This window comes from Zobellia sp. B3R18 (assembly GCF_018860715.1).
GTDB classification, from domain to species: Bacteria; Bacteroidota; Bacteroidia; order Flavobacteriales; family Flavobacteriaceae; genus Zobellia; species Zobellia russellii.
On sequence record NZ_JAHKQG010000010.1, the window covers coordinates 115,344 to 173,014 of the forward strand.

The following is a 57,671-nucleotide window of genomic DNA, read 5'->3' on the forward strand; positions in this document are numbered from 1 at the left end:
AGAATTAATGAGTAGGTAGAAAGGATTGAAAAACCCAAAGAGAGCCGATATCTGGTAATATCAAGGCAATTGATGATTGAACCGACTCTCGGGGGTATTTCATAGCAATTATGCGAGGACTTTTTGTAAAGCGGCACCAAAAATTTCCATTTCTTCCATAGTACCCATACTTACACGACACCAGTTTTTGTCCATAATGTCAAAAGCACGCACGCCAACACGTTGCGCGGTCATTTTTTCCAAGAATTCTTTGCCTTCCATTTCAATTGGAAAAAGAATAAAACTTGTAGAGGATGGTACGTAGCTGTATCCCATTTTATCCAGAACAGAGTAGACATATTCTCTACATTCAGCATTTAGTTTTCTTGACTTGTTTTGGAACGCTACATCGTCCATACTAACGGATGCCGCAAAAATGGTAGGGTAGGAGATGCCCATTCCTCCACGGGTTATTTTTTGGATTTTATCCAATGTAGCCTCTTGCGCCACAATGTAACCTATTCTAAGGCCTGCCATTCCATGAATTTTAGAGAAAGTACGGGCTATAATAACGTCTTTGCCCTCGTTAATAAGGGAAACCATACTCTTTTTGGCTGCATCGTCCAAGAACCCTAAATAGGCCTCATCTATGAAAACCGTAACCTTGTCCGATACGCGGGAGCAGAAATCTACCAATTCCGCATGATCGGTCATACTACCTGTTGGGTTGTTGGGGTTACAGATGTATACCAATTTGGTATCCGCATCAATAGCTGCTTCCATAGCGGCAAGGTCATGAGACCAGTCTTCCTTTAATGGAACAGGCTTCCAAGTGGCACCCGTGGCTTCGGCAACTTTAATAAGAGACATGTAGGATGGATCAGCAGAAACAATATTTCCGCCATCGGCAAATAATACCATAGCAGTTTTTTCCAATAGATCAGAAGAACCCGGGCCCATCATAATGTTCTTGGCAGTAACTTTTTCTTCAACGGCAATTTTTTCCATTAGGTCAAAAAGTTCTTTCCACGCATATCTATTTCCCATTGGTGCCGCGTTCTTAAAGGCTTCGATAGCTTTAGGAGACGGCCCGTATGGGTTCTCATTTGCGTTTAACTTGGCCAAAAGCTCCATTGTGTCTGGAAATACATTGGCGTTATATTCTTTGAAAAACGGACTATAAAGTGTCTGCCCTTTTGCGTTAATATGTAGTCCTTTGGTATTTGATTTTCCAAAAGTTACGTGCGGAATTACCATTGCTCCTGCTGCGGTCAACATTCCTCGTTTTAACCAAGCTCTTCTGTCTAAAGTGTTCATAATGCTGTTTGTATTTAAGTTAAAAAGTCTAATTCGTTTCTACTGGTAAGGCGTTGGCGCCTAAATCTCCGGAAGCAACAATGGTATCATCAGTGTCACTTAAGTAGATGTTAATGTGTGAATCCATATCAGGGATAGAATCATAAAAACTGGTGTCAGTAATAACGAAGAATTTGTTCGTCATAAATTCACCGCTATCTCCGGAAACATCATCTAGTGCAATCATTGTAGTGGTTCCGGTACCTACCATGCCATCCATAATTAAGGCAGGGTGCGATAGTCCTTCTACAGTATTGTATAGTGCAACCTGTACTAAAGTGCGATCAAGGTTGTCTTTCCAGAAAACAATTCTTCCATTTACATTTGATCCTGCTGGGTCTGTAGATGCTATGGTGTATGCCATGTACTGGTTAAGTGTACCGCCACCGTCAGCTGCGGTAAGTACGGGGTCAAGTCTTTCTTGTTCGCAAGAGATAAGACCTGTAGCGACCACCATTACTACTAAAATGTTTTTTATATACTTTATCATAATTATCTTTTTTAAGTTTTACCGGATATTCTTTTCTATAGTGTAAATGTCAATCTACCGAAGTAGTAAGATCCCGATGATCCTTGCTGATAGTTAGAATACAAGTTGAAGGTTCTTAATTCATACCTTACTATTTCTGGGTATTCATTAAAGATGTTGTTACCTCCTATGGTGAAACTGATTTTATCTGAAAAGTTGTAGGTAACACCCATGTCCGTAGTGAACTCAGGTGTGAAATATTGATCGGCGTAACCTACACTACCATCAAGAAGCGTACGTTCTCTGCTATCCCTAGTTTGAACAGAACCAAATCTTGTACCTCTTAACATGGCTGAGAACTTACCAATAGAGTAGTTTAATGTTCCGATAATCTTGCTACTTGGTGTACCCGTTTCAAACTGACCGATAAGTCCTCTGTTTACATAGTTGTCAGCCAATTCGGTATCGGTAAGATTTGTGTTTAGGTCAGGAATATTTACATTTTCAAATTTGTTCTCTCTGAAAGTTCCTGAAAGTGTAACTCCCAACTTACCTGCACCAATATTCTTGTTGTAGTTCAGTACGGCTTCAACACCTTTAGTACTGATGTCACCACCGTTAATTCTAAAACTAGCTAAACCACTACCGATGATTGGAGAAAGTACAGGAGCTTGGCCTGCATCAAATTCACCTGTTTCAAAGATTCTATCGAATATGTCAATTTTATAGGCATCAACAGTTAAATTCAATTTTCCAATTTTGGTAGTGAATCCTAAGCTGTAGTTTCTAGAACGCTCTTCTTGTAGTTGACCTATGCCCAATGCTCTTGCAGCAGAACTACTATTAGGATATAACGTACCGTCAAATGGCTCTAGGCCTACGAAAAAAGTATAACTGTGAGAGTAGTTCAATTCTTGTAATGAAGGAGCTCTAAAGCCACTGCTGAAAGAGCCTCTCAATGCAAAATTATCGCCAATAGAATATCGTGCGGCTACCTTACCGGTCAATACGTTACCAAAATCTGAGTAGTTTTCTAATCGCAGTGCTCCGGAAACTAAGAAAGCTTCAGTAACGTCCAATTCCATATCTACATAAGCCGCCATTACCGAACGGTAAGAGTTGCTTTCGTTTTCAGGTGCAAAACCCCTGAAACACTGGCAGTTTAACGCATAATTTTTAACCAATTCTTGGCTTACCCCTGCGTATGGTAGCACAACCGGATTCCCGGAATCGTCTACAATAGGAGTGCCGTTAAGGTCTTCTAAAGGAAAGCCATCAGGACCAACCAAGGCTTGGTTGTCTTCCGTAGCGGTAACTACTCCTGCAGTTCCTGCTGTCCAGCTTTCTTCTTGGCCGGCAACGATTGCATAGTTTTCAACTCTTAATTCGCCACCAAAGGCTACGTTAAGTCCAGATAGAATATCATCATAAAAGTTAGTGAAATCAAGATTTAATGTGTTTTGGGCAAAGCTGTGCGTACCTAAGTACATTTCTGTTGGTGAACTGGTTCCGATACTTGCGTTCCAAGTATTGAACATACCATATTTAGCGGAGTTGTAACCAAAGGTATTACTCAGGTCAAAATCAAAATCACCAAGCTCTCCGGTAATTCCCGTGGACAAAGAAAGATTGTATTGGTCTGTATAAATCTGAGGTCTAAATCCGTTCGGGTATAGGTCAAAACTAGTTCTGTCCGCTTGTGCAGCTCTTCTATAGAAACAGCTATAAGCATCTGAGTACTGGTAACCGAAATCCCCAAAAGCATAAAAATCCGTGGTTTCACTCAACGGATTTTCAAGATTAAAGCCAAAGCCCATAAGTGTCTTGGCCGGGAGTCCTGAATACGTTGCTACATCTACTTGTTCGATATCTCTTGCTGCCATGAGCCCTTCTACTGTTGTTAACGTGCTCATTGCTGCGGTGTTTCCACTTGCTTGTGCGGCAACCAGTTCTGGGTTGGTTATAACCGGTCTTCCGTTTACATCTGTGGTTTGGTTGTTCAGGTAACCATCGCTGTATAGTGGCGCTCTGTCTATTTCTAGTACGGTTGGTCTAATAGTTCGTTCAGATTGGCTGATCAATGCAGAAACATTAAAGTAACCGCCGTTTTCGAATCCAATTCCGTAATTACCATCAAATTGAAAATTGAAACCATCCCAATCCCCGGATGATCTGTTTAAGGCTTTCTCGCCATCTGTCAAGTCAGAATCACTAAAGTCAGGCGACTTGTTTGGGTAACCACCAACGGTAAGGGTTCCGGTAAATTCACCGGTTCCCTTTTTTGTTACTACGTTAATTACCCCTGCAATAGCGTCAGAACCATATTGTGCAGAAGCACCATCACGAAGTATTTCAATATGATCGATACCTATAGAAGGTATAAATTTCATATCTACGGCATTAGATGGTGTGCCTGTTTGTGATGCCGCTAAAATTGCCGAGGTGTGCCTTCTTTTACCATTTACTAAAACCAACATTTGGTTAGGTGCCAAACCCCTAAGGCTTGGTGGGCTAACGAATGAGGATAGATCTCCACCACCACTGGTATAAGCGGTGAATGACGGCGCCGAAGCAGCCAACATTTGTGAAAGATCTTGTTGCGGCATATTAATAGCTTCTTCTTTAATATTAATAACATCTACCGGAACCGGAGTGTTCAATTTAGTTCTGGGTTGACCCCTAGAACCAATTACTATAGTTTCTAGCAGTTGTTCCGCTGCCATGGCCAAGGTTACGTTTACGGTTGCTTGACCGCCTACGGGTACTTCTTTAGTTCCGTATCCTAAGGATGAGAATATAAGGATAGCATCTGCCGGAGCGTCTATCGTATAATTTCCATCAAAATCAGTAAGTGTTCCTTTTGTTGTGCCTTTAATAATAATGTCGGTGCCTGGTAGCACGACTCCTTCTTCATCTACTACCGTACCGGTAATAGTCGTCTCTTGTCCGTATGAGATCATACAGTTTAAAAATAAGAGTGATAGTATTAGAGCTTTCTTCATAAGTACAAGGTTTTGGTTGATACTAAACATTGTTCATTTGCCCAACCACACCTTATCCAATCGGGGGACGGTGGTCAAATGCGATAAAAGAAAAGTTCCGGATACTTAACGTGTCGGTTGTCATTGTTTGTGACCTAACGACACCACAATATTAGTGTGACTTTTTGATTAAAAAAAATACGACACCCTTTGAAAACACTGTGTTTTAGGTAGTTAAGAGTGTTTAATCTACCGATATGGTAATTTTTAATGAAAAATTGATCAATATGACAGAATTGGAATTTTTAGATTTTAAAAATCTAACGATATGTAAATATTGCGTTATAAAACCATTTTTATGGCATTAAAAATTTGAAGCGGTCAATTTTTAATTATATCCATAAAAAAACAGGTTTAATTAGTGAATTATAACTGATTTTTTGAAATCATTAAACTATTTTTACTAAAATCCTCTAAATGGTAAATTAAATTGAACATTTTGTGATGATTGTAAGCTGATTATCAAGAGGTGACCCAAAAATTCGGGTAGTAAATAACCAAGAAAAATACTACAAATGAGAGACAAACTTGATTCAGTAGACCATAAAATATTAACGTTATTATCTAATGATGCACAGATGCCCTATACGGAAGTTGCAAAGCGTGCAGGAATCTCTCCTGGAACGGTACATATGCGTACACGTAAAATGAAGAATATGGGAGTTATTAAAGGAGCTACCCTAAGTCTAGACTACAGTAAAATGGGGTATAAGATGACTGTTTTTCTGGGGATATATCTGCGTGAAAGCTTCTTATATAAGATAGTAATAGAAGAATTGGCTAAAATTCAAGAGGTGGTTAAAATCCATCATAGTACCGGTAAGTATGACATCTTTATAAAGGTACATGCCAAGGATAGTCTACATTACAGGAGGCTATATCAAGAGGCAATACTTACTATTGAAGGTATTAGGGGTATAGAATCCTTTATTTCTGTAGAAGAGAACATGAGTAGGCATATTAATTTTGAGAGCTGACCATGAAGTAACATGCTATTGCAACAGCGTGTATGGCTGTTTAGAATGATAAGAATGTGTTAAAAACGCTGTTCCTTCGTAACAATCTCATGACAGTATCGTCTTTTAAGTAATTCATCAAATCATTTAAAACGATAAATCATGAGAAAAACTAGTTTAGTCTTGGTAGCTGCAATGCTACTTTCAATCGGTAATGTTTTTGCTAACGAAGGTGAAAACAAGAAATCAATAAAAAACTTAACGGTTCAAATTTACGAGCTGCTAACGGACAACTCTTTAACTATTAAAGAAGTTGATGAAACGGCCTTTGTTCGTTTTACCTTAAACCAAAATCAAGAAATTGTGGTGTTAAGTGTAAATGCGGATAATGAAGTGGTTGAAGCTTTTGTAAAAGAGAAGCTCAATTATAAAAAGGTCAGTATTCAGGCGTATAAGGAAGGGAGAACCTATACTTTGCCTGTTCGTATTGCAGGTTAAATAGGTTTAGGTAAATATTAAATCCTGAGGGCGGCTCATCACCGAACTCAGGATTTTTTTTTGTTCTTGTATTTTACATTAGTAATATCTTTGTTGATTTTCTTTTGTTGTTGCGTCTTAAAATCCGGTCTTTTAGCGTGATTGACCTTTGCCGGTTTTACAACTTTTTTGGAAAGTACTTCACCCGGTGTTTTTGGGTTTTCTTTCGTTCCCCTTAAATGAATGACTAATCCGTTTAAAAAATTACGCAATACTTGATCGCCGCACTCCATATAGTTGGGGTGGTCGTCCTTTCTAAAAAAGGCGCCCAATTCACTTTTGCTAATGTTGAAGTCAACAAGTTTTAGAATGTCAATTATCTCATCATCTCTCAGCATTAATGCTACTCTGAGCTTCTTAAAAACATCGTTATTGGTCATAGCGTAAAATTTTCGGCAAGGTATTACAAAAATATGGAGAACCATACTGATGAACCCTTATACTGACAATCTTGCCATAGAACATGCTGTAACTTTTATTGCATATTACATATAAAAATGACGTTTTGTCACTTTTATACATGCAAATAATGACATATAGTCATGATTTAGTAGTTGGTATGTAATTTGTCTTTAATCAATCGAATTAAAAATTTAAAGTCTAATATAAAATATAGATATCATGAGTATAGTAAAAAGAAACAACTTGGCTTTTCCTTCATTAATGAACGAGATTTTTAAGCCTGATTGGTTTGGAGGTATGGAGAATGTAGCAACAAGCACTCCTGCTGTAAATATTAAGGATAACGAAAAGAGTTTTGAACTCGATTTGATTGTGCCTGGAAGAAAGAAAGAGGATTTTAATATTGAAGTAGACAATGAACTTTTGACCATTTCTGCTGAATTAAAGGATGAAAAAGAAGTAAAAGAAGAGAATTATACCCGTCGCGAGTTTAGATTTTCATCTTTTAAAAGAGCTTTTACGCTTCCAGAATCTATCAATGTAGATGACATTAAAGCAGATTATGTTGATGGTGTTTTGAAAATTGAATTGCCGAAAAAAGAAGAAGCTTTGCCAAAACCAAAGCGTCTTATTGAGTTGAAGTAAAAGTTAGATTGGTTGTTTTGTCTTAGTACAAAACGTTTCATAATCCCGATTATTAATCGGGTAGATTTAAGTTTGGTTGGTTAGTTGAAGAAGCGCCCTAGGTATATTTCTAGGGTGCTTTTTTTGTGGAAAAACAAGCAATTTTCAGCTCCGTTTTTGAATAGTAAAAGACAAATTATTTTGCAGTTGACGGTTGTTTTTTTAAAGTGAATCGAGTAAATTATTGACTTAAAACAGTGTTATTTTTTTTCTGTTTAAAGAACAGTAACTACAAGTATATTTTTATTGAAAAATGATAAAAACCACAATTTAGACTTGTCTAAAAATTAACGTCTTTAATATGCTAATCAGTTATTTAAAATTGTTTATGTGTATTATTAAATTATATATTTATAATCACTGGATTTCTTCCTCTAACAACGTGAATTTAGGCTTTTTCTTGTAGTGATTTTATCTCGTCTCTCAGTTTTGCAGCCTGCATAAAGTCCAGTTCTTTGGCGGCCTTTTCCATGGCCTTTCTTTTCTCTCGGACCATCTTTTCAATCTGGTCTTTCGTCATATATTCAAGGTCCGGTTCGGCGGCTCTCATCTCCTCTTTTTCGAAGTGATATGTAGAAACTGAATTTTTAGAAAGTACACTATCCAAACTTTTATTTAATGCTTTTGGTACGAGTCCATGTTTCGTATTATAGGCAATTTGTTTTTCTCTACGGTAGTTGGTTTCATCAATTGTAGTCTGCATGCTTTCCGTAATTTTATCGGCATACATAATTGCCCTTCCGTTTAAATTTCTTGCTGCCCTACCAACAGTTTGGGTTAACGATCTATTGCTTCTTAAAAAACCTTCCTTATCAGCATCCAAAATTGCCACTAAAGAAACTTCTGGTAAATCCAATCCTTCACGGAGTAGATTTACTCCAATCAGCACATCAAAAATACCTTTTCTAAGATCTTGCATAATCTCTACTCTTTCCAACGTATCAACATCACTATGAATATAACGGCACCGTACATTAATTCGTGTTAAGTACTTGGCAAGTTCTTCTGCCATTCTTTTGGTGAGGGTAGTTACTAGAGTTCGCTCATCTTTTTCTACCCGAACCTGAATTTCTTCCACGAGGTCATCAATTTGATTTTGACTAGGTCGTACCTCAATAATGGGGTCTAAAAGTCCGGTAGGCCTAATTACCTGCTCAACATATACACCTTGGCTAAGCTGTAACTCATAATCTGCCGGTGTAGCACTCACATAAATTGCTTGGTTTTGAAGTGCTTCAAACTCTTCAAATTTTAGCGGACGGTTGTCCATTGCCGCTGGGAGACGGAAACCATAGTCCACCAAGTTTACTTTTCTAGAGCGGTCGCCACCGTACATGGCATGAACCTGTGGAATGGTTACATGACTTTCATCAATAACCATCAAATAATCGTCTGGAAAATAATCAAGTAGGCAGAACGGTCTGGTACCTGGCTGGCGGCCATCCAAATAACGTGAGTAATTTTCAATGCCCGAACAATAGCCTAGTTCTCTAATCATTTCCAAATCAAAACTTGTGCGTTCTTCAAGCCGTTTTGCTTCAAGCGGTTTTCCTATTTCTTTAAAGTAATCTACCTGTTTTACCATATCTTCCTGAATCTGGTGAATTGCACCTTGCAGCACATCAGGAGAAGTAACGAACATGTTGGCCGGGTAGATGTTCAAGGTTTCGTAAATCTCGATTACGTTGTTGTTGAACGGGTCAAATGCCTCTATTTCTTCAACTTCATCACCAAAAAAATGAATACGGAAAGCATGGTCTGCATAACTGGGGAAGACATCAACAACATCTCCCTTAACCCTGAAGTTACCGTTCCTAAAATCGGCCGTGGTTCTGGAATATAGACTTTGCACCAATTGATGAAGGAATTTGGTACGTGCAATTACTTGGTCTTTTTTAATAGTGATGACATTTTTCTGGAATTCCACTGGGTTTCCGATACCGTACAAACATGAAACCGATGCAACTACCAACACATCTCGCCTTCCGGAGAGTAACGATGACGTAGCACTTAAACGTAGTTTTTCAATATCTTCATTAATAGAAAGGTCCTTTTCTATGTAGAGTCCGGATGAGGGTATAAAAGCCTCAGGTTGGTAGTAATCGTAATAAGATACAAAATACTCCACCGCATTATCCGGAAAAAACTGTTTGAATTCCGAGTACAGCTGCGCCGCCAGTGTTTTATTATGGGCGAGCACTAGGGTAGGGCGCTGTACATTCTCTATAACATTGGCAACGGTAAAGGTTTTACCGGAACCGGTAACCCCTAATAGGGTTTGGTACCGCTCACCGGCCTCCATTCCCTCTACAAGTTGCTTTATGGCTTGTGGCTGATCGCCCGTTGGTTCAAACTCTGAGACTACTTTAAATTTCATCCCTTAAAATTACAAAAGAAGTGTGACTTTGAGAGCCGTAAAGATTTTATTGTTTGTTTCAAAAGTAAACCAGGCAGCGTTCATATATTGCATAGAATAGTGTTATCGGGAATTACAAATCCCTCTTCTTCAACAACGCATAGGACCCATAAATAAAGATAGCTGTCCAAGCTAGTACAATTAGTATTTCATACCAATGTACATTGTAGTTTAGGACAATTTCTTCTCCCATTTGGTTTACGGCCGTTTGTACGGCACTTAACCTGGTGAACGGTTCCTTAATAAGGTTCCACATAGCATTAAGAGGAAAGAATCCCATAATCATATCTGTGGTTTCTCCATCAAAAAAACGCCATCTGATAATGCCTCGAATAAAAGATTCAAATATTTGCCATAGAATTAGAAAACCTAGAGCAAAAGCAGAGCGTTTTACCAAAATGCCTAAAAAGAGACAGAACGAGAAAAACCCTACTAGTTTTACAAAAAAGGCTAAAAGGAATTCCAGTCCCGAGAAAATAATACCAATTTCGTTAAAATTAGAGTAGAAAAGACCTAAAACGAGTGATACCACGAATACAAAAACAGTGGAAATCAGAGCGAACGAAATGACCGTCAGAAATTTTGAAAGGATAAATTCCTTCTTGGATAGTCCGTCTATTAAATTTTGTTTTATGGTTTTATTACTGTATTCATTGGCCATCATAGAGACGATAACAATGGCCAAAAACAGTTTAAAGAATGCGGTAATAAATGAATTGAAATGCCAGATGTATGGAAAATTGAAGATTCCCTGTTCGGCTAAATGGAACTTTATGGGGCCAATATCAAATTTAATGGCGGCCACTAAAGCAATTGAACAAAGAAGAACAAAGTACGATACGATCAGAACTTTACTGGCCCTATTGTTCCATAATTTGATGAATTCAATTTGTAAGAGTCGTATCATGGTTTTCTAGTTGGATTGATTTTTGGTCAAAGTCAGGAATTGTTCTTCTAGGCTTTCTTTTCTTTTTACCAGATATGATAGCGTTATACCTTGGTCAAATAAGGTTTTGTTGAGTTCTCCGGCATTCATTTCTTCTTTTAAAAAAGCGGTAATGCAATCGTTCTCCAATTTTACCTGTCCAAAGCTGGCGTGTTTTTCCAGATATGTTTTTAAGCGTTCCTGATCATTGGTCTTTAATTCAAAAAAGCCATGACTTGCTAGTAGGCCATCTACACGGCCGGAATATAGTTTTTCGCCTTTTCTAAGTATGATAACATGACTACATACTTTTTCCACTTCATCCAAAAGATGGGAAGCCAAGAGAATGGTGGTGCCTTGGGAAGCAATTTTCTTTATGATTTCCCGTATTTGGTGAATACCTTGTGGGTCTAAGCCGTTGGTAGGTTCATCTAAAATTAAGATTTCGGGGTCATTGAGTAGGGCAGAGGCAATGGCCAGACGTTGTTTCATACCCAGTGAATAGGTCCTGAACTTACTGTTTTTTCGGTCTAACAAACCGACTAGCTCCAATTTTTTCTCTATTTTGGTTTCACTTACCTCTTTGATTTTACAGACCAATTTCAGGTTTTGTATGGCCGTCATGTAAGGATAGAAATTGGGTCTTTCAATAATTGCCCCAACTTTTTTTAAAGCTTGGTGGGTGGTCATAGAACCATCAAACCAAGAAAAATCGCCTTGCGTTCTATTTACAACGTTCAGAACAATTCCTAGCGTGGTGGATTTTCCACTGCCGTTCGGGCCCAAAATGCCGTAAACATTGCCTTTTTCAATGGTAAAAGAAAGGTCTTTGACCGCGGTCAGGTAGTCGAATTTTTTGGTGAGATGGTCAACCGTTAGAATTGTATTCACGTCAAGTGTTTTTTGATTGATATATCATACTTGACGAGATAGAGGGTATAATGTTACAAAAGCCTTAGTTTTTCTTTACCCGATAGGTTATTTTTCTATTGGTTATTACTGTAGTAGGCTGTTCCAAGGTTACTATAATGGTTTCCGAAGGGTCATCGGCAGAAATATTGGCGTCCGTTTGGTCCTGGCTATTAGTTACGGTATTGGTATAACTAGCGGAAGTAATATAAATATTGTTCAATCTGGCTCTTGTAACCAACGTTAACGACTCTAGTTCTCCTTGGCTCATAGTTCCCACTGTCCAATCCGGACTGTTAAAACTCCCTTTTGATACAGAGGATGAAACTAATTCCAAACCAACAGGAAGAATATCTGTCAACACTAGGTTGGTAACATTGTTCACGCCCAAGCTCTCTACGGTTATAGTAAATTCAACAAGCTCTCCGTCCAGTACATTATTTCTGTCCGCCGTCTTTTTTACAACAATATCGGGAAAACAATAATAAGCGGCAATAGGTTGTGAATCATAAGTACACCCACCTTTGGTAACTCTCACAAAATAATCGCCTGCTTCACTTGGGGTATAGCTCGAAAAAATTGCCCCAGTAACAATAGTTCCATTCTGATACCATTGGTAAGCGTCAAAATTAGCATCTACTACTTCTATGATAGAACCGGGAAGACATCCACCACCTTGTACCTGTAAGTCAACTGCAGGTACCGTATCAAAGCCAGAGAAATAACCGGCAATACCGCGGGCACCATTAAAACCTATGAAACCTACAGCAATTGGCCCGGTGGACTCAACGGATACATTTCCCGTTAAATTGGCTACATAAAAAGTTTTCCAATCCGCAGATCCTGTAACGGGTGTTGGGGCAGGAAGGGTTACGGCACCATTGCCATCCGTAACGGTAATATTTGCATTTGGGGTAGTGGTAGAGGCTATTATGGTTACACCTCCGTTCATTGTAATTCCGGCTGCATCCTGAATATTGGGAATGTTATTAAGGTTGTCAGGTAGTAAACAGTTAACCGGTGCTACAAAGTTAAGCCCTACAGTTACAATAGAGCTTCCTCCCGCTAATAATTGATAAGCATATGCATCTTTGGAAGTAGTAACGAACATATTACCACCTGCAACGGAACTTGAATAGTTGGTTTCTGGAATTTCAAAATAATCACCATTGTTTATAGTAGCAATTGGCGTTGCGGAGCCGTTCACATAAATTGCCGTATTGTTCTGTGTACCGATAATAATTGGTTTTTCGGTCTCACTAGAACCATTTCCTCTAATGAATACATATTCTTTACCTATTTTGTTTTGAGGTACAGGCTGGTCAATTGCGGCATCTCTACTACCGTTTCCTACTCTTACGCCGATATTAAGTCCCCCATTACTGATTACAATGTTTTTGGTAGCCGAAATGGTGGCGCCTAGCCAACCATCAATATTTGCCGTAGTTTGTTTTACGTATGCCTCCATCACAAATGTTTCATTTGCGTTCAGGGTAACCTGAAAAGTATCCGAAGTAATACCTCCGGCATTATTCCCTAATCGGAATTCACAATTTGGGTCGTATCCAAAGATGTCTATTATGGTATTATCCTCAGTTGCCATAATACCAACAGAATTGGTTAGACTGTTTTGTGTGGCTCTGTTTGGAATACCTCCCCATTTGAATAAAGTACCCATAGCCTGTCTACCCTTACTGGTAAGTGAGGTTGACTGGGAGGTCGAGCTACCTCTATAATTCACATAAAATTTCTCGCCGCCGGGTGATTCAAACCGAAGACCGCTATTGGTAAGAACAATACCCGTATTACTATTTGTAACCATGGTAATATTATTGTCACCCTGCGCTAATCCATAAGTAACTGGTGCTGCGTTGGATAATGTTAAATTAGCAATTGGGGTAACGTTTGTGCCTTGATAAACATTTACACTAAAAGCAGTGTTTTCAGGTGTGGATAGGTACACAGCTTGGTCTTTAACCGCCTGGTTATTGCCCCCTTGCTTTAGAGGTGGCAAATAATGAAGGTCACTGAGTTGTGAAAAACCACTCAGTGACACTATGAAAAATAAAATAAATACTCTTAATTTCATTTTACTTATCTATATAGCGTAAAATGCCCTACGAATTCCCTAGTATCTGCCTCTCCGTTGAGTTTTATGATGTACCAATAATCTCCGGAAGGTAAGTTGGTATCTTGGTAAATACCGTTCCACCCATCTTGGTTGTCTTTAAAACGGTACACCGTACGGCCGTATCTATCATAAATACTGATAAAGATATCCGGGTAAATCTCAATGTTTTTCGGACTCCAAATATCATTGTTACCATCTCCATTAGGTGTAAAGAAATTAGGGATTTCAATATCTATGAATTCCATATAAATACTTTGGGTACTTTCACAACCATTTTCATCTACTACGGTAACTATATAGGTATCTGTTCTAGTAATGTAAAAAACGTTGTCAGAACCATTGTTGGTATCCCCAAAATAGTAGGTGTAGTTTTCTCTACCACCCGAAGCGGTTGCCGTTATCTGATTGATATTGGTCTCGGCTACGGTCAAAGTTAAGGGGTCAAATGATTCAATTTCAAAATCATAGGTGGCTACACAACCATTAGCGTGCGAAATGGCAACGTAATGGCTACCCGGAGCAATATCACGGAAGAACGGATTTAGTTGCATTTGGGAAGGGTCCATAGTATCAAGTCCAAAAAGAACGTCGTTTTCTATAGTTGGGTCCGCAAGCACAATATTCACATAATTGCTTGGTATGTTTCCGTTACAACCGTAGACCGGTTCAACAAGAGCTTCGAGGTTTACTCCGGATTCTATGGTAACCGTAATGGTTTCTTCACATCCTTGGGCATCTTCAACATAGATAATGTAGAGGCCGGAAGCTAGATTGCTAAAGTTGGTTCTTCCTTCTACAAAATTGGTTTCTGTAAACAAACGGGTACTGTATGGAGCGGTACCACCTGTTATGGTCAAATCTATTTCGCCATTTTCCTCGCCAAAACATATTTCAGGAGTGGCTAGTGCTTCAACTTCCAATACCTCTGGTTGGGTAATGGTGGCTTCAATAACCTCAAAACAACCGTTAGAGTCCTGAACAATGATGGTATAGTCTCCAGGAGCTAATTCATCAAAAGTATTTTCATCTGTAAACTGATTCAAGTTTGGAGAGATGGCAAACTGATAGATTCCTGTACCGCCATTTACATTCACGGTAATGCTTCCGTCTTCGGCACCATTACAACTTACATCTACAATTTCTGGAGTAACTTCTAACGGAGCTGGTTCTACAATTGGAATTTCCGTTGACACCACTTCACAATCATCACTCTGAACCCTAACGTAGTAGTAGCCCATTGGTAAATCTGTAAATAGACCTGTGTTCTGGTTAGGACGTATTTCATTGGTAAGCGCAGCGTCCGAGAATAGGGCGTACTGATAATTGCCCAATCCGCCATTGGCTTCAGCATCAATAACTGCTGTACTTTGACCGTTACAGTTTACTACAGCTGCAGAATCGTCTATTACCACTTGTAATGGCTCTATAGCATTGATGGTAATACTGTTGCTCTGAACGGAAATACAGTTAAAGCTATCCCTAACATAGTATTGGTAAGTGCCTGCGGTAATACCGGTAAACAAATGTGTGTCAGGACCACTTGTTTGGTTCATGGCATTAAAGTTGGTGCCGTCCGTACTCCACATATAAGGAGCGGTTCCACCAGAAGCGGTCAATAGCAACTCGGCATCGGACAGACAACTTAAGCGTTGAGCTGTGACCAATTGGCCTTCTACCTTTGTAGGTTCAACAATTTCCTCAATTGGTGTTTCAAAGCTACAGTTCATATCGTCTAATATGCTGATGCTGTAAAAACCGGATCTTAAATTGCTAAAGGTATCGGTAGTCTGTGAGCTTGACGTCTGCAATAGGTTGGTACCGGAAGCATCATCGTACGTATTAAGAATGTATCTGTAGTTTGTGGTTACGTTCCTTGGGGAAACGGTGGCTGTAACAGAAGCATCCGCATCATCTTCACAAACTAAGGCTACGCTTGAAATTGTTGCAAAAATAGGGTCTGGAACTATCAAGTCAAATTCATTGGCGAACGTAGGGTTACAACCCAAGTTGTCCGTTACTTCAACCGTATACTGCCCGGCTCCAAGACCTTGAAAAAGGAAACTAGTTACTTGGTTGGCTGTGTATGTTGTACCTGAACCGTTGTGGGTCAAGATAATGTCATACGGAGCTTTTCCTCCAGCAGGGGCAATGTTGGCGCTACCAAGGTCATTGGTACAACCTACATCTTCCGTATCTATTGGTGCTAGAGTTATTGGAGCGCTTGGTGTTGTAATGTTAAAGGACCTTACTTGTGTACAATTAGGGAAATCATCTTGTACTACTTCTACCAAATAGTTTCCTGCAGGTACGCTAATGGCGGGAGTAGGGCCAACATTGACAGAACTGCCCGTTAACACGGCAGCACCATCATCCGAACGGTCTGCCGGGGTACCATTGGTGTCATAAATAGAATAAGAGAACCCAGTAGTGTACGTGGCATCAACCAGTGTTAATCGAATACTGCCGTTGTCTCCATGGCAAACAACATCGGATAGTTTTTCTACGGCAACATCAAATGTATTCGGGTTTTCTACAGAATGACTACGGGTAATTTCACAACCTGTAGTGATATTTCGAATCCCAAAAGTATAGCTACCAGCTCCAAGATTCAAGAACTGATTAGAAGCTTGGTATGTAGTGGACGGCAATTGTCTAAACTCATAGTTTGTTGGGTTGGTTGCAAAGTCCGTAATAGTGCTGGTTACATCAATACTGATGTCCTCTCCACTGTTGATACAGCTGATATCTCTAGTAACGGAAATAGTAGCGTCAACTAGTGCGTCATAAGCATTTACAGTAACTGTCCGTTCAACGGGACAACCTTTGCTATCAAAAACACGAACGATTACATCTCCACCGGCAAAATCTGTATATTCATAAACTAGACTGCTGCCATCTTGAAGAACGTTTGAAGTAGCATCGTCAATGAAAACAAATCTATTGTAAGTACTATTTCCTCCTGAAATACTACTGTAATCAATAGTAATTTTTGCATTATTGGCGTCATTGTCACTTGTACAGCCAAACTGTTCTACAGCAGGTAGGGCAAATGAAATGAGGGCATCCTCATTCACTACAACCGAATTCATAATTGTTGAACATCCGTTAGGGCCTTCTCCTGTTACGGTATACGTATCTCCAGGTAAGTTTATAAAAGATTGAGTAGTGGCATCCCAAGATGCACCTACCGGCATTGGGGTCAAGGTAAAAGTCAAAGGATTATTACCATTGTTAACTTGGACCACTTCTATACTACCGTCATTAGTACCCGAGCAACTTACATCTGTAGGATTGGCAGTGAACTGTGGTTGAATAGCAGCAGGAACCTCTACTGTGAAACTTCTGCTACATTGTGGGGCCGAAGTTCCCATGTCGTAAACGTTAACAGTATATGTATCCGCAGCATCTATTATTGCATTGAAAGGACTGCTCGTTAATGTTTGGCGTGCAATTTTAACCGCAGCAGAACTATCTAAAATTTCGAATTCATAATTACCGGAACCTGAAATTGCCTCAATAGCTATTTCCGCTTCATTACCGGCACCGCAGCCCAGTTGCTTATCCAAACCTGCTGTAGCCTGTAGGGTAGGCTGTACATCAATATTTTGTGAAGCCGTACAACCGGTTCCGTCTTTAATGAAAATATCATAATTTCCTGCCAGTACAGAGGTGAAATTACCCCCGTTATTCTCGTATGTGCTTCCACCATCCAAAGAATAAAGTACGGTTCCTGTTCCGGTAGAACTTACCATAATAGTAGCATTGGTGCTGCAGTTATCTATATCAATAGCATCTATGGTAGGTAGTGCCATAAAATTCATGGTTACATTACCTAATGCATACGAACAGCCATATTGGTCCTCTACGGAAACAGTATAAGTTCCTGCAGGCGAATTTGCCGCAATTTCAATAGGATTATCACCTGTAGCGGTTATGGTTGCAAACGGAGCAGGTCCGGTTACGGTATATAGATACGTACCGCCACCACCTTGTGCATTGTCAATTTCTATAAGTCCGGGACTCTCACAAGAAATATCCTGAATAGATTGTGGAACTCCAGTGATAGTATCCAGTTCATCTAGAATTTCATTTTCACTGGCGCTGATACATTGTGGGGTTCCAGAGCCATCTATTTGCTGAACTTCTATGAAATATTCGTCTGCTGGTAACCCTGTAATATTAATGGTACCGGAATAGGCTACTACACCTCCGCTATTGCGGATAGCGTTACCATCAACGTCATATAAAACCCATTCCATGCTTGGCTCAGTGCTTCCGTGATTATCGGTAATCGTATATTCAATTTCACCATTACTTGTGGCATTACAGGCAGGGGTAATGCTGGCCGTAATTTCCATTGGATTGGTAACGATATCATTAACGTTTACACTACTTTGTCTAACACAACCTACGGCATCCCTTACGTAGAAGGCATAGGTTCTTCCTGGAATTAAATTCGGGAAGGTATGAGTGGTCCCTGAAGGATATGCCACTGTCCATGGGTTGGATGGAGTAACGGCGTTAAAGTTTGCCGGATCGTCCGAATAGGTGTACTCATAGGGAGCTGTACCGTTTTGACCACGTACACTAACCTGTAACTCATCACAATTAACGATTATTGGAAGAATTGTAATATCTAAATCATCCAATGGGTAAGGAATGATAAATCTAGGTAAATCGGTTTGACATATAGTAGCACCGCTACCATCTACCGTTCTTAATGAAGGCTCAACTTCTTCACCTGATAAATATCCTCTAAATTGATCGGAGGTTTGCCATGTAGTACCACCATCTGCACTAAATTCAACAGTTCCTATAGTGGTCGGGTAATTTAAAAAGTCAAACCCAAAATCATTAACATCACCCGTACAATTGGCGGGAGTTCTACCTTCTATATCACTGGTTAGCTCAATAGGTTCGTCAACAACAATACCTGTAACTGCTTGTACGCACCCAGCGGCGTCAGTAATCTGTACGTCATATGTGCCTGGGGTTAAGTTAAAATAGGTTCTGGTATTGCTAACCACGTCCGTATCTGATTGGTCCGGGTTACCATTTGTAATATCGATTAATCTGTAATCGAACGGTGCAAGTCCGCTTGTGATATTCACTTCAATACTTCCGTTGCCGCCAAAACATTCGGCATCCGTTGGGACCGCGGTGAAGGACAAAGTAGGATTGGCTTGAACCTCTTCCGTAACGGTTGCTTGACAATAATTGGTTCCGTTAGATTTATCCCTTACATAAATATCATAATTTCCAATATCGGCTACAGGTACGTTCCTAGTATTGGTTGCAGCAAAATCTGCATCCGTAACCGTATTTCCGCTAGGTATAAATGCATACATATAATTGGTGTCGCCTCCATTTGCGGTTGCGGTTAAAGTACCATCTGCACAACTGCTGGCATTGGTTACAGAAACACTTAAGGTAACGGCAGGAGCTATGGTAATAGACTGAATTCCTGAGGAACATCCATATTGGTCTTTTACTTCTACATCATACGTTCCTTCCGATAAGTTGTTAAAAGTAAATGTAGTTCCGTTGATAGGTGTTGGGGTCTGTTCTGCACCTGTACCCAATTTAAATGTATAGTTGCCATTTCCGTTCGTGACGGTTGCGGTTACGCTTCCATTATTAAGACCGTCATAACACTGGGTAGCCGTTAAGTCTACAGAGATTGGAGTAGGGGCAATTACGGTAACTGGCACTGTAGATAATGCTTCGCAGTTGTTCGTATCGGATATTCTAACCAGGTAATCACCGGCAGGAACATTCAAGAACTGATTAGATGTGCTAAATGCCCGAACCATGGTGCCATTCGTAAGTTCCAACTGATATTCGTATCCCGGTGTTCCTTCTGTTGCCGTTGCTTCCAAGGTAGCACCTGAGTTTAAGCAGGTAAACTCAGCTGTTTGCTGTAAAGTTGCAGTCAACGCATTTGGTGAAGTCAAAGTAACTGATGTTGCTGAGGTTGCCGTACATGAATTGTCATCTACTTTACGAGCCATTACGCTGTATGTACCATCGACCAAGGTAGCAGCTGAGGTAATTGGAGAAGTTGTTTCCGCTCTCCAAGTGGTACCTCCATCCAAAGAGTATTCATATCCAAAAGCAGGATTGAAATTATCGACTTCAAAGCGAATACTACCATTGTTACTTCCATCACAAGTCGGGTTTGTACTTCCAAGGATATTTACCTCAAAAGCTCTACCAGTCTCTACAACTACTGTAATATCTTCGGTTTTTTCACAGATTTCTGGCACTTGAGTGGCTTGAATATCGTCAAGGACCAAAAAGTTTCCATCATCACTATCCAGATTGGTACGAAGCACGATACCAACGGCACTGTTTGTACCAGGATTAAACGTAACCTCTCTTAAGTGCCAATCATTTGCATTGGTATTCTGTGGAATAGAGCCGGTAGCTTGACTATTAATAACTGTGCCAGAGGCATCTACTAGTTCCACAAGCACTTCAGGGTTGTTGCCTGGTGTACCATCTACTTGTAAGTTATAGGCATAAAACGAAATAGTTATGTCTTGATCGGCAAGAACTTCAAGACCAGACCTAGACCATAATACGTTATTGTTACCGGCAGAAGTGCTTACACCTATAGCCATGAACCTACCGTCTGTAAGACCTGAATGGTCATTAGGACTTCTCCACGTAGTATTTGGGTTCGTAACTCTATCGGTTACTGCATATTCTGCATTTACTAAAATACCTGCAGGACCAAGGTTACAGTTAGTTTCGCTCCCGTCTTGTGGTTCGTAACAATATCCAGGACCTATTTCCGCAATTTGGGTAGTAGAACCTGTACCAAAATTCTCTAGTAGTACAGTACTTTGCCCAGCTGAAATTGTACTGGTATAACCTACGGTTACCGTTTGTGTTCCAGATGCTACATTATTAAAAATGTTACTGTCAATTGGTGTGTTATCGGTTCCGTTTAGTTGATAAGTATATGTAAAATCAGTTGTGTTGGATGGCGTAATCGTTATGATTCCGTTTCCGTCACAAGCGTAGGTAATAGCATTATCAAAACTTGGGTCGTTTGCTGTAGTCGGTACGGTAATTTCTAAATCCGTAGTACATCCTAACGCGTCCATTACTACCATTTGGTGGGTTCCAGGAGCTAGGCGTTTTTCATCTACAACATCAAAAGAACTACCTCCGTCAAAACTGAATTCATAAGGAGCCTGACCTCCTGTGGTATTTAAGATTTTTACGAGTGCGGTTGCAGGCGTAGCTCCGGAAGTATCGCAAGAAGCGTCTTCTATGATAGCTGGGGATGCAGTAAGTCTAAACGGCTGCATTACCTCATAGTCAATAGATTCCTCACAACCATTTCCGCTAGGGTTGCTAGAATCCTTAACGGTTATAGTGTAAATACCAGCTGAAATGTTGTTGAAAAAATTCTCGGATTGGTAGGTTGTTCCTCCATCAAGACTGTATTGATATGGAGCGATACCTCCTGTGGCGTTAATCGTTAGTACCGATGTGGATGAATCGGCACAGTTGATATCCGTATTTGAAGCGGTAATGCTTACCGAACCAAAATCGTTCATGGTTACGATATTGGAAAGTCCATAACAGCCATTGTCATCTCTTACAACAAAAACATAATCGCCATCTTCATTAGGGATATAAGTGGAAGAAGCCAGGTCATAACCGAATAAGAATGTGGCATTCTCTGAAAATTCAGAATCCGGTATAGTAGTTTCATCAGTATAAGTAGCAACTCCATCTTTACTGTAAATAGCATACTCATAGCCAGATGTTCCACCAGATACAGAAAGGTCTATAACACCAGAAGTACAAGTGATGTTCTCCAGATTGGTCGCTGTCAGGCTTAATTCTGGAATTTCATTTACCGTAATAGTGCTTTCATCTCTACAGCCATCCACTGTAGTGGTTACCACTACATAGTCACCTTCGGAAAGACCTGAAAATGTGTGGGTATTATCTGAGGAAACAAGGTTGTTGGTAACAAACGCACCGGCATTACCACTTCCGTCATCATAATAAAGTTCATAACTGTATTCTGGAGAAACGTTCAACGCTTGTACGGATATGGTTCCAGAATCATTACAATCAAAAGGAGTTGAACCTAGGGTTACCTCAAATATTCTTTCCGGAATACCAACTTCTTCCGTCTCAAAAATACAACTGTTGGCTATAGGACTACCCGTAGATGGGTTAATTTGTGTAATCTGTACTTTGTACGTTCCGCTTACGGCAATGTCAAAAATTGGTCCTTGCCCGGCACTGAACGGTACTGCTATTGTGTTGTTTTCTACATCATATAACTGATATCCGTAGCCCGATCCCAAATCTATAACACGTATGGAACCATCTGTATCACAGATAATGTCCGATGTATCCGGTTCAGGTATATCCAAAGTGTTTTGGTAGGCATTGAAATAGAACCTGCTAAAACAACCTCCTTCGTAAGCGATTACCACTCTGTATTTACCACTATTGGTAATCGTAAAATTGTTGGATACTTCTTCTTGTGTCCAAGACCAATTACTGTCCGTGTTCGCACAGTCATCACTTACCTCGCCACATGTAGCTTCGGAACAACTACTTTCATCAAGTTTCTCCCAAGTAATGCTCTGTGCATCCGTAATTCCCAACTGAATAAAGGCGCTATCTCCAGTTCCACAAAGGAATATGTTTGGCATAGAATTACCGTCTATAGAGCAGGTAACTATTTCACCTTGAATATCATTATCAGGATTCGTGTCTCCGTTTACTTGATTAAAGTATTCTATAATAGGGTTGGTCTGTGTTTCTCCATAGCGTTCTACGGAAATAAGTTCAGTATGGTTAGAACAACCGTTACTAACGGTTTTTTCTACTATATAGTTACCAATGTTGGTAATAGTGATTGTACTAGGGTCGCTATCAGGGTCTCCGTCGTTAAGGACAGTGTCACCAGAATCTATAGTTCCGTTATTGTTGTTGTCAATGGCCCAATTGTAGGTTTCGAAACCAGATCCGGCCGTAAGTTCAGCTTCCGTTCCACAAAGTTGTACGGAACGTGCCACATTACAGTTGGTTAAAGCATCGGCGACGTTGTTGTTGGCAACTTCAAGGTCGGTAACACAAGAGCCCGCCGTATTGCTACCGTCTTCGTCAGAAAAGGTATTCGTATTAACGATACCTTGGTACGTAGCAAAAGCTTGATTTTCCAATTGAGAGGCGCAAGCAGCCACAAATTCAGAACAATCACCGGATATGGTAACCGTAATCTTAATTTTATATTCTGGGTCATCAATTTCGACCAAGTTATCTGGAATCGTAAAATCTATGGTATTCGTACCTGCATTGTAGGTATTGGTTACTCCAGGAGCGTCATCAATATTGATGTTATCTAGCGTAACATTATTTGGCAATACATTTCTAATTGTAAAATTGGTGGCATCATCGTCGCCAGTATTTTGAAAGCGGAGCACATAGTTAAACGTATCTCCTAGACTCACATCTTGTCCGTTAATATCTGTGCCGCCCAATAATTCAGAAGTGTTGCCCAAGTTAATGACCGGTGCGTAAACTTGTGTGTAAGAAGCTGCATTTACGGTACCGTCATTAGGGTCTACTACAGGAACACCAGTACCGTATTCTCCGCCATCTCCGCCATCTGCGGAATCACTTTTGTAAAATTCGTTTGCATCGCTACAGCCATCATCATCACTATCTAAGTCCAAATGATCAGGATAACCATCCATATCCGTATCCAAGTTCGAGCAAAATCCGGAGAAGGACGCTGTATTGTAGGATAAAAATGCAACATCGGCATTTGAACTAAGTTGCAAGCGTAGATAGGCCACATTACTTAAACTAGCGGTGGGTATTCCAAATTCTGATAATTCTACTGTGGCCAAGCGGTAATCTCTTGTGGTGTTATTATAGAAAATACTTCCGTTTGCGTGATAAATATCTAATCTGTACGAACCAACAACATTTGCAAGTGCACCGCCGCTATAGGCTTGCACACGTACAGCATTTCCTAGAGGAGCGCCTGAAGCATCATAAAGACTAACAACATGACCTACACCACTTGGGTCTGCCACTTGGGTCAATAATATATCTGGTATACCATCTCCAACATTGGTAGCTACTATAGGATCTATTTCATAGGTCCATGTGTCACCAATGTTAACAATACCAGAACCAAGATCTAATCCATTTTGTCCGTGGGTCAATAAAGGATTTAATGGGTCTGAGGTAGGGTCGTTAACAATGGTCAACCCTAAAGCATTATTGTTGTTACCGTCATTTAAATTCGCTTCAAATGTTGCTTCGCCATAAATATTATTTGAAGGTGTCAAGGCCATCCAGCTAGATTCTGTAGCCGAAATGTCTGCAATTCCATCATTATTGGAGTCTATGCCATCTAATAAACCATTAGCGTCAGCATCAAAAAGATTATCGTCTGCAACACCGGTGGAGAAAGTAGTACCTCCTGATGTGAATGCCAATAATTCATGTGATAAGTTAGGTAATACGGGATTATTTGAAGCTGTAGAACTTCGCCAAAAACCTCCGTAATTAGAGAAAATTTCTGTTACCGCAGTACCCCCTTGTATAGTACTTGAAGGAGAAGTGAAATTAACATCACTAGATATGATACACATTTGTTCAACAGCATCATAAATACCGTCATTATCATCATCCAAATCAACACTATCTACTACGCCGTCATTATCAAAATCGTTGTGGACAATAATTCGGGCAGAGGGTTCATCTCTGGTAACATTGGCATCTATTTGATCTTGTGAATTGGTAGCCGTGTTAACGAGGTTTACTAAAGGCAAAATGTCTATTTCATCTGCAGTTACTTGCAAGTTTAAAAAAGCAACTTCTCCAGGTTCCAAGGTGCCAATGTTCCAAACACTACCGTTCCAAGAACCTTTAATGGTATTAGCCGAGTTTAAGGTCAACCCTGCTGGAATATTATCTGTAATCCGTAAGTTGGTAATATCATTAAAGTATAAATTCTCCACTCTAATGGTAAAGGTGGCCGTTTCGCCTTCTACTATTTCTGGTTTATCAACTGTTTTGTCAACCTTAACGTCTGGTTCACAGTAGAAAATCTTAATTGATTGAGAATCATAGGTACAAGGTCCTTTTGTTCCTCTTACGAAGTAGTCACCCGCAATAGTCGCGGCATAATCAAACGAGTTTGCGCCTGGAATCAACACTCCATCAAAAAACCACTGATACGCATCAAAATTATCGTCTGATGCTTCAAAAATACTGGAACCGGAAAAACATTCTCCAACAGTACCTCCGTTAATTTCTAGCCTTACTTCCGGAACGGTATCAAAACCCGAGAAATAACCTGCAACACCCTGTGCCCCGTTATAACCAAAGAATCCGATAGCCATAGGCCCGGTTGAAGTAACACTGATATCTCCATCTAGATTAGCTATAAAAAATGTTTTCCAGTCTGACGAGCCGGCAACTGCTTCGGACGCTGGTTTGCTTATTTCTACGCCATCTTGAAAAACCTTTACATTATTGTCCGGTGTATTTACCGATGCGGTAATCGTTAGTCCACCGGTCATTATTGATGTGGCTACGTTCCTGATATCCGGAATGTTGTCCATTCTATCCGGTAATAAACAATTTACCGGAGCCACAAAATTTAGACCTTGGGTATACAATGCGGATGAGCCCGCTACGGATTGATAAGCATATGCATCTTTTGATGTTTGAACGAACATGTTACCACCAGCGGAATTGCGAGAATAATTACTGCTAGGAATTTTAAAATACTCGCCATTGTCTATTGTTGCAATAGGGGTTGTATTCCCGTTTACAAAAATCTGTGTATTATCTGCCGTAGCAATAATCAATGGAAATTCTGTAAGTCCGTTGGTATTTCCGTTACCTCTAATAAAAACATAGTCCTTACCCAGTTTATTTACTGGAACAGGTTGGTCAATACCGGCATCTCTATGGCTTTGTCCGTCTTGACTACCAAAGTTTATAGAACCGTTACTAATTACAATATCATTGTTGGAAACAATTGAAGCCCCGATCCAACCATCTTCATGGGCTCGGGTATATGAATTACCTATATAGGTCTCAAATACAAATGATTCATTTTTATCTAAAGTTATAGTGTAGGAGTCTGCAGTAATACCGGCCCTGTTGTTACCGACCCTAAACTGACAGCCGGAATCATAACCGGACAAGGTTACTGTGGTATTATCCTCAGTGGCCATAATACCTAAGGTGTTGGATTTTGAAGAATGGGTACCTTTATTCGGTACACCTCCCCATTTAAAATTAGTACCTAGCGCTTGCCTTCCCTTTGCGGTTAAAGAAGCGGCCTGTGATCCGGACTTACCTCTATAGTTAACATAGAATTCTTGCCCGCCCGGTGCCTCAAAACGCAATCCGCTATTTGTAAGTACAACCCCGGTATTACTGTTGCTAACCAACGTAATATTGTTGTCTCCGTTACTTAGGGTCCAAACGGCCGAATTTAGATTGTCAATAGAAAAGGTCTGTATAGGAGTATTGCTCGTACCTCTATAGGCGTTAACGGTAAAAGGTGTTGTTTCAGGTGTAGACAAATGAATTGCCTGGTTTTGTATACCTTGGTTATTTTGACCTTGCTTTAATGGGGGTAGGTAATGAAGATCACTTAATTGTGAATAACCGAAAAATGCATTAAACGCAATAAAAAGATAAAGGATGCCCTTTAGAGATGGCTTTAGTAACGTATTCATTGGTTTGGTCAATTTGGAACTGTAACAAAATAACTAAGGTTGCCCCACTCTGCTAAATAAATGTTGTAAACCCTGTAAAAGATGTTGTTTTAAGCGTAATACTTGTAAGTTGACCCATAATTTGTGGGAATTGATTAATTTGTAAGGAAATTGGAAATATGTCAGAAGAACGACTCATGTCGAAGAAAAAACCGGCGTACCCGGTGAGCAAGAAGCTAGACCAATATTTAGGCCATTATAGCCGAAAAATAGAGATACCCATCTTTTATGAGGATTTGTTACGTTTTGCCGGTTCTGTAGTGGTCTATGATTCTGATGATGAGGATACACTGTGGATACGGGTATATTATTCAGAGTTTGATAGAATTGAAATTGATAATAGCCTAAAGAAGGTATATTCCATACTCCATTCGGATGGTAGTGATAACATTCATCAATACTTAAATGTAGATGCGGTAGACTTCTGCACCTTTGGAAACTCCAAACCTTTTCGGATAAAGGTCAGGAATATTTTAAACGATAACTTCACTTATTTTTACGTAAAAAAGACCGATGCATCTAGGATATACGGACTGGAATTAGAGCATATGCTTTCTCCTTATAACCTTAACTTTTTGGTCTACAAAGACACCTTGATCGAAGAGCATATTGCCGGTATTCCGGGAGATGTTTTTATAAAGGATATGTTGCCCAATTGTACGGAATCCGAAAAATCTCAATTGGCCAAAGAATTCGTAAAATTCAATGAGCGTTGTATGATTCGTTTATTGGGAGATATGAGGTCTTACAATTACGTTATTGTTCCTGTTCATGACTTTGACCATGTGGTTTATCGTATACGTGCCATAGATTTTGATCAACAGTGTTTTGAAGGGAAACTAAAGGTATATAGACCCCAATTTTTTAAGGAAAATTTTCAGATGGTAGAGCTTGTAAGGAAAAAGCTGAGAAGAGATTCCGTAGATCAATATAAGTTGGAAGAAAGGTCTATTGTTGCCAAGCGAATTTTAAGTTCTGGAGCACGTATAAAACGGCTTCGTGGCATTGTTAAGAAAGATACGATTTCTACTCGGGAAAATTTGGAAATGTTACGAGAACAAATCTACGAACTAACACTGGACCAGCAATTTAGAAAGTCCGAAACTATGGGCGAAGTATTGGATTTGGCCTTGAACTTTGTACGTCGTAATTACGAAGATGTGAGTATGAAGCAAATATTGGAACAACGTATAAAAATACAGTAATAAAAGGGGTTGTTGGCATCAAAGGTAATAGCACTTTAGTGATACCAACAACCCTAATTTTTAGTTTTTTTCCTCTTTATTAAAATAAACAAGGTAGTAGTACATTTGGCGTTCTTCGTCCCAGCCCTTTTCTACAAATTTTTCTGCAGATTCCGGATTTATAAAATCCATTTTAATCTGTATGTTGGTGTCTAGGTTAATGACATTTTTTATTTTCTTTCGAGCGTCGGATACGGCTTTGTTCGCAATATCAAAATTAGATACGTCCTCAATACTAAATTTGGGTCCTTTTTCTACTTTATAGTTTTTGAATTCAGGTATTAATTCAGGATTTTCCATTACTTCGTTCAGGAATCCTGTCTCTTCAAAAGCATCGTTCTTGGCAAAATGATTAACCGCACGGTTCATAAAGAGAACCTCCTGTTGCTTATCCTCGGCAGGCAATACCACATCTTTTGCAAAATTCTGACAAAACTTCAAATAGTTTTTAGTGTAGAAGTTTTCATCTGCAAGTGCCTCTACATCCAAGAAATTTTCTAGCCAATATTTGGTGTCATAGCGGTTACTGTCTACAGAAAGAATTTTATATCCTTCTTCTTTGTTTACGTTGAATATAAGACAACCTTTATCTAATTTGTTAATGTTGATACCTTGCTGGATTACAATATCTAGGTTGCTTCCTTTTTCTTCAAATTGAAGAAAATCATGTTTTAGCTCACTTTTGAAAACACCAATAGCTTCGGTCTTTTCGTTATCCAGCATAACATTAGACAAATGCGCCACATAGACCTCACCACTTTTTATATGTGGGTGGTTGGATTGTTCAAAAAGGTGTTGTGCTATTTTTTTAGAATTTACGTGCATGCTTTCCGGATCGGAAAACATATCTGTAACTACTTTAAAGAGTTCGTTAAACTCAACATCTACATCATTTACAAACTTAAAATAGTTCTCTTCCTTCTCACGAAAAGGCTTAAAGAAGTACTCTTTAAGGAGACCGGTAGTCTCATCATTTAAAGAAAAAGGCTCCTCGGAAAGAAAGATACCTTCGCCTTTGTTTTTGTTCCCCACACGGTGCAGGGAAATTGTTTCGATTTGGGTAGGATATAGGTTAATCATATTTTAATAGCTGTTTTAATTCTTGATAAGGTACGTGTTGCTTAAAATTAGAATGCTAAATGGATTTGTAAATAAATGGATTTGTAAAGATGGATATATTGCTGGTCCGGAAGAAACAAATTAATTCCAGTTTTCATCAAAATCCAAATCATCGTAATTGTCAAAAGTATCGTCAAAATCAAACTTGGGTTTGGACTCAAAATTCTTTTCTGGTGGAGTTTCGGGAAGTTCACCAAAGCTGAACAATACGTTGGGGTATGCAATACCGGATTCAGGTTCAACAATATCCGCTAGTTCTACATAGAACGTCCACATGCTTAAAAAATCATAAACGTAAATCAGTTTTGGGCTGTTTTCCGTCATGATATCCTCCAAAAACGTTTCGTTCATCAGGCGTACGTCAGAACCGTTATCGCTCATATCAAAAAGGGCGATTTCCTCATCTTGGTTCCATTCTTCATCGCAAGTGTAAAAAGAGGCCATTTCATTACCAAGAAACCCAAAAGATTGTGCAATAGCATTATGAAACTCTTCCATAGAAGTACTGGCTTCTATTTCTAGGTCTCGGAAAATATCCTCTTTTGCATCTAATATGACACGTATTTTGTAAATCATAACCACAATTTTTAAGGGTTGACAAAGTTACAAAGATTTATAGCTTCTTTTAGCACTTAACGCTTCTAAAAGCAAATAAAACTGAACCCCAAAAAGCAAGCTGGCCAATACCAGATGAATAGGTTGTGATGCGAGCGGAAAATGAAAGTAGTACATGACAACACCGGACAAGGCCTCTAACAGCAAGAATAGTAGTACCCAATTTATTTTAGGGAAATTAAGTTTGTATTTAAAAATGCGTTGAGCCAGAAAAACGTTTAGCAGTACAACAACTATTGAAAACGAACGATGTACGTAAAAATGCCAATCTGCATTAACTAGCCATTGGTTTTTTGCCGCATCGCCAAAAATATCCATCTGATCATCTACAAATTGTCTTACCTGAGTACCTAGAATTACTTGCACCAAGGTCATAAAAAGTAGCAGCGCTACAAGCGGAACAATATCTCTATAATTTTTGGGTTTCTCTACTTTTCCTTTTGTTAAGTAGATAATGTATAGAAGAACGGCCACAATAACCAATGCCATAACCATGTGGACCGTGATTTTAACCGGCTCTAAGACGGAATAAACTACCGTTGCACCCAACCAGGCTTGAAAGCCCATACCGAAGACTACGAGCCATGACAGAACGGTTATTTTTTTATTGGTTTTAAATAGCCGGATAGACATAACGGCAAGCACTAAAGTAGCCAGACCTGCCAAAGCACCAAATAGGCGATTGATGTACTCTATCCATGTATGGGCGGGATTAAACTGAGCATAATCATGTTTGGTGTAAGTTTTCCAGTTGTTTTTATCAAACGAAGTGCTGGTTCTAAAACTTTCCGTGGCCACTTGAAGAGTTTCGTCTGCAATAATGATTTGGCCTTTCTTGATATCGGTATCTGGTTTCCATTGTAGTTGTGAAATTTCGGTGGGAGGAATATAGTGTCCAAAACATTTGGGCCAATCCGGGCACCCCATTCCACTTCCTGTTCCACGTACCACGGCACCGGCAATAATAACAAGATATACGAGGACCAGGGCTACTTTAGCTACTTTTCTGAAGTTCTTTTGCATAGGAAGTTTCCTTTGTGCAAAAATAAGGCTCCTAGAATTATTTTACCCCCTCTCTAATGCTATTTCTTAGACAGGAACCAGGTTATTTTTCTATTACAATGAATTCTGAACGTCTATTCAGTTGATGCTTCCTTTCCGAGCATCTTACACCATTGGCGCAATCGTTCAATAATTGGGTTTCACCGTAACCCGTACCGGAAATTCGGGAAGAATCTATTCCTTTTGATGTTATGTAAGCTACCGTTCTCATAGCCCTTCTTTTGGATAACCATAAATTATATTCATCTCCCTCACGGCTATCCGTATGTGATCCCACGGCAATTTTTATATCCGGTCTTTTACTCATATAATCAACTACCTTGTCCAATTCGGTGTAGGCATCTTTTCTTAGGTAGGAGCTGTTCAGGTCAAAATAAATAGGGGTAAGCTTTAATATTTTGACCAAATCGGAACCTACATCTGCAACTTTGGTAGACAGTTCTAGCTCTAAACGCGTACCGCTAATCTGTTTTTTATCGCTGGTAGTCAGCATAAACAACGTGCCAACCTCATAACCTTCTTTTTTGCCGGCGAGCTGGTATTGCTTTTCTTGGCAGGGGATACGTATAGTGTACGAGCCATCAGAAGCGGTCAGGGTCTCTGCCAACTTCTGCCCATCATAGTCCAGCGCTTCAATAAGAGTTTCTGCCAATGGTTGGTCAGAATCCTTATCATAGGCATTTCCTTCTATAAAGGTAAAGCAGTCAGTATCATTTCGTTTTAAGGTATATATATCGTCATTGCCTTTTCCACCTTTTCTGTTGGAAGCAAAATAGCCTATTTCTTCGGATGGGTCCAATACAAGTGAAAAATCATCTTCCGGGCTATTAATAGGACTTCCTAAATTGGTTACCTTATTTTCAGTATTAATATCGAATTTGAAAATATCAAGTCCGCCTAGACCAGGGTGTCCGTTAGAAGCAAAATATAGAATTCCTGAATCCGAAATAAAAGGAAACGTTTCTTTGCCCTCGGTATTTATAGGAGCTCCTAAATTCTTGGGTTCTCCAAAACTACCATCGGATAATACATCTACCACGTAAATATCAGAAGCGCCCATTCCACCGGGCATATCGGAAGCAAAATAGAGTTTTGTTCCGTCTGAACTTAAAGAAGGATGGGCAACCGAAAAATTGGTGCCGTTAAAGGGGAGGTCTTCCGGTTCTTGCCAAATTTCATTTGTATTGAAAGCTCTGTATATCTTTAACCTACTGATTCCATTTTTATCCCTTTTGAAAGATTTTTTGGAAAAATTGTTCCTTGTGAAATATACAGTTTTTCCATCCTTTGAAAAAGATGTAGAGGATTCATTGGCTTTGGTATTTAGAACCTCTGAGAGTACAGAAAGCTGTCCCGTTTTGCCCTTTTCTCCAACTTCGCACTCATATAAATTAAGGTAGGGAAGGGGACTGTATTTTTGGGTTTCCAAGTCTCTGGAGGTAGTAAATACGAGGTTTTTTAAAAAATAAGATGGAGCAAAATCCGATTCTTCGGAATTAATTGCAGCTAGGTTCTCTATCGTATATTGTTCCTTTGGAATTTGAATCTCTTTTAGATATTCCGGATTGCGGGCGTGCAGATTGGCCCGGGTGTCATTGTTCTTTATTTTTTTGAATTTCTCCATCCATTGGTTGGACTCATCATATCGTTTTATGGATTTGAGCGCTAAAGCATACCTGTAAACATAGTCTGGAGAAACTGCAACTTGGTCGTTTTCTAAAAGCTTTCCATACCAAAAAGTGGCTACGTCATAGTTGGCACTATGGTAATTGGCATTACCAAGTTTCTTGTGAATAGTGACTTCATCATATCCTTTTTCCAGCAAAGATGCATAGGACTCAATTTCCTGCATGTAGGCATAATGGTCAAAATTATCAACATCCGTGTCTTTCTTTTTCCTCTGCGAAAAACAATTCGTGCCCCAGCAGATTAAAAGGAGTAGAAGTAATAGATATGTGGGTTTTATCTTCATATCTAAAAGAATCTTGGGGTTAAATCTATTTTAGCGCTTTTAATGAATTCATATCTAAGGAATATTTCAAAAGAACCGTTGTTAAATTGTTGCCCTCCCAGAGATGATATTTCACGGTCATAGGCTAGTCCTAGCATAATTTTTTTTCCCATTTGAAATCCAAATAACGCGCTCACTGCAGCATCTAGCCGATATGCCGCTCCTAATGTGAATTTTTCATTGAGCAGGAAATTGGCGGAAACATCCACTTGAAGGGGAGCTCCGGCAACAGCCTTGATGAGGTATGCAGGTTTGAATTTTAAGTTTGAATTTAGGTCAAAGACATAACCTGATATCAAATAGACATTCATACGCTCTGAAGCTATTACGGTGCCATCATCATCTGGATTTTGAAAATGTTCGGTTTCTAAGAGGTTAGGGGTAGAGAGACCTATGTAGAACTTGTTGGAGTAGAAATAAACGCCAGCCCCAATACTGGGAGAAAACTTTTTGTAGAGTTCACTTTCTACGGAAGGTGCCAAGTTAGCACTATAATTCCTTAACTTATTAAAATCTACATTTAATAGATGACCTCCGGCTGAAAGGCCGAATGAAAGTTTGTAGTTTTCCGATGTTGGAATATTATATGAGAAAGCAAGATCAAAATTTGTGTTTTGGTTGGTGTTATTCCCTATTTCGTCATGAACAATAGAAAAACCTAAACCTATTTTATTAGTATAAGCTCCTTGGATATTGAAGGTTTGAGTACTAGGTGCACCATCCAAGCCTACCCATTGTGACCTATGTAATAGGGAGACCCCAAGGACATCTCTAGAACCGGCATAAGCAGGGTTCACAGACAATGTGTTGTACATGTACTGAGTGAACTGCGCATCCTGCTGACCAAAGCAAAAAACAGTGGTCAGAAGTAGTATTAGAGATGTAAGTTCTTTTTTCATCCTTAATTATTGGCGCATCAGATAGAGATACCCGCTTATCATTTTATCTTCTCCTTTTGAGACATATTTTATTTGATAGAAATAAACACCGGAGGGTAATTTCTGATTTTCGATTATAGTTATACGTCCTTGTGAAGAACCTTCAAAAGCATTGTTCTGATTATCATAACCCTCGGATTCCCAAACTAAAATTCCCCATCGGTTAAAAATTTCTACGTGGTTATCGGGGAATCGGTCAATATTTATAATTTTAAAAGCTCCGTTTAAAATATCTCCGGGCTTAACTATATCTATTTCAACGAACAACTCACATGAAATATTGGCTGGTGGATTTCCTCCTACGGAATCGCACGGATCAAGTGGGTCTGTATTATCTAAAACTTCTTGACCGTCGGTAATTGTATCCCCATCGGTATCCGGATTTGCAGGGTCGGTTCCTCTCATTACCTCCTGTTCGTTGTTCAGGTTGTCCATATCACAATCTTCCAACTTCCAATCTGCGCTAGGTTCAAGAGTCTGACTTACCACTAAGAAATCGCAAGAATCCAAGGGGTCGGTATTATCAGTTACTTCCTGTCCGTCCAGTACGCCGTCACCGTCGGTATCCGGATTCTTAGGGTCTGTGCCCAATAAATTTTCTTCCTCTTCCGAAAGATTATCATTGTCACAATCGCTATTGGACAAGGGGGTTCCATCAATGGAGTCGCAGTCATTAAAAGGGTCTGTAGTATCCTGTTTTTCTTTACAATCTATAATGGTATCTCCGTCTGAATCTAGATTTGATATTGTTACTGTAACTGAAGCCTCAGAATTTCCGCCGCAAATATTGCCTGCAATGCTATAGACATAAACCCCTGCACCAGCGTTCTCGGGATTTGGACTCCAAGTTCCTCCAGTTTCTGAAGTTCCTAAGAGTGAAAAAAGTTGAGCAGTAGATATTGTAGTATCGGGACATATGATTAATGAGGTACTAGTACCGGCATCTGGCAATGTTTCTTCAATAACAGTAACGGTAGCAGTTGCATTGGGACATGAGAAACCTTCTATAGTGTACGTATAGGTTCCTGCTCCTGAGAGTGTGGGCGACCAAGTCCCTCCTGAATCAGGGGTTCCGCCAAGCTGTGCGAAAAGTTGAGACTCGGTAACCGTCGCTCCTTCGCAGATAGTCAACGTTCCGTCCGTACCTGCATCGGGAGCGGCCTGTTCCGAAACAATAACTTCTGAGATATCATCAACGGTACATGGCTCTGTCGCCGTAACGGTATAGGTATAAGTTCCGGCACCTGCCATTGCCGGTGACCAGGTCCCACCGGAATCGGGTGTCCCACCGAGTTGAGCAAAAAGTTGGGTTTCGTTTACTGTTGACCCTTCGCAGATGTTCAACGTTCCGTCCGTACCTGCATCGGGAGCGGCCTGTTCGGAGACCACTACTTCTGAAGTATCATCAACGGTACATGGCGCTGTCGCCGCAACGGTGTAAGTATAGGTTCCTGCGCCTGATATTGCTGGAGACCATGTCCCACTGGAATCCGGAGTGCCACCGAGCTGAGCGAAAAGCTGTGATTCTGTAACCGTTGTGCTTTCACAAATAGTCAAAGTTCCGTCTGTACCCGCATCGGGAGCTGCCTGTTCGGAGACCACTACTTCCGATGTACCATCCACTGTACATGGTGCAGTAGCTGCAACGGTATAGGTATAAGTTCCGGCACCTGCCATTGCTGGTGACCATGTCCCACCGGAATCGGGTGTACCGCCAAGCTGTGCGAAAAGTTGGGTTTCGTTTACCGTCGCCCCTTCGCAGATGGTCAACGTTCCGTCCGTACCTGCATCGGGAGCGGCCTGTTCGGAGACTATCACCTCGGAAATATCATCAACGGTACAAGGTGCTGTCGCTGTAACGGTGTAGGTATACGTGCCGGCACCTGCCATTACAGGAAACCATGTTCCACCTGAATCAGGGGTTCCGCCAAGTTGAGCGAAAAGTTGGGTCTCATTTATCGTTGTGCCTTCACAGACGGTCAAAGTTCCGTCCGTACCCGCATCGGGAGCGGCCTGTTCGGAGACCACTACTTCTGAAGTATCATCAACGGTACATGGAGCAGTAGCCGTAACGGTGTAGGTATAAGTACCGGCACCTGCCATTGCCGGTGACCAGATTCCTCCGGAATCGGGTGTGCCGCTGAGCTGTGCGAAAAGTTGGGTTTCGTTTACCGTTGCGCCTTCACAGATTGTCAACGTTCCATCGGTACCTGCATCGGGAGCGGCCTGTTCGGAAACTACCACTTCGGATGCGCTGTCCACTGTACATGGTGCAGTAGCTGCGACCGTGTAGGTATAGGTTCCTGCTCCTGAAGGAGTAGGCGACCATGTCCCACCTGAATCGGGAGTTCCACCGAGTTGAGCAAAAAGTTGGGTTTCGTTTACTGTTGAACCTTCGCAAATGGTCAACGTTCCATCGGTACCTGCATCGGGAGCGGCCTGTTCGGAAACTACCACTTCGGATGTGCTGTCTAAGGTACAAGGTGCTGTCGCCGCAACGGTATAGGTATAGGTTCCGGCTCCTGCCATTGCAGGTGACCATGTCCCATCGGAATCGGGAGTGCCACCGAGTTGGGTAAAAAGTTGGCTTTCGTTTACTGTTGACCCTTCGCAGATTGTCAAAGTTCCATCGGAACCTGTATCGGGAGCGGCCTGTTCCGAAACTACCACTTCGGATGTGCTATCTAAGGTACAAGGTGCTGTCGCCGCAACGGTATAGGTATAGGTTCCGGCACCAGCCATTGCCGGTGACCATGTCCCACCGGAATCAGGGGTTCCACCGAGCTGTGCGAAAAGTTGGGTTTCATTTACCGTTGCGCCTTCGCAGATGGTCAATGTTCCGTCTGTACCTGCATCGGGAGCTGCCTGTTCGGAAACTACCACTTCGGATGTGCTGTCCACTGTACATGGTGAAGTTGCTGTGACCGTGTAGGCATAGGTTCCAGCGCCTGCCATTGCTGGCGACCATGTCCCCCCAGAATCGGGTGTACCTCCAAGCTGACTGAAAAGTTGAGTTTCGTTTACCGTCGCTCCTTCGCAGATGGTCAAAGTTCCATCGGAACCTGCATCGGGAGCGGCCTGTTCGGAGACCACTACTTCTGAAGTATCATCAACGGTACATGGCGCTGTCGCCGTAACGGTGTAGGTATAGGTTCCGGCACCTGCCATTGTTGGAGACCATGTTCCACCTGAATCGGGAGTTCCACCAAGCTGTGCGAAAAGTTGGGTTTCGTTTACTGTTGAACCTTCGCAGATGGTCAAAGTTCCGTCTGTACCTGCATTGGGAGCGGCCTGTTCGGAAACTACCACTTCGGATGTGCTGTCCACAGTACAAGGCGCTGTCGCCGTAACGGTATAGGTATAAGTTCCTGCACCTGCCATTGCCGGTGACCAGATTCCGCCAGAATCGGGAGTACCACCGAGTTGAGCAAAAAGTTGTGATTCGTTTACCGTTGCCCCTTCGCAGATAGTCAACGTTCCGTCCGTACCTGCATCGGGAGCGGCCTGTTCTGTAATAGAAACCGTGGCGTGTTGGGTGTATCCTTTGCTATCCCTTATTCCGTAAACAAAACTGTCTGAGCCGGTATACCCCGTGGCCGAAGTATAGGTTATATAGTCGTCCAAAGGGTTGGATGAAGTACCATTGTCATTAACCAAAACAGTTCCCGAACTTGCGGAACTAACAATAAATATACTGCCGGAGGCAGGCCCATTTCCACCAAAATCATCGTTTAAAAGAACATTAATATCAATTGTGTCCGCTTCACATATGGTAACGGTTTCATTTTCTGCAGTAGGGAAATAGCTTATGGTAGGGTCGTCTTCAATGTTTCCATCGGTATCAATGCCGTCATCGGAAAGGTCGTTTACGTCATCGGTTCCATATGGACTATCGGCAAGAACAGTAATTTGATTGCTGACCCCTCCAGCTTCTATAGCGGTTGAGTTTAGAGCGAAACTTGCTAAGTAAGTTGCGTTTTCGGTAGGAAGGAGTGTTCCTTCACCAGAACCCATAGTTGATGAGTTAAAGGTTGGGCCACTTGTTAGTGATAATGTATTTGTGTCTATATCGGTAAACGTATCCATTAGGTCTATGGCGTTCAAAGCAACGTTTCCGGTGTTTTCTACGGTAATGGTATAATCAATTGTATTTCCAATACTGACCGGGTCTCCAAAATTTTCAATGACCGTTTTGGTTACTTCAATTTTTGGGTCGGCAATGATGAGATTGGTAAGTACGAATTCGACTTCATCGGAAGCAGTAAGGAGAGAAAGTAAACCGCCAGTGACATCTACATCCATTTCTATGGAACTTGTAACATTTTCAACACGTAAGCTTCCTCCACCTGTTCCAATGTTGGAACCGTTTACACATTCTCCTCCTCCACTAATCAACAGGGAAGTGTCGTCAATATTGAAAAGGGTAGGGGTAGATTGAAAAATAGGACCATTGGAACTTAACTCTGTCCATGTGCCGTTTGTAATATTAAAGTTTCCAGTTGCTGCATCGGAAAGTATTGCGACCACGGCAAAAGTGCCCACTTTATCAGCATGCAAAATGGGATTTACAATATGAACGGGATCCCCTGTAATTGCATCAAAAAAATAAAAGTTTAAATTGCCATCGGCAGTGGAACTTGCGGAAATTTCTAAAGAATTACTACCAAATACCAGAGGGTCGCTATAAGTGGAAGCGCTTGTACAGCCCATGGTTTCGTTTCCTAAAACAGTCACCCCTCCTGCTACTCTACACTCCACACGCACTAACCCATCATCGGTAACAGACTCCCATACAGAAGAGGATACCGCTGTCCAATTTGTGGTTTGTTGGGCGTTTGCCACATGGGCAAGTAAGAACAAAAGAAAGGCCCCGAAAATTTTTTTTAAACGATTCGCCAAAAGGGAATGTATTTTATGCGGTCTTTATAAAATTATTGTAGATAAAGACTTACAACGTTGTAACGTAAATTTAAGCAGGGATACAGACGTCTCAAATTATATGTTGTATAGTACGAAAAACCAGATGTATAGACCTTATAAGCTGTAGGATGATTTATTTGCCATAGGGTAGATACGGTAGATTGAGAAAAAGGGAAGTAGGGAGAAAGAATGGTTAATACCGAAAAAATTGTTTTAAAGCTGTTGTGGAAATTTTTTTAAAAGAATCTTGGAGCGGTTGTTCTTCTATACCTAGATTTAAATTCATATCTCAATACCACTTCAAAAGAGCCATCGTTAAATCTGGTGCCACCTAATTCCGTAACCTCTCTGTCATAAGCCAGACCTAGCAATATTTGGTCCGAGGCTTGAAAACCGAACATGCCACTTAGAGCCGCATCCCAACGATAACCCGCCCCCAATATAAATTTATTGTTGAACATGAAATTAGCGGATAAATCTATTTGTAATGGAGCTCCATTAACTGCTTTTAATAGTACTGCGGGTTTAAACTGCCATCTTTGGTTTAAGTCATAGATATATCCCGAAACCAAATAAAAATTCATGCGTTCTTTGGCTAAAAAAGAAGAGCTAGAGGCATCACCGTCAAAATGTTTTGTAGCCAAGAAATTAGGCACGGAAAGCCCCATGTAAAATCGTTCATCGTAATAATAGACACCGGCTCCAAAATTAGGGGAAAGCTTATTGTCAATGTTGGTAAGGCCTGCTCCAGAGGCTTCGTTGCTGTAGTTGGACAATTTACTAAAATCCAAGTTTAGGACATGAGCACTGGCTTTTAGTCCAAATGAAAGATTTGCTTCTCTTGAAATAGGTACCGTATAGGAAAAAACACCGTCAAAATAGGTTTCTTGGCTGGTTCCGTTTCCTATGTCATCATTTACAATGGAAAGACCAACGCCTACCCTGTCATTGATAGGAGTGTGCAAACTGAGAGTCTGTGTTTTTGGCGCGCCTTCTACACCAACCCATTGCGAACGGTGCAATCCCGCAATACTAAGTACGCCGCGAGAACCGGCGTAAGCTGGATTAATAGCCATAGTATTGTACATGTATTGTGTATATTGGGCATCTTGCTGTGCTCTAAGTCCACAAAGTGAGGCAGCGGTTAAAAGTACAATCAGGAGGAATTTTTTCATGACTTTTTAGTTGGATAAAAAGAAGGCAATTTTGTATATGTGGTTGTAAAGGTATCTATTTTTGTTGCTAAGCACTACTGTTCTTTGTTCATCACCAGAAAAGCGGGTACTTTAACCTGCAAACAGAGGTTGCTAAAAAAACACCTCACATATTTTAATTGTTTTTCATTTGTGTTCAACATTAAAACGTGATAATCTGCGGTGTATTGTTAAGCTAAGTCCAATCTTTTTTAGGGATATAAATAGGCATTGTACCCTATTTAGGAGGGTGTAAGACCAAGCGCTTTTCCTTTTGCCAACATAAATTCTTTTGCGGCCTCGTATTCATTGGGAATTTCACCTTCTAGAATGGCTTCTTTGATAGCCTCTTTAATGATACCAATTTCCTTTGACGGTTTTAGGTTGAAGGTTTTCATGATTTCTTCACCGCTCACCGGAGGTTGAAATTGGCGTATATGGTCTCGCTCTTCTACTTCAATAATTTTTTGACGGACAACTTTAAAGTTGTTCTTATATCTTCGTTGTTTCTTAGGGTTTTTGGTAGTGATATCGGCTTCGCAAAGCGTCATTAAATCCTCTACATTTTCCCCTGCATCAAAAACCAAGCGGCGTACAGCCGAATCCGTAGCATAATCTTCCGCAAGAACAATGGGTCTAGAACTCATTAGTACCATTTTTTGAACGAATTTCATTTTATCGTTCAATGGCATACGGAGTCTTTTAAACAGTTTGTAAACCATTTTAGAGCCCACAAATTCATGTCCGTGGAATGTCCAACCAATTTTTTTGTGAAACTTTTTCGTTGGCGCTTTCCCAATGTCGTGCAATAGTGCGGCCCAACGTAACCATAGGTTATCCGTAGTTTTTGAAATGTTGTCTACCACCTCTAGGGTATGCCAAAAGTTGTCTTTGTGGCGTTGCCCTTCAATTTCTTCTATGCCTTGCAATGCTACCAGTTCAGGAAGAATATACGGCAGAAGCCCAGTTTTATGGAGTAAGGCGAACCCGGTTGAAGGTGTTGCGCAGGACAGAATTTTATTAAGTTCATCAACTATTCGCTCCTTGGAAATAATTTTTATACGTTCCTTGTTATCCGTAATGGCTTGTAGGGAAGCTTGCTCAATGGTAAAATTTAGCTGTGTAGCGAAGCGAATGGCACGCATCATCCGCAACGGGTCATCAGAATAGGTAATACCCGGTTCAAGAGGGGTGCGAATAATTTTTTTCTCTAAATCGGCAACCCCATTAAAGGGGTCAAGAAGCTCTCCAAAGTTATCTGACTTTAAAGATAGTGCCAATGCATTTATGGTAAAATCCCGCCTATTTTGATCATCGGCCAGGGTTCCGTCTTCTACTACGGGTTTACGGCTATCCCTATGGTAACTTTCTTTACGGGCCCCAACAAATTCCAGTTCTATATCACCATGACGTAACATAGCTGTCCCAAAATTTTTAAATATGCTTACCTGCGGTTTTCCCTTGAGCAGGATCGCCACCTTTTTTGCCAGTTCAATACCACTTCCAACAGCAACAATATCTATGTCTTTGGCCGTTCCTCTTTTTAAAAGGAAATCCCTCACAAATCCCCCAATAACATAACAGTCCACACCAATTTCATCGGCTGCTTGAGAAACGATTTTAAAAATAGGGTTGGAAAGCGCTTTTTCGTAGTTCAAAGATTTCATTTTTAGTATACTGCTCAAAATACGAATAACTAATAAGGGTCAATGCCTTGAAAGACATGAACTTTATTCACGTATGATTTTTACCGTGCCATCACTGCTTAGTTTGATAATGGCAGAAGGAACCGCATTTTTTTGTTCGGGCTGCAAATTTACCACATAGTCTACACCTTTTAAAATAACTTCGTCTATTTCGGCAAAACTTTTAGGGGTTGGCTGCCCTGAAATGTTGGAAGAGGTAGAAACTATAGGTTTTTTGAACTTATTGATCAGGTAACGGCAGAATTTATCCGAAGCTACACGAATAGCCAGAGTATTGTCTTCTGCAATTAAATTTTTGGCAACCCCTTTTGGGCCATCATATACAATAGTGGTGGGTTTGGTAGAAAGGTCCATGATATCATAGGCCAAATCGGGAACATTTTCTACCGTTCTTTCGAGCATGGCATCGTTGGCCACCAGACAAATTAAGGCTTTACTGTCTTCTCTTTGCTTTAGGTCGTAAATTTTTTTTACGGCCGCTTCATTGGAGGCGTCGCAACCAATGCCCCAAACAGTATCAGTTGGGTAGAGAATGAGGCCGCCTTGATTTAGGACTTCTATGCATTTGTTGATTTCTTCGGTCATGATTCAATAAATTATTACTCTGGAGGAAAAAATAATTGTTCCGTATTTCTCATCATTTTTTCTAAAGAAAAACTACTTGTGATTCTCTGTTTTAAATAATCGGGCTCAAATTTTATATGTTGCTCCATTATGGACTGAATGCCATTGGCCATAGCGGTCACATCGTTTATTTCGGTTAAGATACCGTAGGCACCGTTATCCAACAATTCTTCGCTACCAGGTACTTTTGTGGATACAATGGGCACACCATGACTTAATGATTCCAATAATACGTTGGCCATGCCCTCTTCTCTAGAACATAATAGGAACACATCAATATTTTGAAAAAATTGGTCCATTGCGCTAACATGACCAAGAAAGTGAATGCGTGATACAAGATTGGGGTATTTGGATAGTATTTCATCCATATTCAGTTCAAAACCACCTGTGCCCGCATGTAATATATGCACATTTTGGGGTAATTTTTCTAGTATCTCAGGTAAAAGATCGAATCCTTTTCTGTAATTCAACCATCCTGCAACACCTACGAAAAATGTATCTGCGGGAAGATTTAGAGATTTTAAAGGAAGCCAATCTTCATCTTTTTTAATAATTGGGAGTTCTATACCATTATTAATTTTAATAAGATTACTTGAATTAAAGTGAGAGCTATTTTGTAACAAATCATCTTTTAAAGAATCGCTATTGACCAACACCTTGGACTTAAAAACCTCAAATACTAGACGATACTTTAGACTGGACTTAACCTTTCTGAGGTTGCCAAGATATAGGATTTTATTGGGTACTTTGGTTAAGTGGGCCGATAACGAAACTAACCACCAATCTCGTTTAAGCGCTGCAAATACCGTTACAGGCTTAACTTTTTTAATAAGTCTTACATATCTTATAACAACAAAGAAATTTAAATCTCCACCGCGTTTTGTAATGGTGTGAACAGTAACATTTGTGAGATTTAAAAACTTTGTTTCGAATGTGTTTTCTAATAGTACTACTACAACTTTATAGCCAGCATTACCTAAATATATGGCTCTTAATAGCAGATTTTTTTCTATCCCACCCCAATTTTTTGTGGGACAGAAAAGGATTATACTTTTAGGATTCCGTCTCATTTATAATTTGCTGAATTCAGACGTTTAAGTTCTTTGAATCTGGTGTAAACCCCCAGTGCATTTAGATAGGAAATAACAAGACCTTTTTTGCCATCTAAAAATCCCAATCTAAGTATATAGTGATTAAAGAATTTCCAACTGGGTCTTAAAACCGAATGATACCACCTAGCTTTTTTACCTGCATCAAAGGATTCTTTGGCCTTCATTTTACCATATTTAACCATCTTTGATTTATACTCTTCATAACTGTTGAAAGAGTAATGTATAAGTCTGTTTTTTAGAGTTTCAGACCTGCCATTGACTTCTAGGGTTTCATGAACAATCCTGTCAGAAACGAATTTTACTTTATCTTTTTGAAACAGTCGGTAATTTTTGTCCGTTTGCCATCCACTAAAATGTAGGACTTTGTCTTTATACATGAATATTCTTAAAAAATAATAAGCGGCAGCAGGATCGCTGGCGTGCTCAATTTCATGAAGAATTTCTTTTTCAAGATCAGGGGTAACTCGTTCATCGGCATCCATGAACAGCACCCAGTTAAAATTAGCTTGATCTAAAGCGAATTGTTTTTGATCGGTATAATTTTTAAAAGGGCGTTGTATGAGTTGTACATTCCGGTGCTTTTCTATAATTTCTATAGTGCGATCAGTACTAAAAGAATCCACAACAATGATTTCATCACAAAACGATAAGTTCTGTAAGACCGCATCTATGTGTTTTTCCTCGTTGAGAGTAATTAGTAAAGCCGAGATTTTCTCCTTTCTATTCATCTATCAAGTACGCTTCTATTTCTCTTAGTTTTTTTGATTTTTCAAATTGATTTACTGCAAAAGCTCTTGCTGCTGCACCCATTTTCTCAATCAGAAATTTATCCTTAACAAAAGTTTCGATAGCTTCTACAAAGCTGTCTATATTGTTAGGGGGAGTTAATATTCCGGTTTTTTGGTGCACAACTACTTCCGGGTTGCTACTAATATTAAAAGCAATAGATGGTTTGCCACAAAGTGCCGCTTCTGCCAAAACATATCCAAAGCCCTCCCAATGAGATGAAAGCAAAAAAACGTCACCCATGGAAATAAAATCATAAGGTTTTTCAATGAACCCCCTAAGCTCTACATTTTTTGATAGACCTTCATTATCTATTCTTGATTGTAATTCATCGCGTAAACGTCCTTCACCACCAATCAATAACTTAAAATCTATTCCTTTTTGTAATAATTTGTTGGCGACATCCAGCAGAAAACCTTGGTTTTTTTGATGCTCTAATCTGCCTATATTTATTAATGTAATAGTTTTGTTTTTTTCGGGAGGACTATCCGTTTTTGGTAATTTTGGAACTTTAACCCCGTTGTATATGACCGTTATTTTCTCATTAGGAAACAGCTTGGGGTTGTATTCCAAAACGGTTTTTTTTGTAGCTATTGAATTGGCAAGTATTTCTGTAAGAACTTTTTTAAATAGATACCTATTGAGAAAAGTATCTTTGATAGGAATAGCACTACCACGCCTATAAATAACTCTTGGGATATTCAGGGATTTAGCTATTGGCCCCGCAATTTTCACATCACTTGATAGATTCATAACAATAGAATCAATGATACAAGTTTTTAAAATATTTCTTACCAGCACTATTTTTAAAGGGTTTATAAAGCTAAGGTTGGAGAGTGCAATTTCTTTATGGGGAATGTCTGTTTTCTTTAGTTTTTCTAATAATATACTTTTTGAGTGTGCAACTACAAAAACGGGTATTCCTTTGTTATGGAGGTGTTGGCTGACTTCAAAGTGCCACTTTTCTCCTCCGCCCCAAGCAATGGCCGTATTAAAAAAGCAAATAGACCCCATTTATCCAATTTTTTTATAGAGAGCAACAAGACTGGCGCCCACATTTTCATCATTGAATTTTTGAACATAAGAATAGCCTTTTTCAGCTAACTCTTTTCTTAATTCGGGATACTCATATAATTTCTTAATATTTTGTAGAATCTCGTCGGTATTATCCGGGTCAATATAAATAGCATCAGGCCCAGCAGCTTCCGGAAAACATCCACCTTTGGTAACAATAATGGGTATTTTGCTGAATAGCGCTTCAATCAAAGGAATGCCAAACCCTTCACAATATGAAGGATAGCAGAGTAGGGTGGCAGCTTGGTATAAAATGGCCAAATCTTGAACGCTTATCTTTTTTACAAAGGTTACCTGTTTCTGCATGTTATGCTCTTGGATGTATCTGCGTACCTTTTTTGCATAAGACTTTTCTCCTCCTACCAGAGCCAAATGGTAGTTGGTACCTTTTATAGATTTAATTATGGCCAAGACGTTTTTACGCTCCTGAATAGTACCTACATTTAGTATAAATTGTTCAGGAAGAAAATAACGTGCTCTAATCTCATTTTTTTGTTCTTCGGAATATATAGTTTTGAATGCGTTGTGACATCCTTGATACACTACCGTAATCTTATCAGGAGATACTTTTAAGAACTTTATTATATCTCTTTTGGTTTGTTCGCTAATAGCCACAATATGGTCTGCCGCATGCACCGCATAATAAAATTTTAGGCGATAAATGACACGGTCCCAAAAATTATAATATTTAGGGTGGCTTATAAAAATAAGGTCGTGAATTGTGACAATTTTTGCTGTACCTTGTTTTTTAAGCTGAATTGGAATTTCTCCGGATAGGCCATGGTACCAGTCTAACTTTAAATGGTTTATTTGATTCCATTGGCCGAACAAACGCCATAAGGCGGGAAAGTTTTTCCAAAACCAGCCCGTTGGATAGATAATGGTTGATTTTTCTAAAGCAATTTTTCTATTTACGCTCGGGGTTTTGGTGTTGAAAAGGAAAAACTCTTCCATTTCAGGATATGAGTTCATTATTCTCAGGATGTCGCGACCATAGTTGCCTAATCCAGTTCTATTGTGAAAAATCCTTTTGGCGTCATAACCTATTCTCATGTGTCTCTAAAAAGCTATAATCGTAAAGCTAAACATTATTCATTAAAGAGCTTAAAAAATCTAAATTATAAGTCACATTTAATGTGTTAGGCGAAGAAAATTAAGGTAGTTCTTTTTCTGGTTTTCAAATGACCATTTATCTAACTGTTTAATAGCAGGATGCTTTAGATTTCTCTTATCAAGTTCTTCAAGAATGAAATGTAAATTATCTTTATGAAAAAAGATTGCATGTCCTGAAAAATCAGGTATATCCATGAAAAAATCTTGGGCCAAGATAGGTTTTTCATAGGCATACGCTAAATTAAAGCTTCCGGATATTTTATGATTTAAGTAGGAACTGTCCGATTTTAATAGAGGCATTATAAAATCTGCACTGGACAAGTATGCCTGATATTCTTCATTTTCAATATAATAATCAAAAAAGAGAATTTTTTTAAAGAAAGCACTTTTTTTGAATTCAAAAAGAAGTGCTTTGCCATCTTTAGTTGTTTCCAATAGCTTTCCTAAAAAAATAAACCTAACGTTGGTTAGAGTACTCACCTTTTCTAAGGCGTTTGAGAGTAAAGTATAATTTCTTCTTGAAAAGTCTATTCTTCCAGGAATAACGATCCAAATTTCATTTTCTTTTTTAACAACGCTTGTTTTAATTTTTGGAAAGTAAATAGGGTAGAAGCTTTCAAGTTTAATTTTTCTTGAAGGTGATTTAACGAGATGGTCGGCTAGAACAAAGTACTGCTTTATTTTGGTGGAAATTATTTTTTGGGTAAAGCTAGACTCTAACTTTTTGGTATTATGGAGTAGGCCAATACATTTGGTTTTTGGGTAAAGATTTAGAAGGAATATGGTATTTCTAATTAATTTGCTGGAACTAGCAGTATTAAAAATAATAAGGTCATAGTTTTTCAATTTTTTTACAAGTTGAATTGATGACCAGAGTTTTTTAAACAATCCACTCTCTTCTTTAGCAAAGAAAATGCTTTTAAATAACCTTTGATAGGAAGCAATTTGGGAATTTAGATTAGGGTGAATATAAAGGTCAAGTTCAAATTCTGTATTCTGCATAAATCTAGCCTGAGAATAAAAACATTCTTCATGGCTGGTACTAACTTCCACAAGTGCCGTTTTTGTCATATTATTTTGCGCCAATTATAAAATGTAGATTTATTTTGTTCAATATGAAGGCTCAATGGGTAATAGCAATTTTCATCCGTTTACCGAAGTGTGAAAATAGGAATATAAAAACAAACGGTTGTGAAGGTTTGGAAAAAGAGAACAAATCTATTCTATTTCCTAATACATTTTATTGATTAGGACCATAGAGTTTAGTTGGTTGCTATATCAACATTGTTAAGTTTATAAGCTTCCTTGCCTATAGTTTTTTGTGCTTTAGCACTTGCTTCTAGCTTAGAAAGCTCGGAATATCTAGTATAGACACTTAAAGCGTTTAAATAACAAACAGTAAAACCTCTATGTAAGTCAATGAAACCTAACCGTATGAAGTAATTATAGGAAAATTTCCAAATAGGTTTAATGAGAAGCTTCAAAATATTGCAAGATTTTTTATGGGCGTATAATTCCTTAGCTTTTAGTCTCCCGTAATGAACCATTTTTGCTTTATAGTCCCAATAGCCTTTATAGCAATAATGGATTAGTTTTTCTCTAAGGACACCAGTTCTACCGTTTACTTGCAAAGTTTCGTGAACTAATTTGTTTTGGGTGAACTGACATTGACTTTTTTTGAATAACCTTATATTTTTATCGGTTTGCCATCCGCTATAGTTCAGTTTGCAATTTTTGAACATGAACTTTCTATAAAACCAATAGGCACTCAAGGCATTTGGGTCGTGTATGGTTTGGGTAATTTCAGTTTTTAAAGAGCTAGGTACAACTTCATCGGCATCTACAAATAGAATCCAATCGTTAGACGCTCTGTTTAGGGTAAATGACTTTTGATCGGTGAAATTTTTAAACGGACGTTGAATTACCTGAACATTGGGTAGTGCATTTAAGTATTCGTACGTGCCATCAGTACTATAGGAATCAACCACGATTATCTCATCCGCAAAGGAAACGGAAGCAATACATTTTTTAATGTGCTCCATTTCGTTAAAGGTAATGATCAATGCCGAAAGCTTATGGTCAGAATTACTCAAAATCAATGAAAATTTATATATGTTCGTTCTTAACTTGCTAGATTATAACTTAAAAAGTAACTATAAATTGCTTTTTTAAGTACTTTTCTTACGCTTCACTTATTAACTAGACCAATGAATTTAAAAAGGTTGCGTACAAATCACATTATTTTACCAAAAAAACCCATAGACGCTTACAGTAAACGACTATGGGCTTAATTGATATTTTAGTTTACTTAAACCGCTACATCATATTCCCTTAAAGCATCGTTTAAAGAAGTCTTTTTATTTGTACTTTCCTTTCTCGTACCAATGATCAATGCGCAAGGCACTTGAAATTCACCGGCAGGAAACTTCTTTGTATAGCTCCCTGGTATAACAACTGAACGGGCAGGAACCCTACCTTTAATTTCAATAGGTTCATCTCCGGTAACGTCTATGATTTTTGTAGAGGCCGTAAGAACTACGTTAGCTCCTAGAACTGCTTCTTTTTCAACACGAACACCTTCTACAACAATGCATCTAGAACCTATAAAAGCATTGTCTTCAATAATTACGGGGGCAGCTTGTAACGGCTCAAGAACACCACCAATTCCTACACCACCACTTAGGTGAACATTTTTGCCTATTTGGGCACAGCTACCAACAGTGGCCCAGGTATCTACCATAGTTCCTTCATCTACATAAGCACCAATGTTAACGTAACTTGGCATTAGAATGGTTCCGGCAGAAATGTATGCGCCATGACGCGCAACAGCGTTTGGAACTACACGAATACCTTTTTCTTGATAACCGCGTTTTAGAGGAATTTTATCATGGTATTCAAATATACCGGCTTCAAGAGTTTCCATTTTTTGAATAGGAAAGTAAAGTACCACGCCTTTTTTTACCCATTCGTTAATTTGCCATCCATCTGCGGTTGGTTCTGCACAGCGTAATTTACCTTGGTCCAAAAGATTTACAACTTCTCTTATGGCATCTTGGGTGGCCGTTTCCTTTAAAAGATCTCTGTTCTCCCACGCACTTTCTATGGTCTTTCTTAACTCCGTCATCTGTTCTATATAATTAAGTGTTATGTATAGTTATAATAATTTTTTCGTTGGACTTTCCAAGAAAATCAAAATTGGATTATCCGTTTAAAGTTGCAAATATAGGGGGTCAAATATGATTTAGGGTTTCAATTTTACGGTTATAACAATTTATAGGTTATTTTTGCAAAAAATAAATGAGGGTTGGGAAGATTGTTGGCATTGGATTACGGAAAAAAACGAACGGGGATTGCCATTACGGATGAACTTCAGTTAATAGCCTCAGGTTTAACTACCATACGTACTTTTGAACTAATAGACTTTTTAAAAGATTACACCCAAAAGGAAAGTGTAGAGAAGTTCATAGTTGGTGAGCCGCGCCAAATGGATAATACTCCCAGTGCGTCAGAAGCTTTGATCGTTCCTTTTTTAAATCGATTAAAAAAAGTTTTTCCGCACATACCCGTTGAAAGACAGGACGAACGTTTTACCTCTAAAATGGCCTTTCAGACTATGATAGACAGCGGCCTAAAGAAAAAACAAAGAAGAGATAAATCTTTGGTGGATGAAATTAGCGCAACAATTATTCTACAAGCCTATTTAAATAAAATTTAGATGATATTACCAATTATCGCTTATGGCGATCCAGTGTTACGAAAAGTGGGCAGTGACCTGCCAAATGATTATCCAAAATTGAACGAGTTAATAGAGAATATGTGGGAAACCATGTATAATGCCAATGGTGTGGGCTTGGCGGCGCCACAAATTGGATTGCCTATACGTTTATTTTTGGTAGACACTACTCCTTTTTCTAAGGATGAAGATTTATCCGAAGAAGATCAAAAGAAATTGGACGGTTTTAAGAAGGTATTCATTAATGCATATATTGAAGAAGAAACCGGTGAGGAATGGGCTTTTAGCGAAGGTTGTCTAAGTATTCCGGATGTTCACGAAGATATAAAGCGAAAAGATACGGTAACCATTACTTATCTAGATGAAGATTTTAAGGAACACACAGATACATATGATGGGCTCTTGGCAAGGGTAATCCAACACGAGTACGATCATATAGAAGGTGTTTTGTTTACAGACAAACTTTCGGCATTAAAAAAGCGAATGCTTAAGGGCAGATTGAACAACATCTCTAAAGGAAACATTAGAGCAGATTATCGCATGCGTTTCCCGAACCAGAAAAAAGGACGTTAAAGTTGTATCGTAATTCGTTGAAAAGTGCAATATTTGCGCTCCTAAAATGTAAATTTTTATATGAGTTTAGATAAAATCTTATCCATTGGCGGAAAGCCGGGCCTTTACAAATTGGTAACCCAGACCCGTACCGGGTTTGTAGCTGAATCACTTATTGATCAAAAACGTATTACCGTTGGTATGCGAAGTAATGTTAGTATCCTTTCTGAAATTGCAATTTATACGCTAGACGAAGAGTTGCCTTTAAGAGATGTATTTTTAAAGATACAGGTTAAGGAAAAAGGAGAGAAAACCTCGGTTCCCCATAAAGCGGAAAAAATAAAGTTGGAAGAGTATTTTTTTGAAATTTTACCCAACTATGATGAAGACAGGGTATATGCCAGCGACATTAAAAAGGTAATACAATGGTACAATATTCTTCATGAGAATGGTATTACGAATTTTTCCGGAGATAAAGAAAACGCTTCTGAAGAGGAGTAGAGTCTAGTTTTTAGAATATTATATATTAGTTAAGACCCTCCTTTTAGGAGGGTTTTGTTTTTCGTACACTGTTACTAGAATAAGCGGTGTGTCAATAAATTTATAGAGTAGGATAAATCTTTCTTTTAATGAAAGAATAAATTGTAAAATATTGAATTACAGTAATTTCGATATTTTTTTCGTTATTAAATCGTTATCTTAGCTAGTAACAAGCCAACCAAACACATACCAAATTACATGTTCTGTTTAGTATATACCTCTATTGCTAATGCTGATTTTGGTCCCCAAGAAATCCAGGAAATGGTGGAAAAGGCCAAGGAATTCAATAAGCAAAATAACATCACCGGATGTTTGCTTTATTTTAAGGAAAGGTTTATTCAATATATTGAAGGAGACGAAACCACGATCAGAGAACTTTTTGAGAGAATAAAGCTTGATGACAGGCATACAGGGGTAACCTATCTGTCCGGAAACAAAATCCATAATAGAGAATTTAATGATTGGCTTATGGCTTTTGAGCATCTTAAATCAGAGAATAGTAACTTACAATACTTGAAACTATTAGTCAGCACTTTTTTTGAGAATCCAGAAAATTCGCTATCTCCAAACCCCACTAGTATAGAATTTTGGAAAGCTACAAAGCTGTTGTTAGCCACAAAATATGCTGGTAAAAACGTTTAAACTTCTTCTAAATACTTGATGATAAAGTTTAGACTAAATTAAAATTATCAAAAAGAATATTTGGTGCTACCATGGGCAAAATTCCTTAGTCCTCGCTATTTTTCATTTCTTACTTAGATACTTCAATTCTTTTATCAATTCTTGATTGTGAAATTGTCTATGGTTTTTCATCGATAGATAATTACCATTCATCGTCAGCTTCTTACTACATAGCTCTTTTTATTAATGATTTGTGTTAAAATTCTGGAAATTAGCACAGTAAGTGATTTTTAACCAAATGATATATGATGAAAGATGTAGCCGAAATTAACAGCGAATTAAAAAGTGCTTTTTTTGAAAATGCCTATTCTCCCTTTGTAATTCTAGATAACCAAATGAATTTTGTAGACGTTAATAATGCCTCAATAGTTACATTAGGGATTAAAAGACCTGACATTATTGGGAAAAATTTGCTGGAAATATTTCCTCACTTAACAGGAACAACTCGCTACAAATCTTACAAAGAAGTATTTAAGACTGGAATTCCTGTTGGCTACGATCAGCTTTCATTTAATTTAAATAATGTAGAATATAAATGGATGGTGAGGGCTTTTAAAATTGGAGATTATCTGGGGATTTCTACTCGAGACATTTCAAGTTTAAGTAGAACAATAGATGAGTTAAAAGATACTCAGGATTCTTTAAAAAAGGTAAACGATAATCTAAAAAAGTCTAATAAGGAGTTAGAGGAGTTTTCCTATGTGGCCGCCCATGACTTAAGGGCGCCGCTTACAAACTTAAAAAGTCTTTTTGAAATGTTTATGAAAGCAGGGCCGGTCTCAGAAGACTTAAGTCCAATTGTTGATAGAATGAAGAAAGTGACTAAAGTTATGTGTGATAAAGTTAGAGCCTTAAATCATGTAATCGCTGTAAAATCCAATTTTAACGGAAATCATGAAAATGTTGTTTTTGCAGACGTTGTAGCAAAGATTAAAGCAAGCTTGTCAGAAGATATAATCAATAGTAGAGCTATTATTGAAGCTGATTTTTCGAGTTGTCCTATGATAAATTATTGTCCAGTTCAAATGGAGAGTATTTTGCAAAACCTTATGTCCAATGCTCTTAAATACAAACATCCCAATCGCAAACCCATTATTAAAATAAGGACAAAAAAGATTGATGATAAGATATTTCTCACTTTTAAAGACAATGGTCTCGGGTTTGATCAAACTGTAGCCAACAAAATATTTGGATTATTTAAACGAATGCACACTCACGTTGAAGGTCTTGGTATTGGCCTCTACATTATTCACTCTATAATAACCGAAAAAGAAGGAAGAATAGAGGTTAAAAGTCAAGTTAATAAAGGAACCGAATTTAATATTCAATTTTAATAATCAATAACCAACGAAAATGATAAAGATTCTGATTATAGAAGACGACGACGTAACAAATTTCATTTCTGAAACTAAATTAAACGATTTGGGTTTCAATGATATAACGATAGTAACTAATGGTCAAATGGGAATAGACTATTTAAAGACCAATGAATGTCCAAATATTATTTTACTGGATATAAATATGCCAATTTTAGATGGTTGGGAATTTCTGGAAATTAAACAGAATCTAGGCATTTGTCCTAATGTGCCAATAATAATTACTACCTCATCAGGAAGACCTGAAGATAGGCTTAAAGCTTCCGCTTTTGGAGATATTTTTGATTATTTAGAAAAGCCTATCAATTTTGATTTATTACACTCGCTTCTTTTAAGATTAGAAAAAGAAAACCTACAATGTTAAGATTCAACTATATTATGTTACAGCAAAATTTTTTAAAAAACCTCTAATCTTTATCGATTGTTTTATACGTGAATTTGCTTTTTTTCCAATCTATTAAAGGAGACGGGTAGTACTTTACGTTCATCCGGTCTAAGAATGGAGCTTGATTGGCTAACCGAAGCTTATACTTTTCCCAATTTCTGTTTTCGGGAGTTGACCAATTTAGTTCTGCATAACCAATGGCTCGGGGAAAAGCAAGGTATTCCAGTTCATCAATATTACTTATGGTTTCGGACCATAGTGGAGCTTCAATACCCAAGATGTTTTCTAATGGAATGCCTTCATAAGTTTCTGGAGACCAGACATAAGCAGTGTCCGTTGGAATATAACCGGCCCAGTGTAATCCGTGTTTGGACAGGGTATCATATTCCATATCCAAGTATGCTTTTTTAGCAGGAGACATGATAATTTTCATGTTCTTTTTTACGGCCAAATCTGCATTCTCTTTACTCGACCAAAACTGAGAAACCGAAGTGGAATCTATATCTGCAGTGGCAATTTCATCCCAGCCTATCATACGTTTTCCATATTTCTGAACTATTTTTTCAACCTTTTCAACAAAGTAGATATAGTCTTTCTTCTTGGTAACATGGCTTTCGTCTCCACCAATATGAAAGTAGGGGCCGGGAGTAATAGCAGATAGCTCTCTAACCACATCATCTATAAAGGCATATGTAGTGTCTTTTCGAGTATCAAAAGTGCTAAAACCAACTCGCATGCCCGTATATAGTTTTACTTCCTTACCATTTCCGTTTAAAAAGGGGTAAGAAACAGATGCCGCATTGGTATGCCCGGGCATATCAATTTCAGGTACTATAATCATATGGCGCTCCGCAGCGTAGTTTACGATATTTTCATATTCTTCTTGTGTGTAAAAGCCACCTGATTTGCCGCCAACTTCAGTACTACCGCCAACTTCCGTAAGTTTTGGCCAAGATTTTATTTCTATTCGCCATCCTTGATCGTCCGATAGGTGCAAGTGTAAAACGTTGTATTTGTAATACGCCAAGAGGTCTATATACTTCTTTACATCTTCAACACTAAAAAAATGACGGGCTACATCTAACATGCTTCCGCGGTATTCAAAAACAGGGTTGTCTATAATTTTCCCGGTAGGAATATTCCATACTTCATAAGGAGCAACGGAGTCAAGTGGTGTTTCCGGAATGATTTGTCTAATTGTTTGTACTCCTCTAAAAGCACCGGCAGCCGTATTTGAGTTTAGAATAATAGAATCTTTAGTAATGTAAAGCTGATATGACTCAGGAGTATTTAACTCAATACTATCAGATTGGTTTATATAGATTACGCCCTCCCTGCTCGGAGTTTCTTGAACGTTCACGGAAATATCCAAAGCGGTCTTAGCATGGATTTTTTCCGATAGAAATTTTCCCACTTCAGGAAATCCATCTGCATTTTCAGAGGTATAGATAGCCGTGAATTTATCCAAGGCAAAACCGGAATTGGTAGGTATGATCTTCATTGGCAACGGAATCATGTTTTCCATGGCCAGATTGGTCTGTGGGAGGTTCAGCACACGTTTCTTTTTCTCGGGTTCACAAGAACAAAGGACAACAAATATGCAACTGATAAATAACGCGCTGATCAAGTTAGATTTCATCTTTATTTTTTTTGGAGTGGACTCTTTTATGCCTAGTTTACATAATCTTTTAAGACGGTATACCAAATTTCATATCCTTTGGAGTTCATGTGCAGGCCGTCAGATACAAAGATATCTTGTTTTACTTTTCTTCCATTAAGCATAGGGTTCCAAACATCTACATATTGTAGTCTATTATCAGTATGCGTCATTTTTTCCATTTTCCGGTTGAGCCTTTTGTATTTCCTTCTCAGTTTCCATCTGGAAATACTTGGTTTGGCAGAAATGAATACAATCTGTGTTTGCGGACTTTCCGTAAAAATAATACGCTGTATTTCTGCTAGGGTATTAATAATTTCTTTGGGTCTCTTTTTGCTCTGAATATCGTTGTCACCTTCATAAATAAAGACCTTTTTAGGTTTGTATTTTAGAATAAGATCATTGGTGAATTCAAGAAGGTCTACTGCTTGTGAGCCTCCAAATCCAGAGTTAAGGACTTGGTAATCAGGAAACCTTTCTTGTAAATCTTTCCATACGCGTATGCTTGAGCTTCCTGTAAAAACAATACTCTCCAGTGAAGGGTTGTACAATGAATCGTTCTTTTGAACAATGGTTTCTACTTCTTTTTTAAAGACGCTTTGCGCATGTAAACTGAAACCCGTGAGCAATAGTAAGATTAGGGAAAACCTCATTTATTTTGATTTAGATGTTTTAGTAATTCCTTGTGCAACGGACCAATCATAAAAGCGTTGAATCCAATTATCGGATGGTAGGCTTTGTTTTTTCATTCCAAAACCATGTCCTCCTTTGGCGTACATATGTAGTTCTGGTATGTAGCCGGCTTTCAACCACGAATTATAAATTTCAATACTGCCCGGAGCAAGACCTAATGGGTCGTCACTAGCGCAAATTACAAGCAAATCCGGAGCGTTCTCGGGAGCTTCCTGAACGGGGTAAGCACTCGTCCATGCATAGACGGGAACTATAAAATTTGGCCGATTAGCTTCTGTATAATTGTAAGCTACGCCCATGGTTACGGCTCCTCCAGCAGAAAATCCCATGAACCCTATTTTATTTGGATCCAATTGATATTTTTCTGCGTTTTGTCTAACATAGGAAATTGCAGAAAGCCCATCAGCAACGGACAAAGGTAGTACGGGAGCTACTCTTTCTGCTATTCGGGCGGGGTTGTTCTTACCGTCATCACTAACTTCTTGTACCGCATCTTTACCGGTAGGAACAAGACGATATTTTAAAACGAATGCAGTTATACCTTTATCTGCGAGCCATTTGGCTACATTTCGCCCTTCACTATTAATGCTATGCGCATACAAAGCACCACCTGGAGCAATAATAACCGATGTGCCATTGGGTTTCTCCGGTTGAAAAACTTGAAGGGTGGGCACGGAAACATTTGTAACTACCTCTGTATTCCAAATATCCGAGAAGTATTGTCTTTCTTCGTTTTCCCATTTTACGGTCTTACTTTTTTCAAAGGGTATTTCTATGAACTCTTGTGCAAGACCAATTTGTACGATTAAGAAAAATGAAAATAGAAGGCTTATTTTTTTCATGAGTTTAGAATAAAGGTTGCTTAAACGGATACGGCAAGGTAAACCAGAGCTGCTAAAAACCCACCGAACAATGGACCTACAATAGGCACCCATGCATAGCCCCAATCACTACTGCCTTTACCCTGTAAGGGTAAGATAGCGTGTAATAAACGCGGACCAAAATCACGTGCCGGATTTATGGCATAACCTGTTGGGCCCCCGAGCCCAAAACCAATACCCATTACCAATAGAGCTACAGGAAGGGCATCTAAGGAACCTAAGGAAATGGCTTCCTCTCCAAACTTGCCTCCTGCAATAAAGAACACACCAAAAACTAAGGTAAAGGCTCCAATTGCTTCCGTAACAAAGTTCCAAAAGGGGCTTCTAATAGCCGGGGCGGTACAAAAGGTTGCCAGTATAGCTCCTTGGTCTTCGGTGGCATCATAATGTTTTTTGTAAGTGAGCCAAACTAGGAAATTCCCCATCATGGCACCCAAAATTTGGGAAACCATATAACCGGGTACCAACCCCCAACTAAACTTGCCTGCTGTGGCCAATGCCAAAGTTACAGCTGGGTTTAAATGGGCGTGGCTAACATCTGCACTTACATAAACACCTATAAAAACGGCAATACCCCATGCTAGTGAAATACCGGTCCACCCGGTGTCAGGGCCTTTGGTGCCTTTTAAAACGAGATTGGCGACAACACCGTTACCTATAAGAATAAGTAAAGCGGTTCCAATAAATTCATAGAGATAAACAATCATAGTTGAGTTAGTTAAGTTGTTGAGTTAGTTAATTAGTGGAAAGATAATGAAAAATCAAAATTTTATCCGTGTAGTACATATAGGGGCAATCATAAGATACAGGCAGTTTTAGCCTTGCTATTTACTGTAACGAATAAAGGTAAAGCGAATCAGACATTAAATTGTTGAAGGTGATGGTCCAAATGTTTATAAAAAAGGACGTTCCATTCTTGAGAGGTGAGTTTTCCAAAAGCATGCGACTCTTTATTTTGAAAATGAGCGGCACCTAGTTGTTGTGTTTTTTCTAAATGTGCAATAAGTCTCTCTTTTTCCAATTGAAAATCCCGCTCATCGGTAATATAAAATTCTGGAGC

The 57,671-nt window shown here is 39.2% G+C and carries 40 protein-coding genes (1 of these 40 only partly in view); 10 read left to right on the forward strand and 30 right to left on the reverse strand.

The window, feature by feature from the left end; genetic code table 11:
- Positions 1 to 108 precede the first annotated feature (108 nt).
- From KO513_RS05850 to KO513_RS05860, 3 genes are read right to left on the reverse strand one after another with little or no spacing between them, the layout of a single operon-like run.
- Entirely contained in the window at positions 109 to 1,296 is a 1,188-nt protein-coding gene (locus KO513_RS05850) for a pyridoxal phosphate-dependent aminotransferase (protein ID WP_215912656.1), read from the reverse strand.
- 28 nt (positions 1,297 to 1,324) lie between these two features.
- Positions 1,325 to 1,825 (reverse strand): hypothetical protein, encoded by a 501-nt coding sequence (locus KO513_RS05855; RefSeq protein WP_215912657.1) that lies wholly within the window; start codon positions 1,823 to 1,825, stop codon positions 1,325 to 1,327.
- A gap of 35 nt (positions 1,826 to 1,860) precedes the next feature.
- The gene (locus KO513_RS05860) at positions 1,861 to 4,806 is read right to left on the reverse strand and encodes a TonB-dependent receptor (RefSeq protein WP_215912658.1); all 2,946 of its coding nucleotides are present in this window, start codon (positions 4,804 to 4,806) and stop codon (positions 1,861 to 1,863) included.
- A gap of 554 nt (positions 4,807 to 5,360) precedes the next feature.
- Between KO513_RS05860 and KO513_RS05865 the strand changes: the two genes are divergently transcribed.
- Together KO513_RS05865 and KO513_RS05870 are read left to right on the forward strand one after the other, a co-directional pair.
- Entirely contained in the window at positions 5,361 to 5,822 is a 462-nt protein-coding gene (locus tag KO513_RS05865) for an Lrp/AsnC family transcriptional regulator (RefSeq protein ID WP_215441538.1), read from the forward strand.
- A 141-nt stretch (positions 5,823 to 5,963) separates the two neighbouring features.
- Entirely contained in the window at positions 5,964 to 6,299 is a 336-nt protein-coding gene (locus KO513_RS05870) for a hypothetical protein (RefSeq protein WP_215441540.1), read from the forward strand.
- A 47-nt stretch (positions 6,300 to 6,346) separates the two neighbouring features.
- On the opposite strand, the gene KO513_RS05875 is transcribed toward KO513_RS05870, so the two are convergent.
- The gene (locus KO513_RS05875; protein WP_215912659.1) at positions 6,347 to 6,718 is read right to left on the reverse strand and encodes a DUF1456 family protein; all 372 of its coding nucleotides are present in this window, start codon (positions 6,716 to 6,718) and stop codon (positions 6,347 to 6,349) included.
- A 241-nt stretch (positions 6,719 to 6,959) separates the two neighbouring features.
- Between KO513_RS05875 and KO513_RS05880 the strand changes: the two genes are divergently transcribed.
- Entirely contained in the window at positions 6,960 to 7,385 is a 426-nt protein-coding gene (locus KO513_RS05880) for an Hsp20/alpha crystallin family protein (protein WP_215912660.1), read from the forward strand.
- 427 nt (positions 7,386 to 7,812) lie between these two features.
- Here the strand turns inward: KO513_RS05880 and uvrB are convergent, their stop codons facing one another.
- From uvrB to KO513_RS05905, 5 genes are all read right to left on the reverse strand, one after another.
- Positions 7,813 to 9,801: an excinuclease ABC subunit UvrB gene (uvrB, locus tag KO513_RS05885; protein ID WP_215441546.1), complete on the reverse strand. Its 1,989-nt coding sequence runs from the start codon at positions 9,799 to 9,801 to the stop codon at positions 7,813 to 7,815.
- 112 nt (positions 9,802 to 9,913) lie between these two features.
- Positions 9,914 to 10,747 (reverse strand): ABC transporter permease, encoded by an 834-nt coding sequence (locus KO513_RS05890; protein ID WP_215912661.1) that lies wholly within the window; start codon positions 10,745 to 10,747, stop codon positions 9,914 to 9,916.
- 6 nt (positions 10,748 to 10,753) lie between these two features.
- Positions 10,754 to 11,656, reverse strand: a complete 903-nt coding sequence (locus KO513_RS05895) for an ABC transporter ATP-binding protein (RefSeq protein WP_215912662.1) — start codon at positions 11,654 to 11,656, stop codon at positions 10,754 to 10,756.
- A gap of 64 nt (positions 11,657 to 11,720) precedes the next feature.
- Positions 11,721 to 13,763 (reverse strand): DUF11 domain-containing protein, encoded by a 2,043-nt coding sequence (locus KO513_RS05900; RefSeq protein WP_215912663.1) that lies wholly within the window; start codon positions 13,761 to 13,763, stop codon positions 11,721 to 11,723.
- A 5-nt stretch (positions 13,764 to 13,768) separates the two neighbouring features.
- Entirely contained in the window at positions 13,769 to 26,557 is a 12,789-nt protein-coding gene (locus KO513_RS05905; RefSeq protein ID WP_215912664.1) for a T9SS type B sorting domain-containing protein, read from the reverse strand.
- Positions 26,558 to 26,715: 158 nt separating this feature from the next.
- Between KO513_RS05905 and KO513_RS05910 the strand changes: the two genes are divergently transcribed.
- Positions 26,716 to 27,801 (forward strand): hypothetical protein, encoded by a 1,086-nt coding sequence (locus KO513_RS05910; protein ID WP_215441556.1) that lies wholly within the window; start codon positions 26,716 to 26,718, stop codon positions 27,799 to 27,801.
- Between the two features lie 60 nt (positions 27,802 to 27,861).
- Here KO513_RS05910 and KO513_RS05915 read toward each other — a convergent pair whose 3' ends face one another.
- From KO513_RS05915 to KO513_RS05990, 16 genes are all read right to left on the reverse strand, one after another.
- Positions 27,862 to 28,920 (reverse strand): nucleoid-associated protein, encoded by a 1,059-nt coding sequence (locus tag KO513_RS05915; protein WP_215441558.1) that lies wholly within the window; start codon positions 28,918 to 28,920, stop codon positions 27,862 to 27,864.
- Positions 28,921 to 29,040: 120 nt separating this feature from the next.
- Positions 29,041 to 29,535 (reverse strand): IS1096 element passenger TnpR family protein, encoded by a 495-nt coding sequence (locus KO513_RS05920; RefSeq protein WP_215441560.1) that lies wholly within the window; start codon positions 29,533 to 29,535, stop codon positions 29,041 to 29,043.
- A 27-nt stretch (positions 29,536 to 29,562) separates the two neighbouring features.
- Complete coding sequence (locus tag KO513_RS05925) at positions 29,563 to 30,597, reverse strand: COX15/CtaA family protein (protein WP_215912665.1); 1,035 nt, start codon at positions 30,595 to 30,597, stop codon at positions 29,563 to 29,565.
- Positions 30,598 to 30,679: 82 nt separating this feature from the next.
- Positions 30,680 to 32,608, reverse strand: coding sequence for an OmpA family protein (locus tag KO513_RS05930; RefSeq protein ID WP_215912666.1), 1,929 nt, complete (start codon positions 32,606 to 32,608; stop codon positions 30,680 to 30,682).
- A 2-nt stretch (positions 32,609 to 32,610) separates the two neighbouring features.
- Positions 32,611 to 33,546, reverse strand: coding sequence for a PorP/SprF family type IX secretion system membrane protein (locus KO513_RS05935; protein ID WP_215912667.1), 936 nt, complete (start codon positions 33,544 to 33,546; stop codon positions 32,611 to 32,613).
- 6 nt (positions 33,547 to 33,552) lie between these two features.
- A complete protein-coding gene (locus KO513_RS05940) occupies positions 33,553 to 38,484 on the reverse strand; it encodes a gliding motility-associated C-terminal domain-containing protein (protein WP_215912668.1) in 4,932 nt (1,643 codons plus the stop codon).
- Positions 38,485 to 38,741: 257 nt separating this feature from the next.
- Positions 38,742 to 39,680, reverse strand: coding sequence for a PorP/SprF family type IX secretion system membrane protein (locus KO513_RS05945; protein ID WP_215912669.1), 939 nt, complete (start codon positions 39,678 to 39,680; stop codon positions 38,742 to 38,744).
- A 260-nt stretch (positions 39,681 to 39,940) separates the two neighbouring features.
- Positions 39,941 to 41,365 carry a CCA tRNA nucleotidyltransferase gene (locus KO513_RS05950; RefSeq protein WP_215912670.1) on the reverse strand — a complete coding sequence of 475 codons (1,425 nt, stop codon included), beginning with the start codon at positions 41,363 to 41,365 and terminating at the stop codon, positions 39,941 to 39,943.
- Between the two features lie 63 nt (positions 41,366 to 41,428).
- Positions 41,429 to 41,989: an L-threonylcarbamoyladenylate synthase gene (locus KO513_RS05955; RefSeq protein ID WP_215441757.1), complete on the reverse strand. Its 561-nt coding sequence runs from the start codon at positions 41,987 to 41,989 to the stop codon at positions 41,429 to 41,431.
- Between the two features lie 14 nt (positions 41,990 to 42,003).
- Complete coding sequence (locus tag KO513_RS05960) at positions 42,004 to 43,098, reverse strand: glycosyltransferase (RefSeq protein ID WP_215912671.1); 1,095 nt, start codon at positions 43,096 to 43,098, stop codon at positions 42,004 to 42,006.
- On the reverse strand, positions 43,095 to 43,868 hold the full coding sequence (locus tag KO513_RS05965) for a glycosyltransferase family 2 protein (protein ID WP_215912672.1): 774 nt from the start codon (positions 43,866 to 43,868) through the stop codon (positions 43,095 to 43,097). The genes KO513_RS05960 and KO513_RS05965 overlap by 4 nt, the downstream gene beginning before the upstream one ends.
- Complete coding sequence (locus KO513_RS05970; protein ID WP_215912673.1) at positions 43,861 to 44,940, reverse strand: glycosyltransferase; 1,080 nt, start codon at positions 44,938 to 44,940, stop codon at positions 43,861 to 43,863. Before KO513_RS05970 ends, KO513_RS05965 begins: the two co-directional genes overlap by 8 nt.
- Entirely contained in the window at positions 44,941 to 46,053 is a 1,113-nt protein-coding gene (locus KO513_RS05975) for a glycosyltransferase family 4 protein (protein WP_215912674.1), read from the reverse strand.
- 78 nt (positions 46,054 to 46,131) lie between these two features.
- Entirely contained in the window at positions 46,132 to 47,184 is a 1,053-nt protein-coding gene (locus KO513_RS05980; protein WP_215912675.1) for a hypothetical protein, read from the reverse strand.
- Positions 47,185 to 47,375: 191 nt separating this feature from the next.
- Positions 47,376 to 48,206 (reverse strand): glycosyltransferase family 2 protein, encoded by an 831-nt coding sequence (locus KO513_RS05985; protein ID WP_252735692.1) that lies wholly within the window; start codon positions 48,204 to 48,206, stop codon positions 47,376 to 47,378.
- Between the two features lie 215 nt (positions 48,207 to 48,421).
- Positions 48,422 to 49,237 carry a 2,3,4,5-tetrahydropyridine-2,6-dicarboxylate N-succinyltransferase gene (locus KO513_RS05990; RefSeq protein ID WP_215912676.1) on the reverse strand — a complete coding sequence of 272 codons (816 nt, stop codon included), beginning with the start codon at positions 49,235 to 49,237 and terminating at the stop codon, positions 48,422 to 48,424.
- A 180-nt stretch (positions 49,238 to 49,417) separates the two neighbouring features.
- Between KO513_RS05990 and ruvX the strand changes: the two genes are divergently transcribed.
- The 6 genes from ruvX to KO513_RS06020 all read left to right on the forward strand — a co-directional run bounded on the left by ruvX (position 49,418) and on the right by KO513_RS06020 (position 53,359).
- Positions 49,418 to 49,828, forward strand: coding sequence for a Holliday junction resolvase RuvX (ruvX, locus tag KO513_RS05995; protein ID WP_215441764.1), 411 nt, complete (start codon positions 49,418 to 49,420; stop codon positions 49,826 to 49,828).
- Positions 49,829 to 50,419 carry a peptide deformylase gene (gene def / locus KO513_RS06000; RefSeq protein ID WP_215912677.1) on the forward strand — a complete coding sequence of 197 codons (591 nt, stop codon included), beginning with the start codon at positions 49,829 to 49,831 and terminating at the stop codon, positions 50,417 to 50,419.
- A gap of 60 nt (positions 50,420 to 50,479) precedes the next feature.
- Complete coding sequence (locus tag KO513_RS06005) at positions 50,480 to 50,899, forward strand: DUF5606 family protein (RefSeq protein WP_215912678.1); 420 nt, start codon at positions 50,480 to 50,482, stop codon at positions 50,897 to 50,899.
- 237 nt (positions 50,900 to 51,136) lie between these two features.
- Complete coding sequence (locus KO513_RS06010; RefSeq protein ID WP_215912679.1) at positions 51,137 to 51,580, forward strand: BLUF domain-containing protein; 444 nt, start codon at positions 51,137 to 51,139, stop codon at positions 51,578 to 51,580.
- Positions 51,581 to 51,864: 284 nt separating this feature from the next.
- Complete coding sequence (locus tag KO513_RS06015; protein WP_215912680.1) at positions 51,865 to 52,953, forward strand: PAS domain-containing sensor histidine kinase; 1,089 nt, start codon at positions 51,865 to 51,867, stop codon at positions 52,951 to 52,953.
- A 19-nt stretch (positions 52,954 to 52,972) separates the two neighbouring features.
- Complete coding sequence (locus KO513_RS06020) at positions 52,973 to 53,359, forward strand: response regulator (protein ID WP_215441769.1); 387 nt, start codon at positions 52,973 to 52,975, stop codon at positions 53,357 to 53,359.
- A gap of 43 nt (positions 53,360 to 53,402) precedes the next feature.
- Here KO513_RS06020 and KO513_RS06025 read toward each other — a convergent pair whose 3' ends face one another.
- The 5 genes from KO513_RS06025 to KO513_RS06045 form a co-directional block, all read right to left on the reverse strand.
- On the reverse strand, positions 53,403 to 55,019 hold the full coding sequence (locus KO513_RS06025) for a family 20 glycosylhydrolase (protein WP_215912681.1): 1,617 nt from the start codon (positions 55,017 to 55,019) through the stop codon (positions 53,403 to 53,405).
- Positions 55,020 to 55,051: 32 nt separating this feature from the next.
- A complete protein-coding gene (locus tag KO513_RS06030) occupies positions 55,052 to 55,690 on the reverse strand; it encodes a GDSL-type esterase/lipase family protein (protein ID WP_215912682.1) in 639 nt (212 codons plus the stop codon).
- Positions 55,691 to 56,572 (reverse strand): alpha/beta hydrolase, encoded by an 882-nt coding sequence (locus KO513_RS06035; RefSeq protein ID WP_215912683.1) that lies wholly within the window; start codon positions 56,570 to 56,572, stop codon positions 55,691 to 55,693.
- Positions 56,573 to 56,592: 20 nt separating this feature from the next.
- Positions 56,593 to 57,318, reverse strand: a complete 726-nt coding sequence (locus KO513_RS06040; RefSeq protein ID WP_215912684.1) for an MIP/aquaporin family protein — start codon at positions 57,316 to 57,318, stop codon at positions 56,593 to 56,595.
- 149 nt (positions 57,319 to 57,467) lie between these two features.
- On the reverse strand, positions 57,468 to 57,671 hold the 3' end of the coding sequence (locus tag KO513_RS06045; protein WP_215912685.1) for a DUF1569 domain-containing protein. The gene runs 249 nt beyond the window's last position; only the last 204 of its 453 coding nucleotides appear in the window; its start codon lies beyond the right edge, outside the window; the stop codon is at positions 57,468 to 57,470.

Excerpts from the sequence above, each read along its gene's own strand:
- KO513_RS05850 (WP_215912656.1), bottom strand. The coding sequence starts at position 1,296 with ATGAACACTTTAGACAGAAGAGCTTGGTTAAAACGAGGAATGTTGACC.
- KO513_RS05855 (WP_215912657.1), bottom strand. The coding sequence starts at position 1,825 with ATGATAAAGTATATAAAAAACATTTTAGTAGTAATGGTGGTCGCTACA.
- KO513_RS05860 (WP_215912658.1), bottom strand. The coding sequence starts at position 4,806 with ATGAAGAAAGCTCTAATACTATCACTCTTATTTTTAAACTGTATGATC.
- KO513_RS05865 (WP_215441538.1), top strand. The coding sequence starts at position 5,361 with ATGAGAGACAAACTTGATTCAGTAGACCATAAAATATTAACGTTATTA.
- KO513_RS05870 (WP_215441540.1), top strand. The coding sequence starts at position 5,964 with ATGAGAAAAACTAGTTTAGTCTTGGTAGCTGCAATGCTACTTTCAATC.
- KO513_RS05875 (WP_215912659.1), bottom strand. The coding sequence starts at position 6,718 with ATGACCAATAACGATGTTTTTAAGAAGCTCAGAGTAGCATTAATGCTG.
- KO513_RS05880 (WP_215912660.1), top strand. The coding sequence starts at position 6,960 with ATGAGTATAGTAAAAAGAAACAACTTGGCTTTTCCTTCATTAATGAAC.
- uvrB (WP_215441546.1), bottom strand. The coding sequence starts at position 9,801 with ATGAAATTTAAAGTAGTCTCAGAGTTTGAACCAACGGGCGATCAGCCA.
- KO513_RS05890 (WP_215912661.1), bottom strand. The coding sequence starts at position 10,747 with ATGATACGACTCTTACAAATTGAATTCATCAAATTATGGAACAATAGG.
- KO513_RS05900 (WP_215912663.1), bottom strand. The coding sequence starts at position 13,763 with ATGAAATTAAGAGTATTTATTTTATTTTTCATAGTGTCACTGAGTGGT.
- KO513_RS05905 (WP_215912664.1), bottom strand. The coding sequence starts at position 26,557 with ATGAATACGTTACTAAAGCCATCTCTAAAGGGCATCCTTTATCTTTTT.
- KO513_RS05910 (WP_215441556.1), top strand. The coding sequence starts at position 26,716 with ATGTCAGAAGAACGACTCATGTCGAAGAAAAAACCGGCGTACCCGGTG.
- KO513_RS05915 (WP_215441558.1), bottom strand. The coding sequence starts at position 28,920 with ATGATTAACCTATATCCTACCCAAATCGAAACAATTTCCCTGCACCGT.
- KO513_RS05920 (WP_215441560.1), bottom strand. The coding sequence starts at position 29,535 with ATGATTTACAAAATACGTGTCATATTAGATGCAAAAGAGGATATTTTC.
- KO513_RS05925 (WP_215912665.1), bottom strand. The coding sequence starts at position 30,597 with ATGCAAAAGAACTTCAGAAAAGTAGCTAAAGTAGCCCTGGTCCTCGTA.
- KO513_RS05930 (WP_215912666.1), bottom strand. The coding sequence starts at position 32,608 with ATGAAGATAAAACCCACATATCTATTACTTCTACTCCTTTTAATCTGC.
- KO513_RS05935 (WP_215912667.1), bottom strand. The coding sequence starts at position 33,546 with ATGAAAAAAGAACTTACATCTCTAATACTACTTCTGACCACTGTTTTT.
- KO513_RS05945 (WP_215912669.1), bottom strand. The coding sequence starts at position 39,680 with ATGAAAAAATTCCTCCTGATTGTACTTTTAACCGCTGCCTCACTTTGT.
- KO513_RS05950 (WP_215912670.1), bottom strand. The coding sequence starts at position 41,365 with ATGAAATCTTTGAACTACGAAAAAGCGCTTTCCAACCCTATTTTTAAA.
- KO513_RS05955 (WP_215441757.1), bottom strand. The coding sequence starts at position 41,989 with ATGACCGAAGAAATCAACAAATGCATAGAAGTCCTAAATCAAGGCGGC.
- KO513_RS05960 (WP_215912671.1), bottom strand. The coding sequence starts at position 43,098 with ATGAGACGGAATCCTAAAAGTATAATCCTTTTCTGTCCCACAAAAAAT.
- KO513_RS05965 (WP_215912672.1), bottom strand. The coding sequence starts at position 43,868 with ATGAATAGAAAGGAGAAAATCTCGGCTTTACTAATTACTCTCAACGAG.
- KO513_RS05970 (WP_215912673.1), bottom strand. The coding sequence starts at position 44,940 with ATGGGGTCTATTTGCTTTTTTAATACGGCCATTGCTTGGGGCGGAGGA.
- KO513_RS05975 (WP_215912674.1), bottom strand. The coding sequence starts at position 46,053 with ATGAGAATAGGTTATGACGCCAAAAGGATTTTTCACAATAGAACTGGA.
- KO513_RS05980 (WP_215912675.1), bottom strand. The coding sequence starts at position 47,184 with ATGACAAAAACGGCACTTGTGGAAGTTAGTACCAGCCATGAAGAATGT.
- KO513_RS05990 (WP_215912676.1), bottom strand. The coding sequence starts at position 49,237 with ATGACGGAGTTAAGAAAGACCATAGAAAGTGCGTGGGAGAACAGAGAT.
- def (WP_215912677.1), top strand. The coding sequence starts at position 49,829 with ATGATATTACCAATTATCGCTTATGGCGATCCAGTGTTACGAAAAGTG.
- KO513_RS06005 (WP_215912678.1), top strand. The coding sequence starts at position 50,480 with ATGAGTTTAGATAAAATCTTATCCATTGGCGGAAAGCCGGGCCTTTAC.
- KO513_RS06010 (WP_215912679.1), top strand. The coding sequence starts at position 51,137 with ATGTTCTGTTTAGTATATACCTCTATTGCTAATGCTGATTTTGGTCCC.
- KO513_RS06015 (WP_215912680.1), top strand. The coding sequence starts at position 51,865 with ATGATGAAAGATGTAGCCGAAATTAACAGCGAATTAAAAAGTGCTTTT.
- KO513_RS06020 (WP_215441769.1), top strand. The coding sequence starts at position 52,973 with ATGATAAAGATTCTGATTATAGAAGACGACGACGTAACAAATTTCATT.
- KO513_RS06025 (WP_215912681.1), bottom strand. The coding sequence starts at position 55,019 with ATGAAATCTAACTTGATCAGCGCGTTATTTATCAGTTGCATATTTGTT.
- KO513_RS06030 (WP_215912682.1), bottom strand. The coding sequence starts at position 55,690 with ATGAGGTTTTCCCTAATCTTACTATTGCTCACGGGTTTCAGTTTACAT.
- KO513_RS06035 (WP_215912683.1), bottom strand. The coding sequence starts at position 56,572 with ATGAAAAAAATAAGCCTTCTATTTTCATTTTTCTTAATCGTACAAATT.
- KO513_RS06040 (WP_215912684.1), bottom strand. The coding sequence starts at position 57,318 with ATGATTGTTTATCTCTATGAATTTATTGGAACCGCTTTACTTATTCTT.